General features: G+C 54.7%; 46 protein-coding genes (1 of these 46 running past the window's edge). 5 read left to right on the forward strand and 41 right to left on the reverse strand.

Annotation, left to right across the window (positions count from 1 at the left end; all coding sequences use genetic code 11):
• Positions 1-207 precede the first annotated feature (207 nt).
• The 5 genes from EGT51_RS09330 to mnmA all read right to left on the reverse strand — a co-directional run bounded on the left by EGT51_RS09330 (position 208) and on the right by mnmA (position 7,395).
• Entirely contained in the window at positions 208-1,194 is a 987-nt protein-coding gene (locus tag EGT51_RS09330) for a ribose-phosphate diphosphokinase (RefSeq protein WP_135368447.1), read from the reverse strand.
• 315 nt (positions 1,195-1,509) lie between these two features.
• Positions 1,510-4,044: an SF1B family DNA helicase RecD2 gene (recD2, locus tag EGT51_RS09335; RefSeq protein WP_135368448.1), complete on the reverse strand. Its 2,535-nt coding sequence runs from the start codon at positions 4,042-4,044 to the stop codon at positions 1,510-1,512.
• A 15-nt stretch (positions 4,045-4,059) separates the two neighbouring features.
• The gene (locus EGT51_RS09340) at positions 4,060-4,743 is read right to left on the reverse strand and encodes a tetratricopeptide repeat protein (protein ID WP_135368449.1); all 684 of its coding nucleotides are present in this window, start codon (positions 4,741-4,743) and stop codon (positions 4,060-4,062) included.
• Between the two features lie 8 nt (positions 4,744-4,751).
• Positions 4,752-5,411: a histidine phosphatase family protein gene (locus EGT51_RS09345; protein WP_167850185.1), complete on the reverse strand. Its 660-nt coding sequence runs from the start codon at positions 5,409-5,411 to the stop codon at positions 4,752-4,754.
• 856 nt (positions 5,412-6,267) lie between these two features.
• Positions 6,268-7,395, reverse strand: a complete 1,128-nt coding sequence (mnmA, locus tag EGT51_RS09350; protein WP_125577036.1) for a tRNA 2-thiouridine(34) synthase MnmA — start codon at positions 7,393-7,395, stop codon at positions 6,268-6,270.
• 232 nt (positions 7,396-7,627) lie between these two features.
• Between mnmA and EGT51_RS09355 the strand changes: the two genes are divergently transcribed.
• The 3 genes from EGT51_RS09355 to EGT51_RS09365 are packed head-to-tail and all read left to right on the forward strand — an operon-like array spanning position 7,628 to position 10,126.
• Positions 7,628-8,593, forward strand: coding sequence for an ABC transporter ATP-binding protein (locus EGT51_RS09355; RefSeq protein ID WP_167850182.1), 966 nt, complete (start codon positions 7,628-7,630; stop codon positions 8,591-8,593).
• Positions 8,590-9,366: an ABC-2 family transporter protein gene (locus EGT51_RS09360; RefSeq protein ID WP_135368452.1), complete on the forward strand. Its 777-nt coding sequence runs from the start codon at positions 8,590-8,592 to the stop codon at positions 9,364-9,366. The genes EGT51_RS09355 and EGT51_RS09360 overlap by 4 nt, the downstream gene beginning before the upstream one ends.
• Entirely contained in the window at positions 9,359-10,126 is a 768-nt protein-coding gene (locus tag EGT51_RS09365; protein ID WP_135368453.1) for an ABC transporter permease, read from the forward strand. Before EGT51_RS09360 ends, EGT51_RS09365 begins: the two co-directional genes overlap by 8 nt.
• Positions 10,127-10,621: 495 nt before the next feature.
• Here the strand turns inward: EGT51_RS09365 and EGT51_RS09370 are convergent, their stop codons facing one another.
• From EGT51_RS09370 to EGT51_RS09475, 22 genes are all read right to left on the reverse strand, one after another.
• On the reverse strand, positions 10,622-10,966 hold the full coding sequence (locus EGT51_RS09370; RefSeq protein WP_125577038.1) for a DUF1831 domain-containing protein: 345 nt from the start codon (positions 10,964-10,966) through the stop codon (positions 10,622-10,624).
• 1 nt (position 10,967) lies between these two features.
• Positions 10,968-12,092: a cysteine desulfurase family protein gene (locus EGT51_RS09375; RefSeq protein ID WP_404819926.1), complete on the reverse strand. Its 1,125-nt coding sequence runs from the start codon at positions 12,090-12,092 to the stop codon at positions 10,968-10,970.
• Positions 12,093-12,191: 99 nt separating this feature from the next.
• Positions 12,192-12,884 carry a 5'-methylthioadenosine/adenosylhomocysteine nucleosidase gene (locus tag EGT51_RS09380; RefSeq protein WP_135368455.1) on the reverse strand — a complete coding sequence of 231 codons (693 nt, stop codon included), beginning with the start codon at positions 12,882-12,884 and terminating at the stop codon, positions 12,192-12,194.
• A gap of 580 nt (positions 12,885-13,464) precedes the next feature.
• Positions 13,465-13,764, reverse strand: coding sequence for a hypothetical protein (locus tag EGT51_RS09385; RefSeq protein ID WP_135368456.1), 300 nt, complete (start codon positions 13,762-13,764; stop codon positions 13,465-13,467).
• Between the two features lie 9 nt (positions 13,765-13,773).
• Positions 13,774-14,316, reverse strand: coding sequence for an NUDIX hydrolase (locus EGT51_RS09390; protein WP_135368457.1), 543 nt, complete (start codon positions 14,314-14,316; stop codon positions 13,774-13,776).
• Positions 14,316-14,543: a cold-shock protein gene (locus EGT51_RS09395; protein WP_135368458.1), complete on the reverse strand. Its 228-nt coding sequence runs from the start codon at positions 14,541-14,543 to the stop codon at positions 14,316-14,318. Before EGT51_RS09395 ends, EGT51_RS09390 begins: the two co-directional genes overlap by 1 nt.
• 713 nt (positions 14,544-15,256) lie before the next feature.
• Positions 15,257-18,070: an isoleucine--tRNA ligase gene (ileS, locus tag EGT51_RS09400; RefSeq protein WP_135368459.1), complete on the reverse strand. Its 2,814-nt coding sequence runs from the start codon at positions 18,068-18,070 to the stop codon at positions 15,257-15,259.
• A gap of 713 nt (positions 18,071-18,783) precedes the next feature.
• Entirely contained in the window at positions 18,784-19,494 is a 711-nt protein-coding gene (locus EGT51_RS09405) for a DivIVA domain-containing protein (protein WP_135368460.1), read from the reverse strand.
• A 19-nt stretch (positions 19,495-19,513) separates the two neighbouring features.
• The gene (locus EGT51_RS09410; protein ID WP_135368461.1) at positions 19,514-20,293 is read right to left on the reverse strand and encodes a YlmH family RNA-binding protein; all 780 of its coding nucleotides are present in this window, start codon (positions 20,291-20,293) and stop codon (positions 19,514-19,516) included.
• A 24-nt stretch (positions 20,294-20,317) separates the two neighbouring features.
• The gene (locus tag EGT51_RS09415) at positions 20,318-20,599 is read right to left on the reverse strand and encodes a YggT family protein (protein WP_135368462.1); all 282 of its coding nucleotides are present in this window, start codon (positions 20,597-20,599) and stop codon (positions 20,318-20,320) included.
• A 12-nt stretch (positions 20,600-20,611) separates the two neighbouring features.
• The gene (locus EGT51_RS09420; RefSeq protein WP_135368463.1) at positions 20,612-21,055 is read right to left on the reverse strand and encodes a cell division protein SepF; all 444 of its coding nucleotides are present in this window, start codon (positions 21,053-21,055) and stop codon (positions 20,612-20,614) included.
• A 42-nt stretch (positions 21,056-21,097) separates the two neighbouring features.
• The gene (gene ftsZ / locus EGT51_RS09425; protein ID WP_135368464.1) at positions 21,098-22,363 is read right to left on the reverse strand and encodes a cell division protein FtsZ; all 1,266 of its coding nucleotides are present in this window, start codon (positions 22,361-22,363) and stop codon (positions 21,098-21,100) included.
• Between the two features lie 22 nt (positions 22,364-22,385).
• Complete coding sequence (gene ftsA / locus EGT51_RS09430; RefSeq protein WP_135368465.1) at positions 22,386-23,714, reverse strand: cell division protein FtsA; 1,329 nt, start codon at positions 23,712-23,714, stop codon at positions 22,386-22,388.
• 141 nt (positions 23,715-23,855) lie between these two features.
• Complete coding sequence (locus EGT51_RS09435; RefSeq protein ID WP_135368466.1) at positions 23,856-24,716, reverse strand: cell division protein FtsQ/DivIB; 861 nt, start codon at positions 24,714-24,716, stop codon at positions 23,856-23,858.
• Between the two features lie 47 nt (positions 24,717-24,763).
• Positions 24,764-25,858, reverse strand: coding sequence for an undecaprenyldiphospho-muramoylpentapeptide beta-N-acetylglucosaminyltransferase (murG, locus tag EGT51_RS09440; protein WP_135368467.1), 1,095 nt, complete (start codon positions 25,856-25,858; stop codon positions 24,764-24,766).
• Complete coding sequence (murD, locus tag EGT51_RS09445; RefSeq protein ID WP_135368468.1) at positions 25,858-27,237, reverse strand: UDP-N-acetylmuramoyl-L-alanine--D-glutamate ligase; 1,380 nt, start codon at positions 27,235-27,237, stop codon at positions 25,858-25,860. The genes murG and murD overlap by 1 nt, the downstream gene beginning before the upstream one ends.
• Before the next feature lie 794 nt (positions 27,238-28,031).
• Complete coding sequence (gene mraY / locus EGT51_RS09450) at positions 28,032-29,003, reverse strand: phospho-N-acetylmuramoyl-pentapeptide-transferase (RefSeq protein WP_167850183.1); 972 nt, start codon at positions 29,001-29,003, stop codon at positions 28,032-28,034.
• Positions 29,004-29,024: 21 nt separating this feature from the next.
• Entirely contained in the window at positions 29,025-31,184 is a 2,160-nt protein-coding gene (locus tag EGT51_RS09455; RefSeq protein ID WP_135368469.1) for a penicillin-binding transpeptidase domain-containing protein, read from the reverse strand.
• Entirely contained in the window at positions 31,184-31,585 is a 402-nt protein-coding gene (gene ftsL / locus EGT51_RS09460; RefSeq protein ID WP_135368470.1) for a cell division protein FtsL, read from the reverse strand. The genes EGT51_RS09455 and ftsL overlap by 1 nt, the downstream gene beginning before the upstream one ends.
• Positions 31,586-31,616: 31 nt before the next feature.
• Positions 31,617-32,561, reverse strand: coding sequence for a 16S rRNA (cytosine(1402)-N(4))-methyltransferase RsmH (gene rsmH / locus EGT51_RS09465; protein WP_135368471.1), 945 nt, complete (start codon positions 32,559-32,561; stop codon positions 31,617-31,619).
• A 21-nt stretch (positions 32,562-32,582) separates the two neighbouring features.
• Positions 32,583-33,014 carry a division/cell wall cluster transcriptional repressor MraZ gene (mraZ, locus tag EGT51_RS09470; protein ID WP_135368472.1) on the reverse strand — a complete coding sequence of 144 codons (432 nt, stop codon included), beginning with the start codon at positions 33,012-33,014 and terminating at the stop codon, positions 32,583-32,585.
• A 201-nt stretch (positions 33,015-33,215) separates the two neighbouring features.
• Positions 33,216-33,569 (reverse strand): DUF3397 family protein, encoded by a 354-nt coding sequence (locus EGT51_RS09475; protein ID WP_135368473.1) that lies wholly within the window; start codon positions 33,567-33,569, stop codon positions 33,216-33,218.
• A gap of 655 nt (positions 33,570-34,224) precedes the next feature.
• Between EGT51_RS09475 and EGT51_RS09480 the strand changes: the two genes are divergently transcribed.
• Positions 34,225-34,347, forward strand: coding sequence for a DUF4044 domain-containing protein (locus EGT51_RS09480; protein ID WP_125577081.1), 123 nt, complete (start codon positions 34,225-34,227; stop codon positions 34,345-34,347).
• Between the two features lie 436 nt (positions 34,348-34,783).
• On the opposite strand, the gene EGT51_RS09485 is transcribed toward EGT51_RS09480, so the two are convergent.
• From EGT51_RS09485 to EGT51_RS09505, 5 genes are all read right to left on the reverse strand, one after another.
• A complete protein-coding gene (locus EGT51_RS09485) occupies positions 34,784-37,132 on the reverse strand; it encodes an FtsK/SpoIIIE family DNA translocase (RefSeq protein WP_135368474.1) in 2,349 nt (782 codons plus the stop codon).
• An 18-nt stretch (positions 37,133-37,150) separates the two neighbouring features.
• The gene (locus tag EGT51_RS09490) at positions 37,151-37,663 is read right to left on the reverse strand and encodes a tRNA (cytidine(34)-2'-O)-methyltransferase (RefSeq protein WP_135368475.1); all 513 of its coding nucleotides are present in this window, start codon (positions 37,661-37,663) and stop codon (positions 37,151-37,153) included.
• Between the two features lie 335 nt (positions 37,664-37,998).
• The gene (locus tag EGT51_RS09495) at positions 37,999-39,558 is read right to left on the reverse strand and encodes a DUF5776 domain-containing protein (protein WP_135368476.1); all 1,560 of its coding nucleotides are present in this window, start codon (positions 39,556-39,558) and stop codon (positions 37,999-38,001) included.
• Between the two features lie 352 nt (positions 39,559-39,910).
• Positions 39,911-40,768, reverse strand: a complete 858-nt coding sequence (locus EGT51_RS09500; RefSeq protein ID WP_135368477.1) for a methyltransferase domain-containing protein — start codon at positions 40,766-40,768, stop codon at positions 39,911-39,913.
• Positions 40,755-41,939, reverse strand: a complete 1,185-nt coding sequence (locus EGT51_RS09505) for an AI-2E family transporter (protein WP_135368478.1) — start codon at positions 41,937-41,939, stop codon at positions 40,755-40,757. The genes EGT51_RS09500 and EGT51_RS09505 overlap by 14 nt, the downstream gene beginning before the upstream one ends.
• A 122-nt stretch (positions 41,940-42,061) precedes the next feature.
• Between EGT51_RS09505 and EGT51_RS09510 the strand changes: the two genes are divergently transcribed.
• Positions 42,062-42,691, forward strand: a complete 630-nt coding sequence (locus EGT51_RS09510; protein WP_135368479.1) for a copper homeostasis protein CutC — start codon at positions 42,062-42,064, stop codon at positions 42,689-42,691.
• Positions 42,692-43,005: 314 nt separating this feature from the next.
• Here EGT51_RS09510 and EGT51_RS09515 read toward each other — a convergent pair whose 3' ends face one another.
• The 9 genes from EGT51_RS09515 to EGT51_RS09555 form a co-directional block, all read right to left on the reverse strand.
• Positions 43,006-43,878, reverse strand: coding sequence for a hypothetical protein (locus tag EGT51_RS09515; RefSeq protein WP_135368480.1), 873 nt, complete (start codon positions 43,876-43,878; stop codon positions 43,006-43,008).
• A gap of 21 nt (positions 43,879-43,899) precedes the next feature.
• On the reverse strand, positions 43,900-47,103 hold the full coding sequence (locus EGT51_RS09520) for a CapA family protein (RefSeq protein WP_135368481.1): 3,204 nt from the start codon (positions 47,101-47,103) through the stop codon (positions 43,900-43,902).
• A 198-nt stretch (positions 47,104-47,301) separates the two neighbouring features.
• Positions 47,302-49,146, reverse strand: a complete 1,845-nt coding sequence (locus EGT51_RS09525; RefSeq protein ID WP_135368482.1) for a hypothetical protein — start codon at positions 49,144-49,146, stop codon at positions 47,302-47,304.
• Between the two features lie 772 nt (positions 49,147-49,918).
• Positions 49,919-51,715 carry a hypothetical protein gene (locus EGT51_RS09530; protein WP_135368483.1) on the reverse strand — a complete coding sequence of 599 codons (1,797 nt, stop codon included), beginning with the start codon at positions 51,713-51,715 and terminating at the stop codon, positions 49,919-49,921.
• Positions 51,712-52,431, reverse strand: a complete 720-nt coding sequence (locus EGT51_RS09535; RefSeq protein WP_167850184.1) for a glycosyltransferase family 2 protein — start codon at positions 52,429-52,431, stop codon at positions 51,712-51,714. The genes EGT51_RS09530 and EGT51_RS09535 overlap by 4 nt, the downstream gene beginning before the upstream one ends.
• A 2-nt stretch (positions 52,432-52,433) precedes the next feature.
• The gene (locus EGT51_RS09540) at positions 52,434-54,074 is read right to left on the reverse strand and encodes a phosphotransferase (RefSeq protein ID WP_135368485.1); all 1,641 of its coding nucleotides are present in this window, start codon (positions 54,072-54,074) and stop codon (positions 52,434-52,436) included.
• Positions 54,071-54,466: an HAD family hydrolase gene (locus tag EGT51_RS09545; protein WP_135368486.1), complete on the reverse strand. Its 396-nt coding sequence runs from the start codon at positions 54,464-54,466 to the stop codon at positions 54,071-54,073. The genes EGT51_RS09540 and EGT51_RS09545 overlap by 4 nt, the downstream gene beginning before the upstream one ends.
• Positions 54,467-55,089: 623 nt before the next feature.
• Positions 55,090-56,622 carry a glycosyltransferase family 4 protein gene (locus tag EGT51_RS09550; protein ID WP_135368487.1) on the reverse strand — a complete coding sequence of 511 codons (1,533 nt, stop codon included), beginning with the start codon at positions 56,620-56,622 and terminating at the stop codon, positions 55,090-55,092.
• Between the two features lie 14 nt (positions 56,623-56,636).
• Positions 56,637-57,671, reverse strand: the 3' portion of a protein-coding gene (locus EGT51_RS09555) for a glycosyltransferase (protein WP_135368488.1). 477 nt of this gene lie beyond the right edge of the window; only the last 1,035 of its 1,512 coding nucleotides appear in the window; its start codon lies off the right edge, out of view; its stop codon occupies positions 56,637-56,639.

Raw genomic sequence — 57,671 nt, forward strand, 5'->3', positions numbered from 1 at the left:
AACTTCCACTACAGAATACAGATTGAATTCAATATTCGGGTCCAAAAAAGAGGCCCAATTCGTAAGTGAATTGAACCTCTCAAATTCTCCCCATCAACACCGGTTGACAAAGAGCCATTTCTTTGGCACCCGCTACAATCTGAGCCCACAAAAATAACGGCATCACCGCTATCCCTTGGGAGGCGCTGATGCCGCTATCACTTTAATTTATTGTTTTTGCCGACCGGGCACCTTGGTAAACAAGGAGTCGACGGGTTCTTCATGGTAAATCAGGTCGATGGCCTTACCGAACATCTCACCGACAGACATGATGGCAAATTTATCGCTTTGTTTGTCCTCTGGTAATTGAATCGAGTCGGTAATGACGACCTTCTTCAACACGGATTCGTTGATGCGTTGGGTCGCGTCACCGGACAAGACGGCGTGTGTGGCGGCCGCGTAAACGTCGGCGGCACCAGCCTTCTTCAAGGCATCGGCAGACACCGTGATCCGGATGGCCGTGTCAATGATGTCATCGACCAAAATGGCGTGTTTGCCCTGCACATCCCCGATCACCGCTTCTGGATGAGCGGCATTTTCCGTATCGGAACGGTTGTCGATAATCGCAATCGGTGCGCCCAACAATTCAGCCAGCCGCCGGGCCCGACTCACACCGGCATGGTCAGGTGCCACCACGACGATGTCTTCGTCCGCCAGACCGGTGTTTTCTTCAAAGTAGCTAGTCAATAACCGGTCACTTTGCAGGTGGTCAACCGGAATATCGAAGAAGCCTTGCAGCTGAGCCGCGTGCAGGTCCAACGCAATGACCCGGTTGACACCGTCCATTTGCATCAACGACGCAATCAACTTGGCCGTGATGGGTTCGCGGGACCGCGCTTTGCGGTCGGCCCGTGAGTAACCGTAGTACGGGACGACCACGTTGATCTTTTCTGCGCTTGCCCGCCGTGCAGCATCCACCATGATCAACAGTTCCATCAGGTTCGTGTTCACGGGATCGGAAACGGATTGAATCAGGAACAATTCATCCCCCCGGATACTTTCGTCAATACTGATCTGAATCTCACCGTCACTAAAATGCTTGATTGTCGCCTTGCCCAGTTCCACCCCGGCCGCCTTCGCAATCTTTTCTGCGAGTGGACGGTTGGAATTCAACGCAAAGACTTTCATTCTACCAGCTTCGACGTGTTCTGCCATAACAGCCTCCCTGTGGGATCACCACAAAATTCATCTATTTTCTGTTCTTATTATCGCAATCTTTTCTTGGAAACGCAACGGTTGGCACCGCGATTTTCTGATTGTCTTTAGGTTAAGCGCTAAAAGTTGAAAGACGAAAATCAGCTGGAACCATTGTGATCATGCAACTCACGGTATCAAAAATAGTCGTTTACAGCCTCACAACTCGACCTGGTCGCCTACCATTCGCCAAATATGGGTTGGCACGCTGGCTGACGCAGACGCCTAGTTTCACCAATTTTAGGTATTGGCATCCCATCGTTACGGCAACCAACACTAACCTTGCGACGCCGTTGGCATAAATTGTTGCGGCGACACGCCTTGCATGCCGATCATGGGGTCGATTTGGCGGCTCAACACCAGTTCTGGCGTCAAGCGGTAATCCTTAGGCGTGTTCGATGCTGGTGTTTCGGTAGCCGTGGGGGTCGTCGCCGCTGCTGCATCAGGCGATGCGTCAGTTGTTACGCCATCATCAGCCTCTGGCGTTGCCTTCACCTTTTCTTGGGCCGCAGCCGCGCCATCCGGGTCCAGGACCGTTTGGATGCGCGTCGTCAGCGTGGTGTGCCGGTTGACGGACAGATTGGTGACACAGGCCTCAAAGGCTTGCGGTTCACCGATCAGAATCAACATGTCGGCCGCCCGGGTCACCGCCGTGTACAGCAAGTTTCGCTGGAGCATGCGGTTGTATTGGCCGACCATCGGCAGGATGACCATCTTGAACTCGGACCCCTGCGACTTGTGAATCGACATGCAGTAGGCCAGTGTCAGCCGGTTCCAGTCGTTCTTGGCGTAGGTGACCTCGGTCTGTTCAAAGGCAATCGTCAATTGGTCACTCTTGGCCTTACTGTGCTTGTCATTGGCCAAATCGATTCCGGTGATGACACCGATATCGCCGTTGAACACGTTATTTTCCGGACTGTTGACCAGGTGCAAGACCTTGTCGCCAATGCGAAATTTTTGATTGCGGAAGGTAACTTCCTTTTGGCGCTCGGATTTTTTCGGATTCAAAATGTCTTGGAGCACCACGTTCAACCGGTCAATGCCGGCCGAGCCACGATACATGGGCGCCAGCACCTGAATATCACTGGCGCTGAAGCCCTTGGCGTGGGCCTTACCCACGATTTGGTCGATGACATTTTCCACCTGATTGGCGTGACAGGCAATGAACGAGCGGTCCTTTTGGTTTTGCGTGAAGTCCGCCGGTAGCCGGCCCGCCTTGATGGCGTGGGCCAGTGGGATGATGGACGAGCCATCCCCCTGCCGGTAGATCGTATCCAGCTGAATCTTCTGCAGTTGGTCGCTGGCCAACAGGTCGTGAAAGACCTGGCCCGGCCCCACGGAAGGTAGCTGATCCTTATCACCCACTAAAATGACCTGCATACCAATCGGCACGGCCTTCAACAGCGTCTTCATCAGATACACGTCGACCATGGAGACCTCGTCGATGATCAACAGACCACCTTCTAAGTCGTTGGTTGCCGCCTCATCGGGTTCAGCTTCGCGTCCCGTCAATCCCAAGAGCCGGTGAATCGTGCTGGCTGGTAAGCCGGTCGACTCACTCATACGCTTGGCGGCCCGACCCGTCGGCGCTGCCAACAGAATCGGGAATGGTTTGTCCTTGTATTCGTTGATGTCTAACGAGACCTCGTGCAGCCGCGCATACAGGTTGACCAGGCCGCGAATGATGGTGGTCTTCCCGGTCCCGGGCCCCCCCGTCAGTAACATGACCTTAGCCTGGATGGCGGCGGTCAGCGCGGCGGTTTGCGACTCGTCGTACACGATGTCGTTTTGTTTTTCAACGATGCGTAATTGCTTATGAATCGCGTCTTCAGTAAACTCAGCCGGCGTGTCATCGCCCTTCAAGAGCCGTTGGAGGTGTTCGGCGACCTGCCATTCCGCGTCATAGAGGGATTTCAAATAAATGCGCTGGTCATCGCCGACCACCTTTTGTTGCTTGGCTAATTCGAGCAGTTGGTCGGCCAACTTGCTGGGGTCGAGCCGCACGTTGCGGGCATTTTCCAGTAGGCTCAAGGCGTTGGCCAGCAACGGTTTGGCCGTGGTATAGGTGTCCCCATTAGCCACCGATAGGTCGTTGAGTGTTTGTAACAGCCCCGCCTGCAAGCGTTCCGGCTTATCGGCCGCATATCCCAGTTGCGTGGCAATCTGGTCAGCCCGCCGAAAGCTGACCCCGTTGATGTCCTCGGCCAATTGGTAGGGATTTTCGTGAATGACGTCGAGCGTTTTTTCCTGATACCGGTTGTAAATGGCCGCCGCCAGAGTACTGCCGAAGCCGTAACCGTTAAGGCCGATGATGATCTGCTCCATGCCGTTGTTGGTCTGAAGCTGACTGACCAGCGTGGCGGAGACCTTGGCCGACAAGCCCAGCGGTTGGAGCACGGCCGAATCGTTCAAGATTTTTTCAATCGCGTTGGTCCCTAAAGCGTCCACGATCTTTTCGGCCGTCTTCTTGCCCAAGCCAGGAAAGTCTTCGCCACTGAGGTAGGCCACAACGCCGCTACGGGTAGTTGGCGTCTCGTTTTGGTAATTATCCGCCTGAAATTGCACACCGTACTTGGGGTGCTCCACGCGTTTGCCGGTGAACCGGTACGTCACGTCGTCCTTGATGTCGGCGAAGTTCCCGGTCACCACGATTTCGTCTTCGTGCCAGTCTAAGCTGGTCTCGGACACCTTGACCAGCATCACCTTGTAAAAGCTGTCGTTGCTGGCAAAAAAGACCGCACTGACGGTGCCGACCACGTAATCGGCCTGCTTCGTCTCATCCGCAAATAAATTGAGTGATTCGGTTGCCATCTGCTAGTCTCTCCTTTACGACGGGTCTTTAGGTTGCCGCTGTGCTTGCACGAAGCGTTCGATGTCGGCCAAGCGCTTTTGGCCTTTTTCAAAATAAGTGGGATCCAATTGCTTGGCGCGTGCGAAGTAGTCCTGGTAGGCTTCGCCCTGAACCATGGCGACCAGCCCGCGGTCAAATTGCGCGTGGCCGTTCTGCGGGTCTAAGGCCAAGACTTGGTCGTAGTATTGTGCGGCTTGGGCCATGTTGCCCAGGGCCAACAGGTTTTCGGCCATAACCTGAAGGGTCGCCTCGTCTTTGGGCTGGCTTCCCAATGCGGTCAACGCAAAGGCCAGCGCCCGTTTGTGGTCGCCGTTGGCCATGTAACTTTGGGCCAGCATCAAGTAACCGGCGCCCTTCCACTGGTCGTCCAACTGGTCAAACTGTTGAATGGCCTTGGGATAGTCTTGCGCAGCGTAGTACACGTTACCCAGGCCGTAGCGCAACTTCGCCACCGTGGCGGGTTGGGCGTCGAACAGGCCCAGCGCCTTCATTAAGAGTTCCTCGGCTTGGGCGTAGGACTTCAAGTCCACCAACACCGTTGCCAGTTCGTAATAAGCATCCGCATCACCAGGATGGGTGTCGATGCGCTGAACCAATTGGTGGACCAACTGTTCTGATTTCGCCTTTTCTGCTTGGCGGTCAATTTTCTTCTCTGTCATTTTATCACCTAAATCGTATCCGTTGCCGTGGGTTTCGCCGTCAAAAAGCTGGTGTCGTTCCAGTCGATCAAATCGTAATGCTGCCCGTCTTGCGTTTCTAAAATGGTCACGCTGGTATTGCGCAGACCACCGCGTTTCCGCAAATCAGCCAGTGGCGTGCCCAATAAGCCATTGATCTCGGCGTTGAGGGCGGCCCCGTGGCTAAAAATCAAGATGTTATCTTGCGGGGCGGCGTTGGCGGCCACGATCTTTTGGATGGCGGGCGTCATGCGGTCAATGACCTGGGTAAACGTTTCGCCACCGATTTTGGCGGCGTCGTATTGGTCCGGATGGTTGCGAAAGGCGTCTAGTTCGGCCGGAAATTGCTTGCTGACGTCGTCAAAGGCCATCCCCTCCATCTGTCCCAGGTGGAACTCTTCCAGGCGGCTAACCAGCGTTAACGGCACCTGTTGGCCCAGCTCCTTGATGACGTGTTGGGCCGTGACCCGTGCGCGCTTGATGGGACTGGCGTAGGCGTGTGTGAATGGCGTGTCCTTTAAGAACTGGCCGACTTGCACCATCTGCTGGTAGCTTTCCGGCAACAGCGGTGAATCCCCGCCGGCGCCCTGAAAGCGGCCTTCCAGATTCCACTGCGTCTTGCCATGACGAATAAAGTATAGTTTCAAAATTGTTGCCGTCCTTTCCGTGAAGTCACATAGTCTATATTATGCCAGTTTTCGCTGGGTTTTCAAAGGAACTGGCCGGAAAACGGCAAATTTCGGCGAAAAATTTTGCCCTTGGCTACGACATGGCGTTGGTAATGGTCACACGGAGGATACGAGCCGCCTACCGCCTGCTGGATATGAGTTGGAACGCTGAGGGCGCCGGCCCAAGCCAAAGTGCGGTCTTGGCCCTCAAGTTGGAGCCGATAGAGCACGTCTCCAACTTGCCAGTTCCCTAAGCGCCATGGACCACGCCGCTAAGGGAACTCCCACAGCTGAACTCATATCCAGCAGGCTCTCGGCTACGGTAGTGGTTAACGGCAACAATCCACCTAACGTCACACTGTTAGCGGTATTGCGCCAGGAGATTCTGGTCACCGTCCAGTTTGTGCCCACAGGTTTACTAACGAAATCAAACTGCCTTTGGTAACCCCCATCGTCTAGTTCTTAACCATTCCTTTAGACATCATCGTTGTCACGTAACTCGAAACGATAGCCTTGTTGCCAACACGCCGCAATCTGCCGGAGGTCGCCAGGGGTGGAGCCAGCTGTGTCGACGGTGTTACCTGGCGTCGTTTGCCAGGTTACACCGTGGGGCGACTTGGAAGACTCGCGATTTTGGCGAGGCTTTCAAGCGAGCCGGAAGACCGCTTCTCAGGCTGGAGGCGTCCCCCATAGCAGGCGGAACCCTTGGCAGCCGCAGGCAACTGGTCACACCTATTTTTCCAAGTAAGGCGGCCCGTACGGCGCATATCGTTGCCCACGCCAAAAGAGCCTGACCAACCGGCACACTGCCAGCTGATCAGGCTCTCATTTTAACGATTTAGATTAACTGTAACTCACGGTCCTTGTTGTAAGCAGCGTCAATGATGGCGCTCCCCAAGCACTCGTCGCCATTGTAGAAGACAACGGCCTGACCAGGCGTGATGGCCCGGGCGGGATCGTCGAATTCAACGGTGACCTGCTGGCCGTCCTCGCTCAGGTGAACGGTCACGCCGGTATCCTTTTGCCGGTAACGGAACTTGGCCGTGCAGTGGAAGTCACTGCCGCGGTCGATCGTATTGACCCAGTGAATGTCTGAGGCCGACAGATGCGTCGCGTACAGATGTGGATTGTGGTAACCCTTACCCACGTACAAAATGTTCTTGGTCAAGTCTTTCCCAATCACGAACCAAGGCTCGTTATCTTCACCGTCGCCACCAATACCTAAGCCGCGACGCTGACCGATCGTGTAGTACATCAATCCGGCGTGGTCACCCTTGACCTCACCGTCGACGGTCATCATCTTGCCGGGCTTGGCTGGCAAGTAGGTGTTCAAGAAGTCCTTGAAGTGACCCTTTTCACCGATAAAGCAGATTCCCATGGAATCCTTCTTATCAGCGGTGGCCAAACCGGCTTCCTTAGCAATCTCACGGACCTGGGGCTTGACCAAGTCACCGATCGGGAACATGACCCGATCCAACTGCTCCGTGGAGAGCTGGCTCAAGAAGTAAGTCTGATCCTTGTTCTGGTCAACGGCGCGCATCAAGTGCGCATCCCCGTTCTCATCACGCGTCAACTGAGCGTAGTGCCCGGTTGCGATGTAGTCGGCACCCAACTCCAAGGCGTAGTCCAAGAAGGCCTTGAACTTGATCTCTTTGTTGCAGATAACGTCTGGGTTCGGCGTCCGACCCTTTTTGTACTCATCCAAGAAGTACGTGAACACACGGTCCCAGTACTCCTTTTCAAAGTTGACGGAGTAGTAAGGAATGCCGATTTGTGAGGCAACCTTGGCTACGTCCTTGTAGTCTTCCGTGGCGGTACAAACACCATTTTCGTCCGTATCGTCCCAATTCTTCATGAAGACGCCGATCACGTCGTAGCCCTGCTGCTTCAAGCGCAAAGCGACAACGGAGGAATCGACCCCGCCACTCATACCAACGACAACCCGTGTTTGGCTGTTGTCCTGCATGATATCACCATCATTTCTCTCAGATTCTGGAGAATCTACGATTTGAAGGTCGCATAAATCCAGTATGGCCTAGTTTACCCATTTTGCCCTGCTTTTGCAAGCCTGGCGTTTCTTATCACCAATTGGTCCCTTAGCGCGACATTTTCCGGGGCAAATTGACCACCCCCAGGACAAAGGTGTATAGTTAAAAATATATTAAAATTCAATTAGTAATTAATTAGAGGTGATTCCCGTGACAGAACCCATCATTACCATCGATCACGTCAGTTTTGATTACGTGACCTATACCAAACAAAGCGGCCTTAGTGGCAGCTGGCACGATTTATTTCACCGGCAAAAACAGCGCGTGCCCGCCGTTCAAAACGTATCCTTACAGGTAGCGCCGGGCGAAATTCTCGGCCTCCTGGGCGCCAACGGAGCGGGTAAGACGACGCTGATCAAATTGATGACCGGCATCTTGCCCGTCCGTGCCGGGTCGCTACAGTTGTTAGACGACCAGCACCCCTTTCAAAAACGCCCGGCCTTTTTGCGTCGCATCGGCGTGATGCTCAGCCAAAAGAGTCAGCTGGCGTGGGACCTGCCGCCGTTGGACACACTGGTGCTCTTGCGTGAGATCTACCAGGTACCCCATGACCGGTTCACCGACTGGCTGGCCTTTCTCACCGACCAACTGGCCGTGACCGCTCAGCTGAAGGTCCCCGTGCGCAAGTTGTCCTTGGGGCAGCGCATCAAATTTGAACTGATCTGTGCGCTGATCCACACCCCTGAGATCTTATTTCTCGACGAGCCGACCATTGGCATCGACGTCAGTAGCCAGGCCAACATCTACCGCTTCTTGCAACAGCTCAACCGAGACACCCAGATGACCATCATCTTGACCAGCCACAATACCAAGGACATTGAGGCGCTGGCACAACGGGTCGCCGTCATCAACCACGGCCGCAAGATCTTCGAGGGCACGCCCAATGGGTTGATCGCCCAATACGCATCGGCCGCCACCCTGGAAGTCGTGACCGACGCGCCGCTGACCACGCTCCCCGCGCACGTAACGCAAGTGGCTGACAGTCAATACCTGGTCGATGCGGCTGCCCTTACGACGCTGCCCATCGACCCGCAGCACATCCTCAGCGTCCACCGGCGTAACGGTAACCTGGACGACATTTTGACCCGACTCTTTTCTCAGGAGGTGGCGCCATGAGTTATTGGCAAACGTTTCAAAATGCCTTGACCACCACGTTAACCTACCGCGGCAACCTGGTGTTACGGCTGCTCACCGTGAGCGTGGAAATCGCCGTGGCCAGCTTCATGTGGTTGGCCGTCTACCGCTTCAGTGGCCAGGACAACGTCGCCGGCATCGGGTCCTCCCAAATGGTCGTCTACCTGGCGGTGGTCAACGTCTTGGCCCTGATCTTCTCGGCCAGTCCCATTTTCACCCTGAGCGCCTTGATTCGTAACGGTAACCTGTCCGTCATGTTACTGCGGCCAATCAACTACTTTCGACAAAGCTTCTGGACCTACGTCGGCCAAGCCACCCCGTACCTAATCATCTACGGCCTGGCCATCGCTTTCATTAGTCCCGTCTTTCGCCGCGGCTGGGGCTACGGGCTTGCCAGTCTGGGCCTGATCATCCTCACCTACGTCATGTTTTTTTCTTTGATCTCCGGCGTCAGTCTGATCAGCTTCTGGCTGGTCCAGGTCTGGCCTTTGCGACCGGTCCTCAACGCCCTGTTCTTACTGCTCGGCGGCCAAGCCTTTCCGCTACAGATCTTGCCGAGCGCGTGGCGGTGGGTGGCGCTCAACCCCTTTGCCTTAGCGGGTAACCAGCTGACCTTACTCTTGTTGGGCAAACTTTCAGTTCACCAGCTGACCATCGATTTGGCGATGGCCGCGGGGTGGTTAGTCCTGGCGATAGTCGTCGTTAAAGTGGCCGCGGCATTCGTACCTATGAGGGGGTCGGCAGTTAATGGTTAAAATCTATCGTATCCTAGTCAGCCAAAGCCTGGCGGAAACCCTGTCCTATCGGTTCACGGCCGTGTTGACCGCCATCTTTGGCATCTTATTTTACGTCATCGAACTCGTCACCGGGGGCGTGTACTTCTCGTTTACCCCCACCATTTACGGCTGGAATTTTCTGGATTACCTGAATCTGATTACGACCGCCAACCTGATCAGCTACCTGTACCAATTTCTCTTCGTCGCCGGGCACGAAGACCTGGTCGACCAAATCCTAGACGGCAACCTGGACTATTCGCTATTGCGGCCCGTAAACGCCTATTGGTTCCACGCCAGCTACCGGGTTGACTTCCCCTCACTGGTGACCCTGGTCCTTACGGCGGGCATCGAAACGGGGATCCTCCTGAAACTCCAGCCGACCCCATTGAACCTACTGGGGTATCTGGCAGCCGTCATCGTGGGCGTGGCCTTTGTCTTTGCCCTCAATCAAATCGTCGTGACCGCTGCCTTTTGGATCGACGGCATGACGGCGCTAGACGGGTTGCCCGAATACCTCATGTCCGCGTCGGCCCGACCGGCGAAAATCTACCCGCGGCTGTTACAACAACTCTTCTTGTGGGTCATCCCCTCACTGGCCATCACCAACGTGCCGGCACAGTTCGGTCACAACCGGCCGAGCTGGCTGCTCGCATGGTCGGCGCTGGTGACCGGTGTCTTACTGGGGCTTTCCTATTGGGAATGGCGCCGGGGCCTACTGCGCTACGTCTCCGCTAACTGAGCCTTCTGGCGATACCCGGGGCTATATGGCCGCCTACCGTTGCGCGAAAATGGGCTGGAACACAGTGGGCGGACCGGTCGAGCCAAAGAACGGTCTCGCCCTCGCTTTGAGCCGGAAACCACGTCTCAAAGACGCCAGTTCCCTAAGTGGCACAACCCGCCGCTAAGGGAACTCCCACGGCTGAGCCCATTTTCGCTCCACTCTCGGCTAAGTGAGCGCATCTCACCAACGCCGACAGCTATTAGCCGGATCAGTTGTTACTGGTTGGCAGCCGTCGCCATGCTTGCCCAAATCTAATCATCGGCCACTCTTACAGACGAAGAATGGCGACGACGTATCTGAGCAGGCAGCCCGATTTGTGGAATGCCTGGCATCAGTCAGCACTGGTCTCTACAATCTTCAAGCCGGGGGAAGTTGTCATCAGCCCATATTATCAGAAACCAAAAAATTGCCTGTCAGTGGTTAATCCCTGACAAGCAATTTTTTTAATTGGCGCTAATCTTTTTTCTTTAAAATTTCGCGGTCAATCAAGTTTTGTAAGATAAAGTGGTATTGTTCCACGTTACCCTCAGCATGAGAACCCTTGAAGATGTTGACGCGGGCGTTGCCTGAGGCGTTAGTAGTGGACATCTTGAAGCCGCTGAGGTCCTTAGCCACGACCACCTTGAGCATTTGATTCTTGTTGTACGGTGACGTCGGGTCGACCGAGCGTTCCAGCGTGTAGTTGCCGGCATTTGAGACTTGGAAGCCGACATCCTTCAACGCGTACGGCTTGATGTTGGGGTGTAACACGTAGGTATCCGTATCCCCCGTAACCTTCATTTCTTTTTCAAACAACATGTTACTTCACCTCTGTCTTTGAAAGTCGCTGAACGATGGCACTCACGTTCTTCACGAAAGCGTCGATGTCAGCGCTAGTCGTTTGGCTCCCAAAGGATAACCGAATCGACTCGGCAATCCGGGGACTGTCTTCGCCAAACATGGCGGTCAACACGTGTGACGGTTCGATGGAACCCGCCGTGCAGGCCGACCCGCCGGACACGGCAATGCCCGCCAGATCCAGGTTCGTTTGCATCACATAGGTTGAAATGCCCTTGATCCAAATGTTCAAGACGTGTTCCAAGTTGTCACCGGTCAATGAGCCATTGATTTCAAAATCAACGCCATTATCCTTGAGGCCTTGAACGACTTGTTCCTTAAAGCCGTGGAAGCGCGCCCGTTTTTCGGCCTTGACTTCCGGTGTCAACAGCTTAGCGGCGACCGCCATACCGGCAATGGCTGGTACGTTTTCAGTCCCGGCCCGCCGCTTTTCTTCTTGATCGCCCCCCTTGATCAAGCTAGGGAAGTTGACCCCTTCGCGCTTGTACAAGAAGCCGATCATCTTGGGACCGTTGATCTTGTGTGCGGACGTCGACAACATGTCGATGTGGTCGCGTTGCACGTCGATGTCCAGGGACCCGTAGGCCTGCACGGCATCGGTGTGGAACCAAGCCTGGTGGTCCTTTAAAATCTCACCAATTTCATGAATCGGCATCCGACTGCCGACCTCGTTGTTGCCCATCATGATGGTCACGAGAATCGTGTCGTCACGCAAGGCGGCCTTGAAATCATCCAGGCTGATGCGCCCGTGCTCGTCAACGGGCAGGTAGGTCACGTCAAAGCCTTGTTCCTCTAAGGCATGGAGTGGCCGTAAGACCGCCTCATGCTCGATGGCCGTGGTGATGATGTGCTTACCCAAATTTTGGCGAGCCATCGCCGTTTGGGTGATCGCCGTATTGTCACTTTCGCTCCCACCACTGGTGAAGATGATCTCCTCATCGTGCGCCGCGTTGATGCTCTTAGCAATCACCTGGCGGCTGTTTTCCATGACCGTGTGCGCCTGACGACCTAAGCCGTACAGCGTTGAGGCGTTGCCGTAGACGTTAGCCATCTTATCGACCATCTCATTTAAAACCTCCGGGGCCATCGGTGTGGTGGCCGCGTTGTCCAGGTAGATTTCCCGGACGGCATTACTATTATCAATGTGAATCTCTTGCACCCTAAAAACCTCCTGAATGGACCTGTGCTAGTTCTGTGCTGCTAGCAAGGCCAGTAACATTTGTGCAGAGCGGTGCCCCGCGTCAATAATAAAATCATCAAAGTTTACGCCGGAATCGTTGTCGGCGTTATCGGACATGGCCCGGACCACAACGTACGGCACGTCAAATTGGTGCGCCACTTGGCCCACGGCGGCCCCTTCCATTTCACCGGACAAGGCGTCTGGGAAATGCCCCATGATGTCCTTGATGGTCTCGGGACTGTTTAAGAATTGGTCCCCAGACACGATCAGGCCCAACTTGGTCTTCAAGCCCGTGTTGGCCGCAGCCGCCACGATTTTTTCGCCCCATTCTTTGGACGCTTCAAACCGCGCCGGTTGTTGCGGCAATTGGCCGTATTCGTAGCCAAAGGCCCGCGCATCGGCATCATGGTAGGCCGTTTCGGTGGAAACCACCACGTCGCCAATGTTCAAGTCTGGTGCCAAGGCCCCAGCGGAACCAGAGTTGATGACGAGGTCCACGTCAAATTGGGTAATCAGTAAGGCCGTGGTCAAACCGGCTTCGACTTTACCAATACCGGACCGGACTAAGACCACGTCTTGATTGTGAATGGTCCCTTGATAAAATTCCAACCCGTGAATGCTGGTCGTTTGGGCGTTATCGAGTGCTTCGTGCAGTTCCTTGATTTCTTCTTCCATGGCGCAGAGAATGCCAAATGTCATGTCTTGTGTCCACTCCTATTCATTTTGTCTTTTCATCTTTTATACTGTTCTAGTATTCCGCCTGCCGTTGCGCGAACCGATAGCGCAGGCCTCGCCAGTTACCTGCGGCTGCCAGGGATTCCGCCTGCTATGGGGAACGCCTCCAGCCTGAGGGAGCGGTCTTCCGGCTCGCTTTGAAGGCTGGCAAAACCCGTCAGTCTCCAAAGTCGTCCCACGCTGTAAGCCGGCAAAAGACGCCAGCTAACACCGTCGACACAGCTGGCTCCACCCCTGACCTCCTCCGGCACGATGGGATGCTGACAGTCAAATCGGGACAGTCATGGCTGCCGGCGTGGCTCACCGATTGTTGGTCTAACATTATCGGTGAGTACTACTGTAGCCGAGAGTGGAGCGAAAATGGGCTCAGCCGTGGGAGTTTGCTTAGTGGCACGATTCATGCCGCTTAGCAAACTGGCGTCTTTGAGACGTGGTTCCCGGCTCAAAGCGAGGGCGAGACCGCTCTTTGGCTCGACCGGTCCGCCCACCGCGTTCCAGCCCATTTTCGCGCAACGGTAGGCGGCAGCTAATATCATCCTAATCTTTAGTCTAAAAAGAACAGGATCAAATACACAGCCACGATCAGGAGAACCAGCCAGAAGATGGCCCAGTTGAGGCGCCGCTTGAGCCGATTTTGTTTACTGTCGGCCGGACTGATGCGCTGTTCGCTGCCGTTGTCCTCTTCGTCTGGTTGGTCCCCACCGTGGTTGCGGGCGTATTCCTTTTCGACCTGGACCCGCTTGCGGTCGCGTTCTTGGAACTCCCTTTCGGCGCGTTCCTGTTCTCGGCGGTAATCCGCGCGGGTCTTGGGTTGTTGACTGTCTTGCTCGTCATCTGGACGCATTGCTGTCACCTACTTCTGTAATAGCCAGTAATAGATGGCCGTAATCGTCTTGGCGTCGTTGATTTCGCCGCTGTCGATCATAGCCTTGGCCTGGTCTTTGGTGACCGTTAAAAGCTCCAGGTTTTCACCTTGGTCGCGTGGTAATTCCGTCGTGACCGGCTTTAAATCGGTTGCCAAAAAGAGCGTCATGTATTCATCAGAAAACCCAACGCTGGAATAAAAACCGGTAATTCGTTTTAAATTGCCCGGTTGATACCGAATCTCTTCATTGAGCTCACGCATCACGGCGTGTTCCACGTTGTCCGCATCCCGACTGTCCAATTTACCAGCGGGAATCTCCAGCGTGGTGGCCGCGATAGGCGCCCGCCATTGCCGTTCCAAAATCATTTTATTGTCAGCGGTCAGGGCTAAAATGCCCACGGCCCCGGCATGCCGCACGATTTCTCGCGTCGCGGTGTCACCGTTGGGCAGCCGCACCTGTTGGCGTTCCAGCTTTACGATGACACCATCATACAATTCTTCCGTTGACTCAACGTGTTCTTCCAAATCCATCATTCCGCCTCCTCGCTACTTCCCGTCACAACGGGGGTAACTTTTGCCGCTTGGAGACCACGCATGCCTTGAACAATCACAAATTGCACGGTTTGGCCCGCTTCAAGCTTCTTGAACCCTTCACCGACAATGGCCGTGTAGTACACGAACACGTCGCCGTCTGCGGGCGTGGTGATGAACCCAAAACCGCGTTGTTCACTGTAACTCTTTACTTTTCCGGTTAACATGCTTGATTCCTCCCATACATAGTCCAAATTATACTCGCTTGACCAGTCGACCGCAAACAATGGTCCTCCACTTCGCATTTCCTTTTAAAATAGTTATCCTCATCCTGCCTGACGTTGCGCGAAAATGCTGCACTCATCTCGCTAGACGCCTACGGTTGCCACACTGGTTTAGCTGGCCGCCTTGCCGTTCGCTAGAGATGAGTTGGAACGCTGAGGGCGGACGGGGCGAGCCAAAGGACGGTCTCGCCGCCTCGCTTTGAGCCGAAAAGCCCGTCTCAAAGACGCCAGTACCCTAAGCGCCGTAAACCGCGCCGCTAAGGGAACTCCCACAGCTGAACTCATCTCTAGCGAACTATCGGCTACTGTAGTGGTGGTCAACAACGCTGATACCGCTGACAAGTCCGCAACCGTGTCAATTGGGCAACGCACAACCATGCCGGAGGTCGCCAGGGGTGGCGCCAGCTGTGGCGACGGTGTTGGCTGAGGGTTTTTCTCAGCCTACACCGTGGGGCGACTTGAAAGACTCGTGGGTCTTGCGAGGCTTGCAAGCGAGCCGGAAGACCGCCTCTCAGGCTGGAGGCGTCCCCCATAGCAGGCAGAACCCCTGGCAGCCGCAGGCAACGGGTTTACACCATTGGCAAGGCAGACAGACCCCGCAATGGTGCCAAAAAATGCCGGCCACCAAGGACTGGTAGTCGGCATTTCGCTAGTGTTTATTTTTCTTCGAAACCTTCAGTTGCCGTTTCTGGGTAGTTGGCCCGAACGATAGCGGCGCAGCGGGCACAGAAGTGTGGGTAGTCCGAATCACTACCAACGTCTTCCTTGACCAACCGGCAGCGTTCGCAGACCTCACCAGCCGCTGGCGTTACCTTCACAGCCACGTGGTCGAAAGTCAACGCGTCGGCTGGGGCATCCGCCAACTTGGCGATGTCTAAGCCAGAAACCAGGAGAATTTGTTGGACGTTGATGTCTAACTTGTCCAACAAGGCTTGGGTCTCATCATCGACGTACAGATCAAGATGGGCTTCGGCGGCCTTCCCAATCAATTTCGCATCCCGAGCTTCTTCCAACGCCTTCAAGACGTGGCTCCGCAGGTTCATGAAATGATCCCAGGCGGACTTGTGTTCGTCATCTTCGATTTCATTAGCGTCGTCCATGTCCAGTACGGCTGGCATTTCAGCCAATTGGACGAAGTCTTCGGGTTCTTTCAAGAAGCCCCAGATTTCTTCGGCCGTATGCGGCAGGATTGGCGTGATCAGCTTGGTTAAGCTAACCGCGATTTGGTAGAAGACCGTTTGCATTGAGCGCCGGGCTGGACTGTTCTCGGCCTCGATGTACAAGACATCCTTGGCAAAGTCCAGGTAAAAGGCAGACAAGTCGCTGACGACAAAATTGATCAATTCCTTGTAGATGTTCAGGAAGTCAAAGTTGTTGTAGTGGTCTTCCACGCTCTTGGTAAAGGCGTTCAACTTGTACAGCATGTGGCGGTCCACTGCGGCCAATTGGTCAAAGGCCACTGCATCGTGTTCTGGATCAAAATCGCTGGTGTTGGCCAACAGGTAACGCATCGTGTTCCGCAACTTCTTGTAGCTGTCGGAGATCTTCACGAAGGATTCCGTTGAGACCCGCACATCGGCGGAAGTATCCACGGAAGTGACCCAGAGGCGCACGATGTCGGCCCCCATCTTCTTGATGATTTCATCCGGCGCAATCGTGTTTCCGATAGACTTGGACATCTTGTGACCGTCCTTGTCCAACGTAAACCCTTGCGAAACGACCTGCTTGTAAGGCGCCTTGCCGGTCGCGGCCACACTCGTGATCAGACTCGAGTTGAACCAGCCCCGGTATTGGTCGGAACCTTCCAGGTAAAGGTCAGCCGGGAAGTCTAGGTAGTCGCGTTCAGCCAGGACACCCTGGTGAGACGAACCGGAGTCAAACCAAACATCCATGATGTCAGTTTCCTTAGTGAATTCGCCATTTGGTGAGTGTTCGCTGGTAAAGCCTTCTGGTAAGAGGTCCTTGGCGTCACGTTTGAACCAAATGTTGGACCCGTACTTGCCAAACAAGTCAGCCACGTGGTTGACCGTTTCTGGCGTGATAATGGCCTCGCCGTCTTCACCGTAGAAGATTGGGAGCGGCACACCCCAGACCCGTTGCCGGGAAATGACCCAGTCGCCCCGGTCCTTGATCATGTTGGCCAACCGCCGTTTGCCCCAATCTGGTTGGAACTTCACGTCTTTTAAGCTGGCCAAGATTTCATCACGAATCTTGTCGACGGATGCGAACCACTGTGGCGTTGCCCGGAAAATAACCGGCTTCTTGGTCCGCCAGTCGAATGGGTAACTGTGCTCGTATGGCATGTACTTCAGTAAGGCGTTAGCAGCCTTTAACTTGTCCAAAGCAATTTGGTTGGCATCTTCGTAGAACACACCATCAAAATCTTCGCCGGCTTCGGCGGTCATGTACCCTTGATCGTTAACGGGGACTAAGACGGGCAGGTTGTAGAGCTTACCGACGTTGAAGTCATCTTCCCCTAATCCTGGGGCGGTGTGCACCAGCCCGGTCCCGGAATCGGTGGTCACGAAATCACCTAACATGACGACCAACTTACGGTCGGCAATGAATGGGTGTTGGGCAATGATGTTTTCCATCTCTTGGCCCATCACGGTCTTCAAGACCTTCACGTCTTGCCAGCCAAAGCGTTCGGCATTTTCGGCAACCAGGTCACTGGCCAAGACGAATCTCCGGTCTTCGCCAGCGGGTTGGACGACGGCGTATTCGATCCCGGCGTCGATGGTGATCCCTTCAGACCCCGGAATTGTCCAAGGCGTCGTGGTCCAGACGACCAGGTACGTCTTGTCATCCAAGACGCCCTTGCCATCAATGACCTTTTCCCCGTAAAACGCGGATGGTGAGGTCACGTCGTGGTATTCAACTTCGGCTTCCGCCATGGCGGATTCGGAAGACCATGACCAGTAAACGGGCCGCTTGCCCTTGTAGATCAGCCCTCGCTTGGCAAATTCACCAAAGACCCGCACTTCAGCGGCTTCAAATTCTGGCTTCAGGGTCAAGTAAGGCCGATCCCAGTCGGCAGCAACGCCCAAGCGTTTGAACCCGTCACGTTGTAAGTTTACTTGCTTCAACGCATAGTCACGGCACAGGTCACGGAATTCGGCCGTAGACATCTTCTTGCGGTCGTAGCCGGCCTTGGTCAATTGTTGTTCGATTGGCAACCCATGGGTATCCCAACCAGGAACGTAAGGTGCCCGGTAGCCGCTCATGGATTTGAAACGCACGATGATATCCTTTGAGATCTTGTTCATCGCGTGGCCCATATGGATCGGACCGTTGGCGTATGGCGGCCCATCGTGCAGAATAAAGGTCGGTTTCCCTTCATTTAATTTTTGCCGGGCTTCGTAGATCTTGTTTTCAGCCCAGATCTTTTGCCGGTCAACTTCTTTGACAGGTAAATTTCCGCGCATTTTAAACTTGGTCTTACCCAGGTTAAGCGTGTCTTTCACTCGCATACCGTGTTTCCTCCTTAAATTTTTGTTCCTCGGTTGGTGAACCGGTGAGCTCAAGCCATCCGGCCTCAGCTCACCGGTCAACCGACCGTCTTTGTTCGTAGTGCTTTCTGCCGCCTGGCACCATTGGCCAAACCATTGCCTGCGGCTGCCAGGGGTTCCGCCTGCTCTGGGGAACGCCTCCAGCCTGAGGGACGGTCTTCCGGCTCGCTTGAAAGCCTGGCACGAATCGCCAGTCTCCCAAGTCGTCCCACGCTGTAGGCTGAGACAAAACCTCAGCCAACACCGTCGACACAGCTGGCTCCACCCCTGGCCTCCTCCGGCACACTAGTGGATTCAGGCGGCTCGACGCTAGCGACAACAAACACGACAACGCCCCAGGCGCCCCGTTATTGGTCACCACCACCGCAACTGGGCGTGGTGTCAGATCCGGGTTCAGCCACCGAAAAGCGTGCGGCAACTTCTGATGCCAAAAGAAAAAACGGCCTCGTCGCAAGGGACGAAGTCGTTTTCGTGGTACCACCCAAATTTAGTGCGCCCCGGAAGTGTCCGGGACTCACCCTCAAACGACGTAACGTGCCGTTCACGCTGGGGCTTACTGTTGGTTCAGCCGCAGGGCTTGCAAAAGTGATACCTTCCCAAAAAGCGTGGGTGTTAGCCTTCCACCGTCGCTAACTCGCTAGTACCTGCTTTTCAGGAGACGCCTTTTTCAGTGCCTATTGTTTGTCTTTATCAAATTGTGGTTGATCATTGTCCGGGAAAATCACAACGGTTTCCCCATTGTCATCCCCACTATCGGTAACGGGGGCTTCCGTGACCGGTGCTTGATCCTGCGCCGGTTGGGATGCTTCTGAGTTTACGCCCTGTGCCCCTTCGTTGTCAAGCCGGTCGCCGACGACCTTCTTGATTTCTTCATAGCTGGACATGGAGCCTTCCTTCAGCAAGCTGTCCCAATCGTTGGACTTGACCACTTCCAATTGGCTTTCCAACATGACTTGTAAGCGCTGGCGGAAGACCCGCGTGCTCTTCTTCAAGTCGTCGGTCTCCACGGCCAATTTCTTGGCACGCTTGGACGCCTCATTCATGATCTGGTTACCCTTGTTCGTGGCTTCAGAAACGATGTCAGAACTTTGCTTCTGGGCTTCGCGAATGATAATTTCCGATTCCTTTTGGGAGTTGGCCTTGACCTTATCGGCGGCCTCTTGCGCAACTAAGATGGATTGGTTCAAGGAATCCTTCAAGTCGTTGAAGTACTTGAGCTTTTCGTTGGCCGCATCCAGTTGTTCCTCTAATTCTTTGTTGTGGTTCAACGTGATTTGGTAATCTTTGATGACTTGATCCAAGAAATCATTGACCTCGTCAACGTTGTAACCGCGCATCTTGGTGCCGAACTCTTTATTGTGAATATCTAATGGACTTAAAACCATTACACTGTTCCCTCCACATCTATTTCTGCAGTACCGCTAGGGTGACCCGAATTTTTTCTTTTTTGGTGCGGCCGCCCACTTCATCCAGCCGAATCCGACCGAAGCCACGGACCGAAACGATGTCCGCGACGTCTAATTCAAAATCTGGTTTCAGGGTTTCCGCCCAGTTCAGGCGAACCTTGCCGCCTTCAATCAGTTCCTTGGCACGGTGTCGGGACAAATGAAACCCGGTCCCAACGATGTTGTCCAACCGCAGTGACGACAAGGTCGCCCCTTCAGTCTCCCACTCATTCATCGGCACGAGTAAATCATCCCACGTGTCAAGCTGCAAGCGTGCCTTGACCCGGCCGATGTGGTCCACTTGTCCCACTAAGTAATCGGCCATACTGGTTTCCGTGATGACCTGCCAATTCAGGCCGTCAGTGAGGATGTCGCCCAAGATCTCGCGCTCGATCCCCGAACCCAGCAAGGTTCCCAGAATCTGACTGTGATGCAACGTGGCAAACTTTACCGGATAATCAACCTTCAAGACCGTTAATTCAAAGTCTTTGGCGGTCGGTTCATAGTAATCCGGATAAAAGAGCGCCCGCTGCATTTCCGCGTGCTCGTGACCACCACTGAAGCGCACGTGCTGATCAGCTCGCCGCGCCAGCGTTGTCGCAATGTACACTTGCCGGGGGTTCAAGAAATGCGTGAGAACGGGACGATATTCGTCTTGAACTTGTTGGATCCAACCGCCGATAGCGTCGATCAGGGGCGCTTCGTCCGGTCGAAAATGCTGTAAGACATTCTCATCCAATTCCTTCCCCTCCTCTTGGTTAAATTAAAGAATTAATCCAAAAATCATTTGCTCTAACGCCGATAGTCCGTATTGGACCAGCGTCAACACGATAATGGCCACCACCGGCCCAAAGCCTAGCGGTCCCACCGACACGAATTCAAAGTACCGGAGAAACGGCTCGACCAACCGGCCGATGATTTGACCAAATTTAGACTGATAGCCACCAGGGAGCCAACTGAGCAAGGCATACACCACAATTAACAGGATGTAAGCACTCACGGCCCAGTTCAGGACTTTAAATAGCAAAAGTATGAATTGTATCACTGTGATGCTCCTTTATTGTGTGACTTGAGTCCCGAGATTAGCGGCAACGTCGCCACTGACCTCAAAGTTGTGGGGCGTGCAGAGAAAAATCTGCTCACCGATGCGTTTGATTTCGCCCCCCACGGCAAACGCGGTCCCGTTTAAGAAATCCACGATGCGTTGGGCCTGGGCTTCATCTACCCGGGCGAAATTAACGATGACGGCATCCCCGCCCGTAATTTGTTTTGCAATCGACTTGGCATCCGAATAGATTCGCGGTTCGCAGATCGCGATATGACTGGTACTTGGCTTTGCAGATCGCATGGCAACCACCTTTCGACTATCAACTGGCCGATTCGGGGTAGTTGGCGTTGGCTGTGACTTAGCTGTGGGGGTCGATGAACTGTCTTCCTCGTAGTCTTCGTCATACTCGTCGTTCATTCCGAAAAATTTGCTTAGACTAAACTTCTCCGCCATGGTGCGCCACTCCTCTCAACACGAATTCTATCTGAACTGCTCTTACTTGCGCCGCCGTTTGAAAAATGGTGGCGTATCTTCACCCTGGTTATCGTCCCCGTTAGAGGTGTCGTGTTCACTCGGGTTGAAGATATTGAAATCAGGCTTGTCAACGCCGGCAAATTCATTGCTGGCATTGTTGGTGCTCTTCGGTTCTGGCCGATGAGCGGGTTCACGAATATCCCAGTTGCCAAACGGATCCTTGTCATTTTCTTGGGTCGGTTGGTCGTTACGGCTGTCAGTCGTCCGGTTTTGTTGGCTTTCGGCACGACGGGCAACGCGACTGTGTTGGGCTGCTTCCCGTTCTTCCTTCTTCTTATCGATCCCAGTGGCAATCACTGTGACCCGTACTTCATCACCTAAGTCTTCGTCAATGGACGTCCCGAAGATGATGTTGACATCGCTGGTAGCGGCATCGGAGACGATCTGTGAAGCGGCTTGGGCTTCAAACAAGGACAGGTCGGGACCACCGGTAATGTTCAACAACACTTGTTCGGCGCCATCGATAGAAACTTCCAGCAGTGGTGACGAGATAGCCTTCTTGGTCGCGTCTTCCGTCCGGTTTTCGCCGTTGGCAGAACCGATTCCCATTAAGGCCGCGCCTTGGTCCTTCATGACCGTCTTCACGTCGGCAAAGTCCAAGTTGACGTAACCAGGACTCGTGATCAAATCAGAAATCCCTTGGACCCCTTGACGTAACACGTTGTCGGCTTCCTGGAAGGCTTCCATCATCGGCGTCTTCTTGTCGACGATTTCTAACAAGCGGTTGTTGGCAATGACGATCAACGTATCGACATTTTCCTTCATGGCCGCGACCCCTTCAGCGGCGAAACGACCCCGCCGTGGGCCTTCAAAACTAAATGGTCGGGTGACAACTCCCACCGTCAATGCGCCGCCTTCTTTGGCGATCTTGGCAACGATTGGGGCAGCCCCGTTCCCAGTACCACCGCCCATACCGGCAGTGACGAAGACCATGTCAGCGCCTTGTAAGGCTTCCGTGATCTGTTCTTCGCTTTCTTCAGCGGCCTTGGCCCCCACTTCGGGATTGGCACCAGCGCCGAGTCCCTTGGTCAGTTTCGGTCCAAGTTGAATCTTGGTTTCGGCTTTCGAGGCTTCGAGGGCTTGCACATCCGTGTTGGCCACGATAAATTCGACACCCTTGACGTCTTCAGCAATCATCCGGTTAACGGCGTTGTTACCCCCGCCGCCGACGCCGATCACCTTAATGATCGCGCCGTTATTTTGAGCAGAATCTAGTGAGTATTCCATTTGTGTATTCCTCCATCTCGCGTTAGTCGAAGAAGTCGCTGAAGAACTTCTTGATACCTTCAGTCCGATTTTTCTTCTTTTTTGGTTTCGGTTGCTTACCCTGATTTGATTGCGCCGGGGCAGCTTGCTGCGTTTCTGCGGCTTGTTCCCGTTGGCGAATCTCATCGGTTTCATCGGCTAGTTGGGTGGAGCCCGTCAAGGCACTCTTGATGAGCAGGTCAATCTCACTCAGCCCCCCAAAGTATTTCACTAGGGCCAGCGCCAATGTAAAGGACGGATGGCGTAACCCCATTTGATCAGGCACATAAACCCGAACATTAGTGTTAAATTCGTCGGTTGCCAGATCGGTAATGCCTGGCAGGGCCGCCACCCCACCGGTCAAGACGATACCCCCGGGGAGGTCTAAGGCTTGCACCTTATCCAGGTTGCCCCGCAGGTGTTTGAAGATCTGGTCCAAACGGGCCTCAATGATCTCCGCTAAGTATTTTTCTGAAACGGGCGTTGGTTGGCTTTGACCCACCACGTCCACGGGGAACTCGTCTTCATCACTGGCCTGCGTCGAATCGGCGTAACCGTAGTCGCGCTTTAACTTCTCCGCACTGTCCAGCGAGGTGTTTAGGACCACGGAAATATCCTTGGTAATAAACTGACCGCCCTCTTGGTCAACGTCAATGTATTTCAACTGGTGGTCGTGAATGACGGCGGCGGTGGATTGGCCACCCCCCAGGTCGATCAAGATCGTCCCGAAGTCTTGTTCGCCATCATTCATCACCATCATGCCTTGAGCCATCGGGTTGATGACCGTGCCGCGTAACTTCAAGCCGGCTTGTTCCACGGCTTTGCGGGTGTTGTGCATGATCGTCTTGGGCCCGGTAAACAGCGTCCCGTGTAATTCCAAACGCACGCCGACCATGCCGCGGGGGTCCTTGATGCCATCAAAGCCGTCCACAACAAATTCATCGGACAGAATATCGACGACCTCACGTTCCGGTGGCAGGCTTTGAATCAACGCTGCTGTTGCCACATTCCGGACATCGCGGCCAGTGATTTCGCGGGACTGGTCATCAATGGCGATCATGCCACTGCAAGGTTCAATTTTTAACATATTTGCGGGAATTCCCACAATCACATCGTGAATTTCAATGCTGGCCTTCTCTTCGGCTTGCCGGACGGCCCGTTGAATTGCTTCAGCGGCTTTGTCAATATCCACGATTACCCCGCGGCTGACACCGTTCGAACGTTCGTTTCCCACGCCAATAACGTTCATCTGCCCTTTAACATTCTCAGCAACAATGACTTTTATTGAGGTGGTTCCTATATCGAGACCAACGTACATCCCTGAATTATCCATAGAAAAAGGAACCTCCTAAGTTAATCAATCTAATAACACTGCATGAATTCGCTTTTTCCCTAATTATTTTACAGTTTACCACATTTGATAGGGGTTAAAAAAGCCTTTATGGCGCTTTTCTTCGCTGCAATCAAAATGAAATTATTTCTTAAAGGCATACGAGTAAGCACCGACTTCTAAATTAACGACACCCTTTTGCTTCATCTTGGCCGCAATTCCCGGGTAATAAGCCATTTTTTTGGCAAAACTCGAAATGCTGGCGTAGACTTCGTTGCCATCGTTCATGAATAGGTGCACCCGTTCCGGATTATCCTTGGTCGGAGCGTCCTGAATTTCACTGATGCTGCGCTTGATGTCGCCATTTAACTGGGCATACTGCAAAATCATGCGGTGCAGGGTCTTGGCCTGTTTGAAATGACCATAGACCGGGGTGCCACTCTTGGGTTGGGTCACGGACTGCTGACTCACGACCCCATTTTCCAACACCTCGTAGTAGCGGTTTTGTTTCATCACGTAACCCGCCGTCGCAAATTCCTTGACGTGAATCGTCACGTGATTGGGCCGCCGCAGGCTGATAGTAACGGTCTTGAGCCGCGTGTTGCGCTTACGGGCCTGCTGGGCCAGGTGTTGCTCGTGGCCCAGCACCTTGAACACGGAATCGCCCGCGTGGATGTGGGCCGCTCGTTGGACCTGCTTGGCCGACAACGCCGACGTGCCCGTGACCTTGACCGCGGGAAAGTGACTCAGCGGTGACACCAGGTAGACCATCGCCAAGATCACGACGGTAAAGCTCGTCAGCAGGATGGTCAACCGGCGAATCAGCTTGCGGTTCCGTTGGTGTTTCAACCGCGGTAGCTTGTCGCCGATTCGATGAGCCTGATGGATCCATTTCGGCGTCTTAGCCTGCTTGCGCTTCTCCTCGGCCTGTTTTTGGTAGGCTTCCCAAGGGGTCAAGGGATGTTGCGGTTGTTTTAATTCATTGCGGTTCAAGCGAAACTTCACAGGCGCCACCTCCCATCCACTGGTTTTGTGCAGCCACGAACGGCTGGCTAGTTTTGCTTGAGTGATTCAACGACGTCTAAGACGCGGTCCGCGGCGTCGGGAACCCCCAATTGCTTGGAAGCCGCCGCCATGTCTTGTCGCAAAGCGTCGTCTTTCATCAACTGGTCGGCCTTGCTTAGCAGCGTGGTACCACTCAGGTTCTCCTCGGTGATAATTTCCGCGGCACCGACCGTGGCCAGCGACTGCGCGTTTTTCATCTGGTGATTGGCGGTCACGTACGGACTGGGAATCAGGATCGACGGAATGCCATCGGCCGTGATTTCCGCCAAGCTCGTCGCCCCGGCCCGGCCAACGATGGCTGCAACCTTGGGCAAGACCTCCGGCATGTTGCTGATGTAGGGCTTGATCACCACGTTATCTGCCACCTGAACGTCCTTAAGCTCGGCCATGACGCCATCATAGCGCTTTTGCCCGGTCACAAAGACCACTTGGTATTGCCGTTGGTTAAATTCGGGAATCGCGGCCACCGTGGCAGCGTTGATCTTCAAGGCCCCCTGTGAGCCCCCGAAGATCAGTAACGTCGGCACGTCATCTTTGAGTCCGTATTCGTGCCAGCTAAAATGGCTGACGATCTCCGCGGCTTCTTGGGCCCGGGGATTCCCCGTCTTGACCATCTTTGTCGCCGGTAACTGATCCAGCGCCGCGTCAAAAACGTAGGCGATGCGGTCCACGTAACGGCTCAAAAACCGGTTGGTGATACCGACCACGCTGTTTTGTTCGTGAATCAAAGTGGGCACGTGCAATCGCGCGGCGGCGTAGACCACGGCTCCGGACACGTAGCCCCCGGTCCCCACAACCACGTCCGGCTTGAACTGCCGAATCATTTTCTTGGCCGCGTGCACGCTCTTTAAGAAGAGATAGATTGTTTTAAAGTTTTCGAGTGATAAGGAACGCTTGAAGCCTTGGATCCGGGTCGCCTGAAAGGGAATTCCCTTGGCCGGCACGATGCTGCTTTCCAGCCCGCGTTCGGAACCGACGTACATGACGGCGGAATCCGGTTCCCGCTTCTTTAACGCCTTGATGAGTGCCAGCGCCGGGTAAATGTGGCCCCCGGTACCGCCGCCCGATACCATTAATCGCATTATTTTTCCTCCTGTTTCCCGGTCAGTTGTTCAACGGCCTTGATGAACCGGTCGCCTCTGACTTCAAAGTTCGGATATTGATCCCAGCTGGCATTCGCGGGTGACAAGAGCACGATGTCGCCCGGGTCACTCAGTTGATAAGCCAATGGGACCGCCGTTTCCACGTTGTCGGTCAACTTGATGGTCTGGATACCGGCTTGCTTGGCGGTGTCTTCCAGTAACTTCGCGGTCTGGCCGAACAAAATGATAGCCTTCACGTGGGCCTTAAAGGACGGGATCATCTTTTCAAAGGTGTAACCCCGGTCCAATCCCCCAGCCAACAATACGACGGGCGCCTTGAAGCCCTTCAACGCCATTTCCGTAGCTTCCATGTCGGTCGCCTTGGAATCGTTGTAGTATTGCCGTCCTTTTGCTTCGAGGACGAATTGTGTCCGGTGCCGGACCCCGCCGAAGCTCTTTAAGACCGCCACGATGGCAGCTGTGCTGACACCCTTGATCTTGGCAACGGCGATGGCGGCCAGCGCATTTTCCACGTTGTGGTCGCCGGGTACCTTGATGTCGCTGGCGGGCATAATGGTTTCTTGCTTAAAGTACAGGATGCCATCCTTTTCGTAGGCGCCGTCTTCGGATTGGTCTTGACGCGAGAATGGGACCACTTGCGCCTTGGTATTTTGACTCAGATCGCGCCATTCTTGGTTGTCAAAGTTCACCACAAAATAGTCGTCGGCCGTTTGGTTGGCGGTGATCTTCATCTTAGCCGCCACATAGTTGGCCCGCGTCTTGTGGTAGTCCAAATGGTTCGAGAAAATGTTGGTCAACACGGCGATGTGGGGATGAAATTCAGTGGTTTCCGCCAACATGAAGCTGGACACTTCCAGCACCAAGGTGTCGTCTGGCGTGACCTCTTGGACCACCTTGCTGGCAGGAATCCCAATGTTACCGGCGTAAACGGCCTTGCCTGCTTGCCGGTCATGCGCGACCATCTTTTGGATCATCGTGGTCGTCGTAGTCTTCCCGTTGCTCCCGGTCACGGCAATGAGTTCTGCGTCAGCCACTTCGCCGACCAGTTCCATTTCCCCAATCACCGGAATCTTTTCGGCCAAGGCCCGCTTAACGACCGGTACGTCGTAGAAAATGCCGGGATTCTTTACAATGTAGTCGTACCCGGGATCCAACAGATCAGCCGTTTGTTCCCCCGTAATCACGGTAAAGCCGGCCGCTTTCAAGGCTTGGGCATCAGGATTTTCAGCCAACGGTTTGACATCACTGACGGTAACCTGTGCCCCCAAACGCTTCAATAAATGCGCTGCATTGACCCCACTTTTCGCCAATCCCAAGACCAGCACTTTTTTGTCTTGATACGTCGTGATTTGTTTCATAATAACCGCTCGCTCTCCATTCTCTTTGATTAATCGTTTTTTTAGTTTTTTGACATTCAGCCATTTTACTGCGGCCAAGCGTTCAGCTGGGCGCCGATAGCCCCCATTAGCAACAGTCAAGCAATTGGATGTCACCACTACGTTCAGCATAACTGAAACCAGTTACGCAGCAACTAGACAAAACCCAATTATCTGCCGAAACCTGGCCTAAAAATGACGCAAGGTTACACTTAGTTTGCCAACAACTGGCAAGCAGCGATTGACTGGCCTAGATTGTGTTGTCACTAACTGCTGTGGATACGCACAACTATCGGCCAAAAACTCACTAGAAATGCGTCCAGCTGTGGGCCCGAGACCGTACCATGATAAAAGTCGCCATCCAACCCATTTCTAACGAACGGTAAGGCGCAAACTCAGATGGGACCATCTCTGACTGACTCCCGCGAGTTGACACCCGTTAGGAGCCTTGTATTGGTCGAGAGCCAGTTAACAAGCTAGTCGGCCAAATCGCCTGTTGTTGACAAGCATCTTTGTAGCCGAGAGTTCGCCAAATATGGGTTCAGCCGTGGGAGTTCCCTTAGCGGCGCGGTTCATGCCGCTTAGGGAACTGGCGTCTTTGAGACGTGAACTTCGGCTCAAAGCGAGGCGTCGAGACCGCCTTTTGGCTCGGCCCGTCCGCCCCAGCGTTCCAACCCATATTTGGCGAACGGTAGGCGGCCAGCTCCCACCAACCCTAAGACAAAAAATGGGCTAACCAGCGCTAATGAGCCAGTTAGCCCATTAGTCGTCAGAAGCTATTTTGCCAAGATGGCCCACACACCGGTCAACGCGGTAACCAAGCCAACGCCCCAGAAAGTGAAGTCGATCTTCCACTCACTCCAGCCCTTCATTTCGAAGTGGTGGTGAATAGGACTCATCAAGAAGATGCGCTTTCCAGTTAGCTTGAATGAGGCAACTTGCAAAATAACACTCGCCGTCTCAATCACAAAGACCAAACCGATCCACAACAGCGACAATTCGTGATGCAACAGAATCGAGACCGCGGCTAGAGCACCACCTAAGGCCAACGAGCCGGTGTCACCCATGAAGATTTTAGCTGGTTTGTGATTAAAAATGAGAAACCCGAGAAGACTGCCGACTACGGCAAAACAGAATAAAGCAATATTCATTTGGTGTTGTTGCCAGGCCACGATGCCGTATGCCAAAAATGAGATGCTGGCTAACCCGCTTACCAGGCCGTCTAAGCCATCGGAGAGGTTAACGGCATTACTGAACCCAACTAACCAAATAATCACGAAGACGGCATACCAGCCACTCATGTGCCAGTTACCGAGCCCCGGAACGTGTAATTCCATGGGCAGCTGTTCGTGGGTGTAGACCCAAAATAAGATCAACGCCCCCACGATTTGGCCCAGCAACTTTTGCCAAGCCTTCAGCCCTTCGTTTTGCCGGTGGAACAGTTTGATGCTGTCGTCCCACATCCCCAGGCCACCGTAGAGGACCAGGATAAAGAGCAAGATCCACGTGGTCGATAACACCCGGTGAGGCGCCACTGCCCAACTGGTGAGCAGCGTCATGACCACGATGGCGACAATGAATAACAGGCCCCCCATGGTTGGCGTTCCCGACTTCTTTTCGTGCCACGTGGGCCCTTCTTCACGAATCATTTGCCCTTCGTGCCGTGCCCGGAAATACCGGATCAGTGACGGCATAAACGCCGCCGTAATTATAAATCCACCCAACAGTGGCAACAGTACATTCATCATTGTCTCTCTCAATCCTCATTCTCATTTATTTTGTTTCAAAGTCACGGTCAATCCAGCGCCCGAGCCGACAGTGGTGCCCGCCTTGACGCTTTGCTTGGTAACGTACCCGTCACCAGTGACCGTCAGTTTCAAACCTTCTAACTGTGCTAATTTTACCACATCACCCTTAGACCAGCCGGTTAAACTTGGCAAAGCCACGACACCACCGGTCTTTAAGAAGACGCGTTGGCCCTTGTATAAGGTCGTGCCCGTCTTCACGGACTGACTCAAGACCTTACTGCCGGACCCCAAGGTGGTCACGGTGGCGCCCGCCTTGGTCAGTGCACTGGTCGCGCTCGACACGGATTTGCCAGTCACCGCGGGCATCTTGGTGTTCGTGGTGCTCTTGGTCTCCGCATCCTCTTGCAAGGCCCGGGCCATCACCGGTTTCATGATCGACGCCAGCAGTTGCGTGGCGGTCTTGCTGCCCAGATGGGGTTGCTTCATGGTGATATACATGACGTACTTGGGGTTGCTAGCGGGCACCATGGCGGCAACGGAGTACAGATAACTGTCGTCACCAGAGAGGTAGCCGCTCCCATTGCTGACTTGCGCGGTCCCGGTCTTGACGGCCACCCGCTCGCCACTCATTTTATAGTCGCCCCCAATACCATAACTCTTATAGACGACATCTTCCATGTGTTTGCGAACCGCCTTAGCCGTTTTGGCCGAAATGGGGTTGCCCACGGTCTTGGGATCGTACTTGGCGACGGTCTTGTTGGTGTTGGGGTTAACGACCTTACTAATCACGTAAGGCTTCATCATTTTCCCATTGTTGCTGACGGCGGTCAATGCCTGCAGCATCTGGAAGAACGTGACCTGAATCCCTTGACCAAAGGAGGTGTCGGCCTGTTCGATGGGCCGCTTGAAGGCAATGCTTCCGGTCAATTCGCCCGGTAAGCCCGAATGGGTACTCTTCAAGAAATGGAAGCGATTGATGTATTTCTTCCAGGTCTTGGCGCCCATCTGTTGTTCCAAGTGGGCCATGGCCACGTTACTGGAGAGGGCAAATCCCTTGTTATAGGTGATGGTTCCCCACCCGGACGTGTTCCAGTCGGGCACGGTCTGGGTCCCAATCGTGTAGCGTCCGGATTGATACGTGGCGTTACCGTTGTAATTGCCACTATCGATTGACGAAGCCAACGTGAAAATCTTCATGGTCGACCCCGGTTCATACGCGTCTTGCACCAAGGTGTTCCGCCAAATCTGGCTGAGTCCTTCCTTGGTCGAAGCGTTAAACGTCGGTCGTTGGGTGGCGGCCAGGATGGCACCAGTCTTGGCGTTCATCAAGACGGCATTCATCGAGTTGGCCTTGACCTGGTTTTGGACGCTGCTCATTTCCGTTTCCAATAAGGTCTGCAAGCGCGTGTCCAACGTGGTGTAGACGTTGTCGCCATTTTGGGCTTTCTTGTACTTTTGCTTGGTCCCGGGCAGTTGATAGCCGTACATGTCTTTCTTGATCTTCTGTGAGCCATTGGTTCCAGTCAGCTGCTTATTAAAGGCCTGTTCCAGCCCCATGGTCCCGGTCAGCGTCGTTTCGCCGGCCTTATTGGTCTTGGATTCCGCTAGGCCAATCAGATGCGAGGCAAAGACCCCATTGGGATAGAGCCGCGCTTCTTGTTGAATAAAATTGACCCCACTTAAATGAGCCTTTTGGATCTTTTGCTTGGTGGTCAGCGAAATGTTTTGCCCAGCCGCCCCGAATTCCACCTGGAAGGTGTTCTTCTTGCTGGGATTCAGGATCTTGAGCGCCTGTTTGCGGGTAATCGGCAGGTATTTGGCCAGCACTCGCGCGATCTTAGGCTTGTTCGTCGCGTACAGTTTTTGCCCGTTGATGCCGACTTGACGCTTGTCCAGCACCACGTACAACGAGTACACACTGGTATCCTCGGCAATCGCCTGACCGTTGGCATCGTAAATGGTACCCCGCTTGGCCTTCAGCGTTTCATTGGCCGTATATAATTTTTGCGCCTGGGAGCTCAGATTGACGTTTTGCACGCTCTTACCAATGGCGATATACGAAAAGCGGCAAACGATGAAAATAAACAACACACAGATAGCGTAAAACAGAAACCGGCCAAGACTCTTGCGGTTTCTGTTCGGTTGCTTATTCATCGTTTGACGCTCGTGGGAATCTTTCATTATTTGTTTACATTCCTTATTCTGGCATTTTCTAAACTCAAGCCTTGCTTTTTAGCAATTTTATCAAGTCGGCTGCGACTCTGCAACTCATTAATCTGTTGCTGCGCATTGGTGTTGTGATTTTGCACCGTCGTGATTTGATTGTTGATGCTCTGCAAGTTGTGCTGCGCGTTGGTTAACGCGATTTTGGACGACACGACACACACCATCATGACGGCTAAGACCAAGCCGCACGCGGTTAAGAGACACTTTTCGAATTTAGAAACCGGCAACTTGTGGCTGCTCGGGTGCCGTTGGGGGCTGACCCGTGGCTGCGCCTGACGTTGCGGCTGTTCTATGTTTGGGCGTTGTTGGGGTTCCTGGGTTAGGGGAACCGCTTCAGCTAAATTATTCTGCGCCATAAATAATCATCTTCCTATGTCGATATTTGATTTATTTAATTTTCTCTAAAATTCGTAATTTTGCGCTGTGTGCGCGGTGGTTCACCGCAAGTTCTGCTTCGGATGGCGAAATCGGCTTGCGATTGACTAGCTGAAAATCAGGTTGCAAGTTGTCTGGAATCACGGGTAAGCCCTGAGGTAATTCCGGCAGTGATGATTGTTCGCGAAACATGGTCTTGACCAAGCGGTCCTCTAAGGATTGAAAAGTAATGACGCTGATCCGACCGTGTAAATCAAGTAAAGAAACGGCTTGTTCCAGGGAATCTTCCAAGGCGCCCAGTTCGTCGTTGACGGCGATGCGGATGGCCTGAAAGACCTTTTTGGCCGGATGGCCCCCATGCCGACGCGCGGCCGCCGGGATACCTTCCTTGATGATCTCGACCAGTTGACCCGTCGTATCGATTGGCGCCACGGCCCGGTGACGTTCGATGGCCCGGGCGATGGGTTTGGCGAACTTCTCTTCACCATAACGGTGGAAGATCCGCATTAAATCGTTAAATTCCCATTCATTGACCACGATCCAGGCTGTGAGCTTTTGGCTTTGATCCATCCGCATATCCAACGGTGCGTCGTGTTGGTAACTAAAGCCGCGATCCGCCTCGTCAAATTGCGGGGAGGATACGCCCAAATCATACAAGATGCCGTCCACGGCGGTCACCCCACGCTGATTAAGTTGATTGCGAATGTCTCTGAAGTTGCTCTTGATAAAGGTTAATTTACCTTCGTCGATGTATTTTTTTAAATGTTCTTGATTGTAAGTAATGGCCGTTTGATCTTGATCAAAGGCATACAGATGACCGGTCGTTAATTGCTCGAGAATGCGCTGGCTATGACCGCCGCCACCGAGAGTGCAGTCAACATAGGTGCCAGTTGGCTGAATGGCTAATCCCGCCACCGCTTCTTTGAGTAATACCGTTACGTGATGAAAGTCTTCCATAAACACTCTCCTTTCTTAGCGCTACATGTCAAAATCAATGAGATTCTCAGCAATATCGTCGAAATCTTCTTCGGCCTTGGTGGAGAAATCGTTCCACCGATCGGCACTCCAAATTTCAAAGCGATTGGCCACCCCGACGATCACACATTGCTTAGTTAACGCTGCGTGGTCTCGCAATGACTTGGGTAAATTGATGCGGCCCTGCTTATCGAGCACACATTCGGTTGCCGCGGAGTAGAAAAAGCGGACGAAGGCCCGGGCATCTTTTCGGTTGACTGGCAAGGCTTTCAGCTTTTCTTGCAGCGCTTCCCACTCTGTCATGGGATAACCGAATAAACACCCATCCATGCCGCGCGTCACGACAAATTGTTCCCCTAATTGCTCACGAAATTTGGCGGGAATGATCAGCCGGCCTTTGGTGTCAATCGCATGTTCAAACTCGCCCATAAACATAGCCAATCACTCCCATTTGTAACTATCACCAAGTTTACCACACCCCCCCACTTTCTACCACAACGTTTCCGAATTTTTATAAATTTCCCCACAAATGCCAAAAAAGCCACGGCGAACAAGTGTTCACCGTGGCTTAACAGCCTTTATAACGCTTACTAAAAATGAGTTGTTACTCAAAAATATTAATATTTATGCATTAATTTAACTAATAACTAATAAAAAGCAGACCGCGAATCCGGCAACCCAATACAGGTCGGTCAGCCGCCAAAAAGTCCGGAAAAAAGTGGTGTAAAGCAACTCTTTGTTGTGAATGGCCTGAAGAAGTGTCACCCCGATACCGATCAACATCCACCCGATCACTAGCCACGGGAAAATTTGGCCAGCGCCCGCGGGAATCAGGATCATGGCGGCAATCAAAAAGAGCGGTGCCATCACGTCCCACGTATTGATTTGTGCCGGCCAATGCCGCCTGAACAGCCATTTGATCCCGCGAATCACTACCCAGCCAATTGCTAGAATGGCCAAGGTGCCCGCCGGTGATACCCAAAACGCCATGTTGTTTCCCCCTACTTCCACTTGCTAAGTTCTGTGCCACCGCTTAATTATAAGGATTTCTCCCACCCGTTGCAATCACCGCCGCGAACCGCTAACGGAACTTAAGGTTTTTAGTGAGCTGACAACAGGTATGTTTAGCTGGCCGCCTTACCGTCGCGCCCAATATGAGCTGGTACGCGGTGGGCGGACGTGTCGAGCCAAAGGGCGGTCTCGACGCCTCGCTTTGAGCCGAAAGTCACGTCTCAAAGATGCCAGTTCCCTAAGCACCGTGGCCCGTGGTGCTAAGGGAACTCCCACGGCTGAGCTCATATTGGGCCCGACTCTCGGCTACGGTGGTGTGTGGTCAGCTTCAACCATTTAGTTCGTTAGTGGTGTCGCCGCTGTTGAGCGCCCCCGACCCACTAGCAATTTCTCATGCGCTTCCCTTAGACACTCCTGTGGGGCACGTGGTTTCTACGTCACTAGTACCCGTTAATCCTTGTGGTGAATGCTAATTTCACCTGTTTCACCTGCTATTAATTTTGCATTTCATTCCCGCTACGGTATGTCATTTTCCGAATTATCAGGCATTACTTTCCGCCTGGCGGTTGCAATTCTCTAGCGTCCACGGTAAACTAATTGAGTAAATTGGACTTAAAGAGGTGGCTAAACCCGCATGGAAAAAAAGAAAAAATCGACTTTTCAAAAAATTACCAACGTTTTCGTCTGGATCATGATTATCGCAACCATTGGATCACTGGTCTTTGGTGCCATTTCCTCACTCGGCTTAATGGGCTAATCAGATCTCGTCGTCCCGTTCTCTTGAGAATGGTGGCGGCTTTTTTTCTGCGCGACGCTTGTCAATGAAAGCCCTTTTAAAACGCATATTAATTAATCAGCCGCATATTGAGCCAAATCCTTGCATCGCCTGCCTGGCTCCGGAACGTTTGCACAGTTAGCTAACTTATTCACTAGTTCCTTGCTGGTGCCTGGTGCTCTTCGGCGACCATGATTGTGCTGGTCGCCTGCCGTCAAGCCAGTTCTCAGGCCGGTAACGTTCTCCAGAGCAGGCGGAACCTTGGCTGACGCAGGCGTCTGGTTTCACTAGATTTAGTTGTCAGAACACCGCTGTTACGGCAATCAGCGCGTTAATTTTACTTTCAACTTTCAGTCAAACACACAAAAAGGTGTTTCCCCGACCGCCCTCACGGTTCAGGAGAAACACCCTTTTTCATTTACGACTCATCTGATTGATCATTGTTATCTGGTTGCTTGTAAACTTGGCGTGGCTTGCTGCCCTCTTGGGGACCGATGTAGCCGCGCTGTTCCAGGTCGTCCATGATGCGGGCGGCACGATTGTAGCCAATCCGGAAGCGGCGTTGAAGTAGCGATGTGCTGGCTTTTTGCTGATCGACCACGAAGGCCAAGGCATCATCAAAGAGCTCGTCGTCACTGTCACCCGCCTCTTCTTGTTGGATCTCTTCGTCACTGACCATCATGTCTTCATCATAATCAGCCGATTGCTGTTGCTTGATGAAGTCGACCACGTTGGCCACGTCTTCGTCCGGGATGAAGGCCCCCTGGACCCGCACCGGCGAGTTGGCGTCGACGGGTTGATACAACATGTCCCCGCGACCCAACAGCTTTTCGGCCCCGTTGGTATCCAAAATGGTCCGTGAATCGATCCCACTGGACACGGCAAAGGCGATCCGCGATGGCACGTTGGCCTTGATCAGCCCGGTAATAACGTCTACGGATGGCCGTTGGGTGGCCAGAATCATGTGGACCCCAGCGGCCCGTCCCATTTGGGCTAAGCGGATGATGGCGTCTTCCACTTCGCTAGAGACCGTCATCATCAAGTCCGCCAATTCATCGACGACGACCACGATGTACGGCAACATGGGCCGCGCCTGGTCGTCTTCGGCGTTGGCCTTTTGCACGAAGGCGTTGTACCCGGAAATCTTCCGCTGGCCAAACTGTGAAAAGAGCTCGTAGCGGCGTTCCATTTCGGCGACGACCTTGTGTAAGGCCCGCGCCGCCTTCTTAGGTTCCGAAACAACTGGCGTCAGTAAATGCGGAATCCCGTTGTACACGCTCAGTTCCACTTTCTTGGGGTCGATCAGCATTAATTTCAACTGATCCGGCCGGGCGTTCATCAACATGCTGGTAATGATGCCGTTGATGGCCACGGACTTCCCACTCCCGGTCGCCCCGGCAATCAGTAAATGCGGCATCTTAGTGAGATCCATGCTAACGACCTCACCGGTGACATTACGACCCAACGGTACCTCGAGTGGCTTGTTGGGATGCGGCGGCTGAGCTTCGACCACGTCACGAAACGCCACGGTCGAGACCTCCTTGTTCGGGACTTCAATCCCAATCAACGACTTACCGGGAATTGGCGCTTGAATCCGAATCCCCTTGGCCGCCAGTGCCAACGCCAAATCATCGGCCAAGTTCACGATTCGCGAGACCTTGACCCCGATGGCGGGATGCAGCTCGTATTCCGTCACGGATGGCCCCAGGCTCACGTTTTTCACCTCGGCATCCACGCCAAAGCTGTCGAGCGTTTGCTTCAAGATCTTGGTGTTGGCGTCAATGGCGTTGACCTCTTCCGTCTGGTCGGTCGGTGGGACCTGTTTCAATAGGTCGGCGGTCGGCAACTGATAGTTGGGGTCGACCGGCGTGCTGCTGGCCAGCGCATCCGCCACGGCACTGTCTTCTGTATTTTCGTCAGTCGGCTGGGCGGGTTGCTTGGGCTTGGCGTCCGCCGCCACCGTAATGTGGTAGCTGGGTTCCGCCTTGGCTGGCGCCTGCTTATCATGTGGTTCCGGCAAGTCCTTGGCATCCGGATCCGTCGGCGTCTCCGGTGCTGACTTAGTGGCCGGCTTCGGCGTTTTGGCAGCGCGTTTGGCTTGCCGTTCCTTGGCCAATTCGCCGCCCCGTTTCAACACAGTCCCACTGGCAGACAGCCCGGAACGCAACGTTTCCCAGATGCGCTGGCCCCACTGTTCCACACTGGCTAACGGAATCTGGAAGAACACCATGACCCCACTCAGCATGATCAGCCAGGCCGCAATTTGCGCCCCAATCAGGGCAATCAACCAGGCAATCACACTGAGTAAGAGCGCACCGATCACGCCCCCACCCAGCTGCGAGGTCAACCCGGCACTGGTCAGATCGGCTAGGCCGTTGTGCCAAACGGTCGACAGAAACTGACTGTGTTGGTCGACGGCTAAGAACTGACTGGCACTCATCCATAACAACCAGCCCCCGTAGATCAGGCCACTCCCTACCAGGTAATGGCGCGCAATCTGCGGCACGGTGCCGGTCACGGTCAAAGCGACCCCCACCGCGGCCACTAAAATGAGGCCAAATTGGTAGGTGTCTCCCACCACGAGGCGCACCAGGTTCGCGGCTAAGGTGCCCAGCAAGCCCAGGTTAAAGAGTCCCAGCCCCGCCAGCGCAATCAGCACCAGCCCGACCACGTTGGCCGTATACGGAAACGGTTGCGACTTGGTCTTGCGACGGGTCGTCTTGCGCTTGGTTGGACGCCGACGCGTTGTTTTTCGTTTGGTAGCCAACCGATGGCCTCCTTTCGCTTACTTTAATTTATCGTGCGGGTACTTGTGGACCCGTTCCAATTTCGGAAATTGTTGTTGACGCAGGACTTCGTAAATGACGATGGCCGCGCTGTTGGACAGGTTGAGCGCCCGAATGTGGGTGTCGTCTTGCGGGATGCGGATGCATTTTTCCGCGTGCTTGCGCATGAAGGGTTCCGGCAAGCCCGTGGTTTCCTTACCAAATAAGAAGTAATGGTCGTGGTCGTTGACTTGGTAATCCGGTTCCGTGTAGTCCTGATCGGCAAACTTAGACACTAAGTACAGTTGCGTGGGATCACTCACCGTCTCCAAAAAGGCGGGCAAATTATCGTGATAACGGACATCCACCTTGTCCCAGTAGTCCAGACCGGCCCGTTTTAAGTGGGCGTCGTCGACAGAAAAGCCGAGGGGCTTGATCAGGTCCAAAATAGTGTCGGTACCGGCACAAGTCCGGGCAATGTTACCGGTGTTGGCCGGAAACAGCGGTTCAAATAACACAATGTGATTGCTCATAAATTCTCTTCTCCGTTCTGTTGTCAAACATTCGTTCTGTCTCATTATTATAGCCATTGCGGGGTTGCTTTGACAAGGGGCACCGGCAAATCTACCGGGGCTTTTGGGCGCAAAGACGAAAAGGTTCAGGTTCCCCGTTATTGGAAAACCTGAACCAATTTGTCAGCAATTATTTTATCTACTGAAGGTTGCAAGTGAAATTAACGCGCTGGTTGTCGTAATAGTAGTGTTCTGACACCTCGCTTTGAGCCGAAAGTCGCGTCCGTCTCAAAGTGGCCTCACGGTCGAAACGTGCGCCAACAGGCAACTGGTTCCGCCTGTTGGCCCACTCTTTTTTAACCTTCAGTCACCTGGATAACCAAGCGTTTGTTGGCCGAAACGTAATCGCCGTTCGTCAATAATAAGCGTGTGGTCAGATGATTGCGGACCAGTTTTTTCACGCGCAGAATCTGGCCGGCCCGATAATGGTGGCGTCGGTGGGTCAATGCACGCGTCCGATAGCCGTTGAGGCCACGAGCCAAGACCTTGATCCGTCGCGGCTGGGTTTGATAATAGGCCCCCGTCACGTAGGCGGCTTTAGTCGTCACATACCCTGTCTGCCCCTTGGTGCGGCTATTAGGGGTGATGTCGCGCACGTGATAACGCAACCGCCCTTGCTTCGATCGCGCATACCCTAGAACCAGGAATTCTGGACGTTGTGCTCGGGGCTGCTTTTCGTAAACAACTTGCCGCGTCTCTCGCGAGAAGGTCGGCGTTCGGTAACGGGCAATTTGGCGCCGCGCCAGGATGACTTTTTTGGCCACCGGCACTGGCGAACTGACCTTGGCTGCACTGCCGGAACTGGCCGCTGCATCCCCGCTGACCGACGAGCCAGTCGTTGTTGAACTGGTGGCTGAACCGGTCGGCACGCTATTTTCAGTTGCCTTCGTGTAGGTCACGGTGATCTCCTGACGCTTGGCCGTGCCATCAAAGGCCACGGGGACACTGGTTTGCGAAGCGGTATACCCCGTAATCGTCGGCGAAGTCACGGTGGAACTTGGCTCCTGCCCCTGCGCCGTATGGTACCCGTAGATCACCTTATCAGCAGCCGCCGTGGTGCCATCGGCGTATTGATAATGAATCGTGGTGGTCATCAGATCTGCATCGGCAATGTACGTGACGGTCGCCCGTTGATCCGTCGTCCCAGTGAAGGTCACACTGGTTTTATCGGCCGTGTATCCGGTAAGTTTAGGAATAAACATCTCATCATCGACCGTTTGCCCAACGTACCCCGTAATCGTCTTGTCAGTCATCGGTGCCTGAAGCGGACTGTCGGCAAACGACGGTAACGCCGCCCCATCTGACGTCTGGAAATGCACCTGCATCGCCGTTGTCGTCGCCTTAAACGGAATCTCCAGGGTCTGGCTAGTCGTCGTGCGCGCAATCTTTTGGGCTAATAGCTGCTTAAACCCGGCTTGGTCAAGCGTGAGTTTGGCCGGGCCCGTATATGATGCCACCCCACTGGCGTCCGTCCAAGCCGACGTAAAATTGGCCGCACTATCTGCCAATGACTGTTGGGAAACACCCTTGATATAGGCCATATCTATGATGTCATTCGTATCCCAAATACCGTTCAAATAATTAGAGAACGCTACCAAATGTGTTGGAATATCTTCTTGGAGGGTGCCATTACCCGTGCCAGTTGGATTTTCCTTAGCGTATTCGTTGAAGACATCCTGATACGTGGTCGCACTGTCCGGTAGCTGGTTCACCGTGATGGTCTTGTCGAGGACAGATGTCTGCTCGCCCGTCAGTGGCGAAACGATGGTAAACGCCGGTTGGTTATTGGCGTCTTCATTGACCATCTTCAGTGACAGGCTGTAACTCGAATCCGCCAACACCGGTTTTGGCGCCACACTTTGCCAGTTCCATCCAACACATACCCCGATTAGTGCAAGTCCTATTAGCCGCACCCATTTCATTGCCATCAGCCTCTTATTCGTTTATTTATTTAAATAATAAACCAATCGCTTGCGACTGAAACGGGTCATTTCCGGCTGTCTGTCCACCGCTTTTCAACTTTAGAAAAAACGGTACAAAAAAAGCAGCTCCTCGGTGTGGGCACGGCGAGGGGCTACTTTAGTGAAGTGCTACTTGTCAGCCACCAACAGTTATTCGCTGATGTCGACCGCCAAACGATTTCTCATCGATTAATATAACACTGTCCTGTGAGGTTCACAAGCATTTTTTATCAAAAAATTAAACGTTTTACTTCACGCCCTCAGCGGTTAACAGCGTCACGTCTACCGTGATTTCTGGGAACGGATTGGCCTTGACGGCGGCCAAACGCGCTTCGTCAGCACCCCAGTGCATGGGCGTCATTAACATTAGGTCAGCAAACAATTCGGCGGGGACCGGGACTTGGTAGCGAATCCGCTCGGCCGTGGCCGTTGGGTAGTGTTGCCGGAACAGGTCCAAGACGTTGCTGTTGTCGTAGCTAGCGTGGGCACTGTCCGCCGGGAAAATGGCGTGGCGCAGTTCGATCAGGTAGTCTGGATTGGGAATCACCTTTAATAACTGGCCACCCGGCGCCAGCACGCGGTTGAACTCCTGGTAGGCTGACGGTGAAAATAAGTCGAGAATCGCCGTAAACTGGTGGTCCGCAAACGGCATTTGCGCCAGGTCGGCAACGCAGAAAAAGGCGTCGTTGGCCAGTTGCGTCGCCAGGTTGATGCCCGGCTTGGACAAGTCAAAGCCCACCGCAACGTCGTGGTGTCCCGCCCGGCGATGGAGCACGTCATCTAGTGGCGTCCCCTCCCCACAACCGACATCGAGAATCGTTTGCGGACTTGCGGGTAATTTTGCCGCAAAGGCCGCCGTAATGCCGGCAAACAACCCGGCCTGCAGCATCCGCCGCCGCGCAGCTAACATGGCGTTGTCATATTCACTGGCCACGGCGCGCTGCATAAAGTACAGCGTCCCCTTCTTAGATAGGTCGACGTTATGGCCATTGGGACAAACCAAACTATGGCCCTCCACGCTGGCATACGGGGTTAAGCACACCGGGCAGCGAAAGAGCTGGGTGTGCGCCGCCAAAAATTGCGCGGCTTGATCAATCTTCTTCATGCGTGTCTTCTCCTGTTTCTGTCTTGACTGGCTGGACGTCTTCGTAACCGCCAGCAAATTGTTGGTACCAATGGAATATTTCGGTGGCAACGACGCGGATCACGGCGTACCCGGGAATTCCCAGGACCACGCCTAAGACGCCAAACGCCTTGCCGGCAATCAGTAAAATAAAAATAATCGTCAACGGGTGAATCTTGAGCGAACTGCCCAAGACCAGTGGCGAAATGATGCGGCCTTCCAACGTCTGTTCCACAATGAAGACGATCAGCACCTTCACCAGCATCCACGGGGAAATAATGGCCGCCACCACGACCGCCGGGATCATGGCTAAAAAGGACCCCAAATACGGCACCAAATTTAGCACCCCGGCGACAATACCCAGTAGCAGCGCAAATTTCAGTCCGACGATCAGGAACCCGACGTAAAACAGCACCGCCACAATAAAGGCGACCACCAGTTGACCGCGGACGTAGTTGCTGACTTGCCGGTTCATTTCCCGCAAGAGCGTCACTACCGACGCCCGCCGCCGAACTGGCAGCAAGCGGGCCAGATAATCGGGTAACTGATGACCGTCGCGCAAGAGGTAGAATAAAATGAACGGCGCCGTCACGACCGCCACCACAATGGACACGACCCGACTGACGATACCACCAACCGAGCTGACGGTCGTTTTAGCCAAGCCGGAGATGGCCGAAGACGAGCTGGCCGACAGCTGTTGGTTGAACTGGTCGAGTTGGTCCCGAATCCCGTCTAAGCGGTCATCCTTGAGCCACTGCAGGCTGGTCTGAGTCATCTGATGCCAGTAATGGGGCCACTCCGCCAGCAGCATGGTCGTTTGCTTTTGCACCATGGGGATCACGCTAAGCACGCCCCAGGCGATGAGTAGCGCCACGATGATAAACAAGCCAATGATGGTCCAACTGCGGCGCACACCCCGGCGCTCCAAGCGATCGACCACCGGATTCATCAGGTAGTAGCCGATGCCGGCCAAGATCACGGGCAACCCCAAGATCTGACCGACCAGCACAAATGGCGTGGCGAGCCACGGGACTTTACTTAGGACCAACAAAATGAGTAAAATAAGAAGCGTGATCGTTAGGATAGAAACTAAACGATTGTTCACGACCCAGTTCCAAAACCACGAACGATGTTGCTTGGATTCCGATTTCACGGGCGTCCCTCCTAAAAGTTTTGGGGCGGCATCTGCCAACCCATCAGCATTGAATTGAGTGGATATATTGTACCATACTGTTAGCCGCTTTGCGTTAAGCAAGCGGAGAAAGGACGACGATTTTGCTATTAGTTGAACCGTTATTAGAAAATTATACAGACCTCCCCGCAGCCATTCGGGCCGGGGCTAAACGCGTGGCTTTGGCGGATAACCTGGCCGTTGGGGGTACCACCGTCAGTAAGGGGGTCATGGCTGAGGCCGTGCGTTACGCTCATGAACACCAAGTCACCCTCGAGCTGGTCATTGCCCCACGGGGCGGCATTGCGCCTTACAACGGCGTCGAAATCAAGATGATGGAAGCCGATCTGCTGGAAGCCCAACAACTCGGTGTCGACGGTGCCATTCTCAGCGGACTGACCGCGCAACACCAACTCGACGTTGAAGTCCTCAGCACCCTGATTGCGGCGGCCGGCGGCATGACCTTGACCTTTGGTACGGCCTTTGACCACATTCGGCCCCAAGACCGCGGCACGGCCATGGACTGGCTCGCCAGTCAAGGCGTGGATCACGTGCTAAGCACCGGTTCGGCCAGTGACGACCGCATCGCCGACTGGACCGCCAGCAAGCGCCTGGCCGATGCCGACGGGTTGACGCTGATCCCCGCTAACGTCACCGCCGCAGACGCCAGTGACGTCGCCGATAAGCTCGGCGTCAACCTGGTCTATGGCCCGGCAGTTTTGACTCTGGACTAGTGTATCTGGCCGCCTGACCGTTCGCTAGCGATGAGTTGGCACGCTGAGGGCGGACGGGTCGCGCCAAAGAACGCTCTCGACGCCTCGTTTTGAACCGCAGAACTCGTCTCAAAGACGTCAATTCCCTAACTCAAATAAATATGCAGCACCCAAAAGGACCTGACTGGTGGATTGAAGTTGACCAGTCAGGTCCTTTTTTGCGCGAACGCCCTTCAACGATGAGTTGCCGTGTGGTTGTTAACCGCTCAAGGAACCGCATTTCCCGAGGAGTTATCGTTGATTCATCCCGATGTTCGCATGCCCAAATAAATGCGCTATTTCGTTGACACCTGACCCGCATGCACGTGAACGACGACCGGGTGTTGTGTGAAGACCCAATCCGCCAATCGTTGCGGGCGTTTCCAGCTCAATGCTGCTAAGGCCAGGGCCGCACCGTCCATTTTCGTGCTGGTGATGCCGTGACGGTTGGCTTTCGGGGCCGCGGCGCCCACGGACCAGTAGCCCATGACCTCCGCACCGATTTTGCCGTGATCAAAGGCGTTGGTCCCTCGCGAACCGCCCGCCAAACTGGGAATGCCCAGGGCGTGGCCAATCTCTCTAATCAAAACGGCCTGTTGCCAATCGGCCTTTTCTGTCGCTAATAGGCCCGACGAGCGCCAGTTTTGCGGGTAGAAAACCATCCCCTGGCGATCATAGGTCTGGCCACCCAGCGACGTGTCCTTCTTAGCTGGTTGGGCATCGTGGATCACCTCGTCGCTGCGTTTCGCCGTATCGACCACCTGGACGATGCGTTGGCCGGCCAGCCGATTCCAGAAGGTCGCTGCCGCGCGAACCTTGGCCGGCGTCATCAGTTTAGAGGTTGTGTACAGCTGTAAGGTCGCGTCCGCTCCCATAAAATTACTGATATTGTCCTGACCCACCCGGTAGTGGTAGGTCGTCGCGGCCTGATCGAGGCTCCAGTTACCGGTGTAGCGCGTGCCATGTGTCAGTGCGGTCAGTTGCCGCATTTGCCGCGCCGAACGCATTTTCTGATTCAACAGGCCGTCTTGGGTGGTGTAGGCTCGCGACCGCTGGTAGTAATGGTTATTGCCAAACATCCCGCGGTACATCCGACTCATCCCCCACATGGCACCGCCAATCAGGAGGGCCAGCCCCAACAAGACGCCGAGCCACTTCACTTTTTTCATGACGCGTTCCCCCCTTGAACACTAAAACGGGATGACCACGGCAGAGATGCTATCCTCGAGCTGGGTCGTCGCAAATTTCGGGCCATCGGTCGCTACGATTTGCGCAAAATCGTCGGCCGACACGAAGTCCGGTTGCCAGAAGGTCCGGCGGTTATCCGCATAGATGGGACACCAGTACAGCCGCCGCTCAGCTAGGTTCAACCGGACAATGGCGGCGTATGGCGGCACATCACGCTTCTTGAATTCACCGTTGTTGTTGAAAACGCCGTTGCCAATGCTGTAGAGCACGGGCGCCGCGCCGATGTAGGTGATGGGCTGCAGCCGGTGTGGGCCGTGGCCGATGATGATGTCGGCCCCCGCCTGAACCAACCGGTGAGCCGTTTCGCGCTGGGCGGGCTTGACGTCGCCGTAATCTGTCCCCCAATGGGCGCTCACTAAGACCAGCGCGCTGGGATGGGCCTGCTTGTAGCGGCGAATGTCTTGTGCCATCAGTGTGTCCAAACAGGCCACCCCCGCCCGATTGGCTCGCGCGTAAAAGTCAAAGAGGTTCTCCGCCGGATTGCGGTACCAGTAGCCGTTAAACAACGCCACCTGCTGGCCGTCGTAGTCCAACGTGACCACACGGCGCGCATCGGTGCGGTCCACCCCGGCCCCCACGGTCGCGATACCAGCATCGTGGAAGGCCGCCAAGGTGTCCGTCAACGCCGCCGGACCGTAGTCGTTGGCATGATTGTTTCCCAGCATGGCCAGGTCAAAGTGGTGCCGTTTGAGTTCCGCTAGCGTCGGCTGCGCTCGGGCGTCCAGTACAAAAGGTTTCACCGCATCCAACGGACTGGCCCCCTGCGCAAAGACCGCCTCGAAATTAAATAAATTGTACGCGGTGGGACTGAAGAACTTACCAATCTTTTCAAACGAATGCCCGTAACCGTATTTCTGTAGCGCATCCGGCTGGCCGCGGTGCTCCCGCCGACGGGTATAATCCTCGCCAAAATAGGTATCGGCCAGCAGATTGATCACGGGCGTTTGCAGGGCCACCGTGGTGTTGGCCGGGGTCAACTGAGCGCTATCCGCCTGGGCATCGACCCAATCGGCCATCAACGCGTCTGTGGTGCTGAGGTGCGGACTGTTGATGAAGGCCACCGCGTGTTTGCCCTGCTGATCTTGGGTGAAGAACAACCCGGACTGTTCCTGCCAGTCGTTGAACAGCGAACCGGCGATCTTGCCAGTCTTAAATAGCTGTGAGCGTTTGTGATAAAAATGCCCGTTTACCATGATCTGTTGTGCACTCAACAGGCTGAAAACACCATTGGGCAAGCGGGTAAAGGCTTCGCCAATTTTTTCCAGGTCCGCCAAGTAGGTGCGTTGGGGTCGTTTGGTCGGCCGGCCCGTGACGTTGGCCACGGTCTGATCCGACAAGCCTAGCTGGGCAGCGTGACGCTGGAGAGCCTGCACAATTTGCCGGCCGTGCCGGCCGTACAGATGCTCAGCCAGGTTGGTGATGACGTCTGGTGCCGAGGCGACAATGGCGATCGTCAGTAGATCAAACACCGTGTACGCGGCCCCCTTGGCCAGGCCCACCTTGTGGCGGCTGTGGTCTTTGGGCATCGGGTTGGTGATGGTCAGTGCATCCGTTAATTGCAGCTTGCCGGCCGCCAGTTCCTCCATAATTTTTAAAATGATCAGGAGCCGACCGACCCCATTGCGACTGTAGGCTTGCGGTTGGGGCTCACCAATGCTCATGGCAAAGGCGCTGGCCGGCGTGGCCTCATAGTCCAGATTGGCCATCAGGTTATCGGCGATGCGGTCGATGGAGCTGTTACGACTATCGCCCTTGATGAAGATGACTAGGTCCTGGTCCGCCGTCTGGGCAATCGCTCGGGTCACCGCCCGGGGCGTGGTAAAGTAGCCGCCATAGCTGGTAAAGTCCGCGGCCGGAATGACCCAGTCCATCTCGGGTCCATAGGTGTAAAACTGATCGAAGTTGGCCTGATTCAGGAGTTGGGTCACTTCCGTATGGGTCTTGACCGAAATCTTGCGCAGGTTGATCACCCGGCCCTCGATAAAGAGCTTCTTGGTGTGGGGTGCCACCTGGTAGTGCTGGGCATAGTGAATAAAGTTCTTGATCGACAACAGTTCTGCGTTGTGGGTATCGTCCACGATGGTGATCTGATGACCATTAGCAACAAAGTGGTGGACCTTGCGGGTGCTGGTCTGCGCACATTTTTCACTAAAGTCCAGCAAGATGGCGGGCGTCAGTTGCCCACCCAACAGGTGGTAGGCGGCTAAGGCCCCCACCATGTCGCTGACCATGCCTTCATCCAGCCCCGTGGCGTCAAGCTGACCCAGCCGAATGCCGCGGTGGACCAGCGTTAATTGGCCATGGGCGTCGAGTTGGCCAGCGTAGTCGCTGTCTGGTGTCAGCCCGTACGTGACCAAGTTTTGCGTGTAACGATGCACAAAATCAGTGACCTCACCCAGATTGTGAATGGCCGAGTTGACCAAAAATGGCGCCCCCGGCTTTAAACTGGCGCCCATCCGGGTCTTGACGTCCGCCGTCAAGCGAGCGTCCCATCCTTTTTGCCCAGCATCGACCTGGGTCAAGACGGCCAGGTCAAAGGCAATCAGCGCGGCAATGCCGATCCGATCCTGACCGGGTTCTTGGTAGTTAAGGGCCATGGCGGCCAGCTCCAAGACGTTGTATTGACTCTGCTCAACGTTGAGCGCCTGAATCTTTCCGCTGGTCCGCGAATTGTGATTGCCCACGGAACTCACGGTCGGCCCCAGGTGTTGGAGGAGATAGGCGATCAAAGTCTTGGTCGTGCTCTTGCCCACCGATCCGGTCACGCCAATGTTCTTGCCTCGATAAGCCGGTTGGATCACGCGCACCAATTTTTCCATCGCCTGATAGGCGTCGGGTACCTGCAGCTGGGGGACCGAACTCGTGGGCACGGGCCGCTCGACGATGGCCATCTTGAGGTAATCTTGCAAGGCCGCCACTCGGTCGTGATTGTCCTTAAATGTGTGCAAATACACGCCCGAGTTGCCCGACCCGTGTTGCCAGTGCTCTAGTGACATCGCGAACAATAGGTTATTGGCGCCAATGTCGCGGCGAATCTCCCCGCCGTAGAGCCCGTAATGCTGGATGGTCGCCGTTTCATCTTGCGGGGCAACGACCCATTTGCCACCCACAATCTCTTGTATCTGTTGCATCGTCAGCTGTGCCACGTGAATCCCTCCAAATCAAATCTTTTCTTAAAAATAATATTGATGAAACCAGGCGCCTGCGTCAGCCAGGGTTCCACCTGCTATGGGGAGCGCCTCCAGCCTGAGGAGCGGTCTTCCGGCTCGCTTGAAAGCCTGGCAAAGCCCGTCAGTCTCTCAAGTCGTCCCGCGCTGTAGGTTGAGAAAAAACCTCAGCCAACACTAGATCAACTGCCAAGAAATCCCATAGCGATAGGCGTACTCGTAATTCCGGTAACGCCCGTTAAATAGCGGTTCCAGTTGCAACCAGTACTTCGCGTCGTGGGTGACCTCCAGGGCCATTTCGATGACGCGCTGCCGGGCTGACGTTTGCTTGGTACCCTGCCGCTCGGCAATGGCCTGATCAAAGAATTCGATCAGCGCCGCAGAATCGGTGACGATTGCTTGAAATGCCGCAAACTTGCCCGGTAAAAATCGTTTAAACACAAATTTCACTTGCGCGGTCGCCGTCGCTGGAATCTGCTGGTGATGTTCGACCAAGTACAGATAACGGGCCAGGCAATAGGCCGCAATCTCCGCATTCATGCGGCCGTGGCGGACGTGAAAGCTGGCAAAGAAATCGTTGATGCGTAACACTTCGGCCGTCGTCGGCCCATCCAAGAAGCCCTGCCGCAACAGGCGTGTCACGGTCAGAATGCTGAAGCGGTTATCCGTTCGCGCGCTGCTCATCAGGTAAGCCGCGGCGTTTTCCGGGGCGATGTTGTGGTCACGCCAGTAGCGGTAGAGCACGCGATTGGCACTGGTGCTTTCGGCTAGCTGTTGCCACAGCGCGTCTTGGTCCGCCGCGCTGATGCCAGGCAACTGGTAGCGCAACGACTGGGCATAAGTCGGCGATTGCGGCTGCAGGTCCCCTTGCTGGATGCGCAACCAGGCGTGGGGTGAAAATTTTCGATTGGCCGCAAACGTCTTTAGTTCCGTCAACTCCGCGTCCGTGATCCGGTCCAACGTTGCCGGTGAGAGCGCCGCCATGGCCGCCAACACATGCTTGGTCGCCGCGTCTTGTACCGCCGGCTGCGGGGTTGGCTGAGCCGATTTGCGTTGCCACCAATGCCGATTAACCGGTGTTGGCGTCACCGTCTGGGACATGAAGGCCGTTAGAATCTCTTGGGAGTTCAAGGTCACGCCCAAGGCATCGTGCACCAGGTGCTTGCCTTGCCCAGAGTGAAAAAGGTCGGCAAATTCGATGGGCAACGTCACCGGTCCTAATTTCGTCGGATCCGGCAAGCTGCCGATGCGAAAATGTAGGGCCAACAAGCCGAAGTAGGCCGCGTAGACGCGCTCGAAAAATTTCGGAAACACCGTGCCACCGTTCGTGGTATAGGTCTTCAGATCCGCCAGCAACGGGTAGAAATCAATGACACGGTAATAGTCGCGGATGACCGGATAGTCCCGGATGAACGGGTAAATGAAAAATTGAATGTTGGCGACCAGCCCGCGCGTGAAGGTGAAATCAGAAATGTCAAAGTTCACCAGCTTGCGGACGTCACGGCTGTACCCCATGAACGCGAAATCCGTGAATTGTAGGATGCGTCCCGTCCGTGCCTTGAAGATGGCGATTTGATGGTCGAACACCCGCGGCAATTGAGTTATCCCCGTGGCTTGAGCTCGGTCGCTCACCAATGGCAACGGGTCCGGCTCAGCCAGCATGGCGATCAGTTTTTTGGTCGCCGGCAATGCCCGGTCCGTGCGCGTCTTCAAGACGATGGCCTCCGGTGGGATCCGGTCCAACGCCGCTTGCATCTGCTTGGCCTGACGCCAATAATTCACGGAGTTGGCTTGCATATTGCCCACCAGCCCCTCATTGGTTGGCGACTGGATGACGTCCACGTTGTTTAGGGCCAGGTGCATTTGTAAATCCCCTAGCCCGTCAAATTCATGGACCCACGTGCTGACCACGATGCCCTGAATGATGCCTTTTTCCCGGCAACGCAAGAGGTAATCCATGATCAGACTAAAATCCACTTGGTCGCGGATGGTGCCACACACCATCGCCCAAACCGTACGCATACAACCGCCTCCCATTCTCTTTAAATAACTTCTGAAGGTTGAAAAACAAAAATCAGCTGGAACTAGTGTTAGCATGCGACTCATAGCGTCAAAAATTGTCGTTTTCAGCCACATAATTTGAACTGGTCGCCTACCGTTCGCCAAATATGGGTTGGAACGCTGGGGCGGACGGGCCGAGCCAAAGGACGGTCTCGACGCCTCGCTTTGAGCCGAAAGTCGCGTCTCAAAGACGCCAGTTGTCTAAGCGGCATGAACCGCGCCGCTAAGACAACTCCCACGGCTGAACCCATATTTGGCGAACTCTCGGCTACGGTAGTGCGTGTTAATAACAGTTGCCTTAGCCCCAGGTGGTAGCTACATTGACGACTAGTCTTTAATTAAACACAGTGTTGCTAATAGACGTCAACTTGCCGGAGGCAGCCAGGGTGGAGCCAGCTGTGTCGGCGGTGTTGGCTGAGGTCCTTTCTCAGCCTACAGCGCGGGACGACTTGAGAGACTGGTGGTCTTTGCCAGGCTTTCAAGCGAGGCGGAAGACCGCCCCTCAGGCTGGAGCCGTTCCCCAGAGCAGGCGGAACCCTGGCTGACGCAGGCGCCCGGTCTCACCAATTGTAGGTGTCAAAACACCGCTGTTACGGCAATCAGCGTGTTAATTTCACTTTCAACCTTCAGATAACTTGTTACTGCCCGCCTACCGCGGGATTGACAAACTAGCGCCTACAGCCAGTCAACGCATCAGGTAGCCTGCTACCATCGCAGGCAATGGTCTTCCTTATCAATCTTGAACCAGCAATCCCTGTTCAACGGCGTAATCGTAAGCCTGCCGATTCAATGGTTCGTCGGCGGTGAACAAGGGTTGGAGCTGTTGCCAATAGCGGCGTTGGCCCGTGAGTTCTAGGGCTAGCTCGATCAACCGGCGGCGTACGACTGATTGGTGGTCGGCCGTAGCCTGCTGGATATCCTGGTCCAGAACCGTTGTCAACTGGTCGATTGGCTGGGTCAACGCCCGTTTGAGTGCCTCACTTTTGGTCGGCGTGAGGTACCGCCGCAGGCAATAGTCGACCTGTTGCATCAATTCTGCTGGCAGCGCCAGACCCTGCTGGTGGAGGTACATCACCCGATTCAAGACGTAACCCGCGACGTGCACGTTGCCGCCACCGTGTTGCCGGACCAATTTGGCCTGGGTGTTGGCGACGCGTAACAACTCGGCAGTCTCGTGTGCATTTAAATACCCCCGCCGCAGGAGTCGCGACATCATCAGGATGCTGCGGGCCTGGCCGTTCTTGGCACCGCTGGCTAAAAAGGCGGCCGCATGGCTCGGCGCCACCGCGTGCGTCACGACAAATCGTAACAGTGCCTGGTCAAGATTGGCCGTCGTCGTACACGTTTGCCACAACTCGGCCTGTTCCGCAGCCATTAAGCCGGGAAACGGGTAGGCCAATGACTGGTCGTAAGTCGGCGGTTGCGTCGTGAGCACGGCTGGCTGCGCTTGCACCCAAGGAACGGTTGAAAAATCCTGCCGCTGGGCAAATTGTTGCAGGTCCGCTACTTCACTGGGCGTGGCCCGCTCAAATAGCTGCGGATCCACTGACCGTAGCAACCGTAAGACCCGCCGCGTCGACTCGTCGACCTGCCAAGTTGGCTGATCCACGAAGGCCGCGACCACCTCACTGCTGTTGATCATCGTGCCCAAACGATGGCCGGCCAGGTGGTGCTGGTGACTTTCGTGAAAGAAATCCGCTAAGTTAATGGGCGTCATCACGGCACCCAAACGTTCCGGCTGGCCCGGCACAATCCGAAAATGCGTCGCCAAGATACCCAGGTAAACCGCGTAGAAGCGCTGCAGAAATTCCGGAAAGTCCGTTCCCCCGCCGCGCGTGTACCGGTCCAACTCGGGAATCAATTTTTCAAACCGGATGCGCCGCTCGTAGTCCGTCACGATGGGATAGTCCCGGACAAAGGCGTTGATAAAGAAGAGCATGTTGGCGTTGAGATACCGGTTGAAGGTCATTTCCGGTACCGCAAAGCTCAGCAATTTCCGCAGATCCGCGCTGTAGCCCATGAACGCAAAGTCCGCAAACTGAAAGACCCGGTTGGTGCGGGGGTGAAACGCCGCAATTTGATGACCCAAAACGGCCGGGAAATGTGCGAGGCGGTGCTGGCGTTTGGCCTGGGCCACGGTCGGTAACGGGGTGGGCGTGGCCAACAAGGCCAGCAATCGACGGGTTGCCGGCAAGGCCCGGTCCGTGCGCGTCTTGAGTACGATGGCATCGGCCGGAATCACGGCCAGTGCCCGTTGCAATTGGGTGGCCTGCCGCCAGTAATTGACGGCGTTGGTCTGGATGTTGCCCACCATCTCGTCGATGGGCGGCGTCTCAATGATGACCACCCCGTTGGCCTGCAGCTGGGCTTTCAACGGCGAATCCGACGTAAATTCGCCCTGCCAAGTCGACAAGACGACGCCCTGCAACTGACCCGCCGCTCGCGCCTGGAGCAGCAAGTCCACGATCAGTCGCACGTCCAACTCGTCGCGAATCGCGCCACAAACGGCCGCCCATACCGGTGTTTTCATGATGGCTCAGCCTCCTTGAACACCTGCAATTCCGCCGGTGTCCCCAACACGTGGACCGTCGCCACCGGAATATCCTTGATGGTCACGTGCGCGTGATTTTGTAAAAAGTAGTGATAAAACGGGGCCACGTAAGTCTCGCCGTACTCGGCAATCACCGCCGGCGCGAAGTCGTGGTACAACTGCAGGAAGTCTTGGGCTCGCTTGAAGTAATAGAAGCCCACGGACGCATGGTCGGAGACCCGCCGCTTTTCCACGACATCCACGACGCGTCCCTGATCATCGACCTGCGCGAAGGACCAATGATCTCCCGGTGCCGTGAAGGTCGTCAGGTGTCCGTCGGCCTGCGCAAAGTCACTCGGCAAGATCTGCCCCGGTTCCACGTAGGTGTCAATGTTATAAATCGCCAGGCTATCCGTCGGGTCCAAGACCGCTTGCGCCGCCATTACCGTGGAGCCCTGGCCGGCCGTGAGCTGATCGACTTCTACCAGCTGGTAATCACGAATGCCGGCTTGCGCAATCAACCGGTTTAAATTGGCGCGTTGATACCGACCTTGACGAACCACAAAGATGAATTTTTCAGTCGTAAATGCCGCCAAGGAGCGCATCGCCCACTCAAAGAGGGTCTTGCCCCGCACGACGATCTCGTGTTTGGGGACCGTGACCCCGACTTGCTTGAAGCGCGACCCCTGGCCAGCCATCGTAATCACAATTTGCACGCTCATCCCTCCGTAACGCTGGCCATGAACGGGGCAAAGGTGGTGACCCCCACCGCCAACATGGCTTTTTGTCGTTCTGGTTTATCTTTGTGTAGCGGAATCATGCTGAGGAACAACAATGATTCAATCAATTGAATCTGCCGATAAACGGTCGGCCCCAGTTGCATTTGCAGTTGTTGAGCAAACAGGTCACCAATGGCAGCCTCGTTACCGGTCACCGTCAAGGCGTAGTCCAACCGCCCCGTAGTGTCCGCATCGACGGTAAACATGTCGGCGATGATGCAGTCGTATTTGCCGACGAAGCTGTGCATCAGCTTGGCATAGTCGTACTTGGCATCGCCGTAGATGTCGAATTTACCAAATTTACCGCGCGGATCGATCAGCCGCATGACGTGCTTGGTGTGGTCGTACAAAATGTTGGTCATGCAAAAGTCCCCGTGGATCACGGTCAACGTCTCCCCTGCCAACACACCGCTGCGGTCCAACACCGTTGGCAAGGCAGCGATAATGGCGTTGATGCTGGGATACGTGGTGCCGTTGATCACCAGTGACTGATCCGCAATGGCCGCGTAAAAGTCGTCCTCATCGATCAGCCGATGCAGCCGGTCAACGGTCTTATCCAGGTACATGGCGCGCACGGTCTGCCGATACGTTTCCGGCGTGACACGGACCTGGTACTGAGCCATTTCGCTGCGTAAGAAGACCAGTTCGTCAATGATTTCTCGCCAGAAGCCCAACTCGAAGTTACCGTACAAAAATAGGTTGTGTAGGCTTTCATAGGAGAAATATTCCATTTCCACAAACGGTGCGTTGTAGTTGAGCGAGTAATCAAAGATGCGCGGCGCAATGTAGGCCAGTCGCTTGGGTAGCTTCAAATACCACTGGACCTCGCCCAAAAATTTGTCCACGTCCGTGCTTTCCTTGCGAATGATGCCCCGCTTGAAATCGATCTTCGTCTGGTTAAAGAAGCGCGCCTCCACCTGCTTGGCCTCCACGTACTTGTCGCTGTGGCCAAAGTCCAGCCACTGCGTCGTGTCCGCCAGTTTCAGCGGATAGTGAGCATCGTAGACTTTCAAATTCTCGTAAAATGACTTGGCTCCCTGCCACAAGCGCGCTAGGTCCGCGCCAGCACTGAAGTTAAACACCCCCACGGCCGCGGTAAAGGCCGCTTGGTCGGCCGTCGCCACCTTATCCGTGAAGGTCACCCGGTGTGTCGCATCAACCGTCACGGTGGTCCACCGCCCGGCATCCGTGACCTGATGCGTGAAAATGGTGTCACCTTGCGTGAGATTTTCTGCTTCAATCAGGGTGTCGCCAAAGACGATGGTCAGCTCGGCCACCGCCGTTTGTTCCTGGAGTTGGGCCAAGGACTGGGCGACCGCCTCGCTGAGCGTTAATCCGCTAGCAACCTTGAGTGGTGTCACCGGCAAGTGCTTTTGGGTCACATAGCTGACGACCGAGTCGTCGCTGGCGCTGACCGCCACGAACAATTGATAGTCTAACGGTTGGTACTGCTGGACCACCCGATCAATGATCCGCTGGCCGTCTTGGACCGGGATCATCGCCGGATAAATCGTCCCAAAGGTCGTTTGCATGTCATCCGCAATTTCCGCGGCAGACAGTAATAACACAGTCTTCGTCAATGCACGTCACGCTCCTTTGCGACCAGTTCGGCGATCTCCGCTTCGCTGTGAGCCAAGAACTCACTCGGCCGAATCGCGCGGTCGTCGACGTAATACCCACCCCGACCGGCCCACGGCTTGCCAAAAATAATTTCATCGTAGGGCACCTGATATTTGGCCAACCACTCAGCCGTGATGGGTGCCGTAAACTTGTTGATCTTGCCCAAATTCCCCGCGTACGTCCGCATCTGCCGCGAGGTAAACAAGATAATGTGGTAGCCTGCCGCCTGATACTCCCGCAAACGGGCAATCACACTAGCCTTGGGCGCCACGTCCAAGTAGGTCTGCTCCGCCGTCTTCAAGTCACACAGTGTGCCATCAATATCCACCACAAGACTCGTCGTCTGGTCCATGGTCATTCCCCCCAATTCACTTTGTCGAAACCTGTCTAAACCTTCCAATTGGCTGACCCGAACCGTCCGCTTTGACCACCCACGAGTCACTAGAGATGCCTTGAAATGCTGCGGGCGGACGGGCCGAACCATGTTACAATCTCAACACCCGTTTTGAGCTGAGAACCCTGTCTCAAAGACGTCAGTTTCCTGAGTGCTATGACCCTACCCGTGCCGCTAACAGTTGAACTCATCTCTAACAGATCCTCTGCTACCGTAGCGGTCGCCAAGAACTGTCGGCATGTCAGTTGTTTGCGACAGCCACCAACGTTACTGATCTCGGTTTAACGCTAAGGTATCCTGACCTCGCCGTCTATGCCGGAGGAGGCCAGGGGTGTAGCCAGCTGTGTCGACGGTGTTGGCCGAGGTTTTGTCTCGGCCTACAGCGTGGGGCGACTTTGGAGACTGGTGGGATTTACCAGGCTTCAAAGCGAATCGGAAGCCCGCTTCTCAGGCTGGAGATGTCCCCCATAGCAGGCGGAACCCCTGGCAGCCGCAGGCAATTGGTTTGCCTAACGTAGCCCTCAGTGTTCCCACTCATCTCTAGTGAACGGTAAAGCGGCCAGCCACCGCCAATTTACCGATCACACTTCAACCTGAGGCTGGCTGAGGTTTTGGAAATAGTCCAGAAGCACCCGCCACTGTTCAAAGACTGCCTGTTCAGAATAACGCTTGGCATTCTCATAGGCGGCGTCGCTGTATGCAGCCAATCGCTTTTGATCCTGCAGCATCTGAATCATCGTGTCGGCCAAGCCCTGGACATCCCCGTCCGTGGTCAACCGGCCACTCACGCCGTCGTCAATGATGTCGCTGGGCCCATATTTCACGTCGTTGGCCACCATTGGCAACCCGTGCGACTGCGCCTCTAGCAGCATTAAGGAGAAGCCTTCCGCACGACTCGGCAACAGGCCCAGTTGCGCCCGATCATACACGGCGCCGATGTCGTGGGTGTAGCCCTTGAAGCTGATCACGTCGCTTAGACCCAGGTCTGCGGCCTCTTGCTTAAACTTCTTTCCGATATCTCCGTTGGCATATCCCCAGAATTCCAGCCGCGCATCCGGAAACTGTTGGTGCACCTGCGCGAAGGCTTCGATGGAATGGTTCTGCTGCTTTTCTGGTGCCAGCCGTGCCACGTGGACGATCAGGTCCTTTTGCCGGTGGCTGAAGGCTTGATGTGGGGCCGCAATCTGCGCGTCCGTGACGTAGCCCACCGGAATCGTGAAGGCCGGGATGTCCTTACCGAAGCGATCCTCAATGTCTTGGGACTGCTCTGGTGTGGACGAAATCACGGCATCCCACTCATGCCAGTTGGTCAAGGCATTTTGATAATTGTTGTTGAGCGGTGAATGAATCATATCGCTGGGATCGGCCACGTGGTCGTTGTGTAGGTGTAAGACCTTGAAGGCCGGTGTGTGCATGTGAAAGAGCGCCCAATCACATTCCACCGTCCGGTCACAAATGAAGACGTTGTGCTCGCCGTTATCGTTGAGCTCATCATAGAAGAACCGCGTCAAGGCGTTCATCCCGGTAAAGACCCAATCCCGGCCACGATAGTTCAGGACCCGCCAGCTGACGTGCTCCTTACCCGCGCGGTCCAGCAAGTGACATTTTTCCAAATGGACCAGGCCGTCGGGGCCAAAATATTGTTCTTGAACGATTTTGCCGTCCCAGTCAAAGAGTTGCTCGAGGCATTTAAACCCGCGCACATCCCACCAGGCCATCTTGAGCGTCCGTCCGGTCACGTCAAAGTACTGGATATTGCTGATCTCATCGGTCCCTGGCCGCAGGTAAATGATCAGCTGCATTTTCCCCTGGGCAAAGACCTGAACCTGATCATCCTTGCGCGATTGCGTGGTGTCGCTGGGCAAGGACAGGTCATTTAACGCAAACCGGCGCGTCGGCACGTCCCCACTGCCACAGAAGAATTGAAAGAGATTCACGAACCCCGTGGTCGGGATGCCCGCCTGTTGCACAATCGCAGACAACTCCATGGAAAAGATGCGCGTCACGATTTTAGCCGGCACACCGTTTTGATTGAAGAGGTGCAGCCGGTTGATTTCCGCATGCTCGATGCCGGACTTGGAATATTGTAAATTGTCATTTAAAAAGTAATACATAGCACTGCTCCCTCCTAAGCCTGTACGAACCGTTGCCAGCGGTTCCAAACTTTGCGTCGCGTCCAGTTCTGGTGAGCGACATCGTAGGCGGCCTGACTCATCTTGATCAACTGGGCATCATCCGTAAAGAGCGTTCGGACCTTGTCGGCCATGGCCAAGGCGTTGCCGCGGTCGATCACGTAACCAGTCTGACCGTCCTTGATGAAGGCTTGCGGCCCGTAGTTGAACGGGTAGCTGACCACTGGAATGCCGTGACCCATGGCTTCGGGCATAGCCAGTGGCGCCCCGTCGGCTGTGGCCATGTTGACCAGTACCTGGTAGTGATCATACTGGTCGGCTAGCTGGGCGTCGTAGTCTTTAAAGGTCACGCTGGTCGTCAATCGGAGTTCCTTGACCAGGTCCGTCATCTGCGTCAGGTAGTCCGCACTACCGTAACCAAACAGGTCAAACGTCGCGTCAGGGACTTGGTCCTTGACCAGTGCAAACATCCGCAAGAGCTGCTCGATCTGCTTGTCGGCCGCGATTCGGCCCACGTACAAGAGACTGTGAGCCCGGCGTTGCTCGGGCGTCACCAGCGTCGTCTTAGTGGCTGGCAACAGCGTCACGGCTGGAATCGCCGCGATCTTGGCTTGCGGGTACCGTTGCCGCAAGTGGTCCGCTTGTTGTTCGGTGGCCGTGATGAAGCCATCGAAATGGTTGAAATGTTCAAAGGCCGGCGCCAAGAAGCCATCCAGCGTGCCGTGGACCGGGTCGTTGGGGTCAACGGCGTGGTTGATCGGCAGGTAGACGTATTTCCGAGAATGATCATTCAAGGCCAACAGTGGCTTGACGCCAGTCCCCGGTCGGTCGCTGATAAAGGTCGTGGTCGTATCGTCTTGATTGCTGAGTTCGCCTAAGAAGAAGGTGAAGAGGTCGTCGGTATTTTGGAAGAATAGGTCGCCGCGGCCGTGATAATCTTTCACAATAATCCGGGAGGCGAGCGGCTGCCCATTGGTGTCCGGGACAAAATACTGTTCCATGGCAATCTTCCCGCTTGGCGTGTAGTAGCG

Origin of the sequence: Levilactobacillus suantsaiihabitans, from assembly GCF_004745505.1 — a bacterium.
Taxonomy (GTDB): domain Bacteria; phylum Bacillota; class Bacilli; order Lactobacillales; family Lactobacillaceae; genus Levilactobacillus; species Levilactobacillus suantsaiihabitans.

What these genes read in the sequence shown, in the direction of transcription:
- ileS (WP_135368459.1), bottom strand. Translation starts at nt 18,070, where the DNA reads ATGCGAGTGAAAGACACGCTTAACCTGGGTAAGACCAAGTTTAAAATG.
- mraZ (WP_135368472.1), bottom strand. Translation starts at nt 33,014, where the DNA reads ATGTTTATGGGCGAGTTTGAACATGCGATTGACACCAAAGGCCGGCTG.
- murD (WP_135368468.1), bottom strand. Translation starts at nt 27,237, where the DNA reads ATGAAACAAATCACGACGTATCAAGACAAAAAAGTGCTGGTCTTGGGA.
- EGT51_RS09490 (WP_135368475.1), bottom strand. Translation starts at nt 37,663, where the DNA reads ATGAGCAATCACATTGTGTTATTTGAACCGCTGTTTCCGGCCAACACC.
- EGT51_RS09550 (WP_135368487.1), bottom strand. Translation starts at nt 56,622, where the DNA reads ATGTATTACTTTTTAAATGACAATTTACAATATTCCAAGTCCGGCATC.
- EGT51_RS09370 (WP_125577038.1), bottom strand. Translation starts at nt 10,966, where the DNA reads ATGTTGTTTGAAAAAGAAATGAAGGTTACGGGGGATACGGATACCTAC.
- EGT51_RS09420 (WP_135368463.1), bottom strand. Translation starts at nt 21,055, where the DNA reads ATGGCGGAGAAGTTTAGTCTAAGCAAATTTTTCGGAATGAACGACGAG.
- mnmA (WP_125577036.1), bottom strand. Translation starts at nt 7,395, where the DNA reads ATGCAGGACAACAGCCAAACACGGGTTGTCGTTGGTATGAGTGGCGGG.
- EGT51_RS09330 (WP_135368447.1), bottom strand. Translation starts at nt 1,194, where the DNA reads ATGGCAGAACACGTCGAAGCTGGTAGAATGAAAGTCTTTGCGTTGAAT.
- EGT51_RS09375 (WP_404819926.1), bottom strand. Translation starts at nt 12,092, where the DNA reads ATGGCCCCGGAGGTTTTAAATGAGATGGTCGATAAGATGGCTAACGTC.
- EGT51_RS09365 (WP_135368453.1), top strand. Translation starts at nt 9,359, where the DNA reads ATGGTTAAAATCTATCGTATCCTAGTCAGCCAAAGCCTGGCGGAAACC.
- EGT51_RS09405 (WP_135368460.1), bottom strand. Translation starts at nt 19,494, where the DNA reads ATGGTTTTAAGTCCATTAGATATTCACAATAAAGAGTTCGGCACCAAG.
- mraY (WP_167850183.1), bottom strand. Translation starts at nt 29,003, where the DNA reads ATGATGAATGTACTGTTGCCACTGTTGGGTGGATTTATAATTACGGCG.
- EGT51_RS09525 (WP_135368482.1), bottom strand. Translation starts at nt 49,146, where the DNA reads ATGCGTACGGTTTGGGCGATGGTGTGTGGCACCATCCGCGACCAAGTG.
- EGT51_RS09455 (WP_135368469.1), bottom strand. Translation starts at nt 31,184, where the DNA reads ATGAAAGATTCCCACGAGCGTCAAACGATGAATAAGCAACCGAACAGA.
- EGT51_RS09515 (WP_135368480.1), bottom strand. Translation starts at nt 43,878, where the DNA reads ATGAAAAAAGTGAAGTGGCTCGGCGTCTTGTTGGGGCTGGCCCTCCTG.
- EGT51_RS09545 (WP_135368486.1), bottom strand. Translation starts at nt 54,466, where the DNA reads ATGGACCAGACGACGAGTCTTGTGGTGGATATTGATGGCACACTGTGT.
- EGT51_RS09390 (WP_135368457.1), bottom strand. Translation starts at nt 14,316, where the DNA reads ATGGATTTGGAAGAACACGTTGAGTCAACGGAAGAATTGTATGATGGT.
- EGT51_RS09395 (WP_135368458.1), bottom strand. Translation starts at nt 14,543, where the DNA reads ATGTTAACCGGAAAAGTAAAGAGTTACAGTGAACAACGCGGTTTTGGG.
- EGT51_RS09340 (WP_135368449.1), bottom strand. Translation starts at nt 4,743, where the DNA reads ATGACAGAGAAGAAAATTGACCGCCAAGCAGAAAAGGCGAAATCAGAA.
- ftsL (WP_135368470.1), bottom strand. Translation starts at nt 31,585, where the DNA reads ATGGCGCAGAATAATTTAGCTGAAGCGGTTCCCCTAACCCAGGAACCC.
- EGT51_RS09380 (WP_135368455.1), bottom strand. Translation starts at nt 12,884, where the DNA reads ATGACATTTGGCATTCTCTGCGCCATGGAAGAAGAAATCAAGGAACTG.
- EGT51_RS09360 (WP_135368452.1), top strand. Translation starts at nt 8,590, where the DNA reads ATGAGTTATTGGCAAACGTTTCAAAATGCCTTGACCACCACGTTAACC.
- EGT51_RS09480 (WP_125577081.1), top strand. Translation starts at nt 34,225, where the DNA reads ATGGAAAAAAAGAAAAAATCGACTTTTCAAAAAATTACCAACGTTTTC.
- ftsZ (WP_135368464.1), bottom strand. Translation starts at nt 22,363, where the DNA reads ATGGAATACTCACTAGATTCTGCTCAAAATAACGGCGCGATCATTAAG.
- murG (WP_135368467.1), bottom strand. Translation starts at nt 25,858, where the DNA reads ATGCGATTAATGGTATCGGGCGGCGGTACCGGGGGCCACATTTACCCG.
- ftsA (WP_135368465.1), bottom strand. Translation starts at nt 23,714, where the DNA reads ATGGATAATTCAGGGATGTACGTTGGTCTCGATATAGGAACCACCTCA.
- EGT51_RS09475 (WP_135368473.1), bottom strand. Translation starts at nt 33,569, where the DNA reads ATGGCGTTTTGGGTATCACCGGCGGGCACCTTGGCCATTCTAGCAATT.
- EGT51_RS09530 (WP_135368483.1), bottom strand. Translation starts at nt 51,715, where the DNA reads ATGAAAACACCGGTATGGGCGGCCGTTTGTGGCGCGATTCGCGACGAG.
- EGT51_RS09385 (WP_135368456.1), bottom strand. Translation starts at nt 13,764, where the DNA reads ATGCGTCCAGATGACGAGCAAGACAGTCAACAACCCAAGACCCGCGCG.
- rsmH (WP_135368471.1), bottom strand. Translation starts at nt 32,561, where the DNA reads ATGGAAGACTTTCATCACGTAACGGTATTACTCAAAGAAGCGGTGGCG.
- EGT51_RS09500 (WP_135368477.1), bottom strand. Translation starts at nt 40,768, where the DNA reads ATGAAGAAGATTGATCAAGCCGCGCAATTTTTGGCGGCGCACACCCAG.
- recD2 (WP_135368448.1), bottom strand. Translation starts at nt 4,044, where the DNA reads ATGGCAACCGAATCACTCAATTTATTTGCGGATGAGACGAAGCAGGCC.